The sequence below is a fragment of the Pseudomonas putida genome (assembly GCF_028682395.1).
GTDB lineage: Bacteria > Pseudomonadota > Gammaproteobacteria > Pseudomonadales > Pseudomonadaceae > Aquipseudomonas > Aquipseudomonas putida_AB.
Map to the genome: position 1 here is coordinate 56,392 of NZ_JANHLC010000004.1, position 57,671 is coordinate 114,062.

The following is a 57,671-nucleotide window of genomic DNA, read 5'->3' on the forward strand; positions in this document are numbered from 1 at the left end:
CTGGGCATGGACACGTCGCTGATCAGCATCATTGCGCTGATTATCGGGCTGATGATGCTCTACTCGGCGATTCGCGCGTTCATGCGCGCCTCGATCATCCTGGGGATCATCTGGTTGATGCTTGGGCTCTGGCTATTGAGCTGGATCATGCACTGATCGCTCGCCTCTACAGGGCCTGCTGAAACCCTGTAGAAGCGAGCGTCGAGCACGTCCCTAGCGTCCGTTGATCTGCATATCGCCCGGCGTTTCGCCCACGGCCTGCCAGTTCGGCCGGTACATGGACTCGACCTGCGGCGGCGGTACCCGGTAGGTACCCGGCGTCACCGCCCGGGCCAAATAAAGCAGGTGAGTCGTGCCATAACCATCCAGGTCCAGGGCCGCAACATAACGGTCATCACGAAATTCCTGGTGCTTGAGGCTCGCGTTCTGCATCGACTCGCGCCATTCCTTGACCTTGCTGCTGGCGTTTTCCAGGCTCGCGGCACTCTGCGCCAGATTCTGGTTTTCCAGCTCAAGCCCGGCGGGCAACAGGTCGACGACCAATGCATCCGGTACCCGCTGCTTGGCGCTCACCGCCAGATGCACCAGCACCAGGTCGCCACTGGCCAGGGCCTTGAGGTTTAACGGCTGGCCGTTCATCCCCAGGAATTCACGACGAATACTCAGGTTCTCACCGCCTGGCGCCGGTGCCTGCTGTGGGTATCCGGAAATGGTCAATTGCTGATAGACCGGCACATCACTCGAATTGCGCAACGACAACGGCGTGGCAAGCATGGCGCCTTCGAGCTTCAGGCCCGACTGGCTATTGCTCAGCTCGCGGGTTTCGCCGGCGCTGCTCAATTGCGCGGTCCAGTTCGCTTCAGGCTGGCCAAGCAGGCCACGACCGGCCAGGAACAACGAGTTACGCTCCTGGGTCGAGAGCCATTGACTGGCCGCCAGTTGATCGGACAGCTCGAAGAGTCGCTCCTCGCGCTGGCCACGCGCCAGATCGTTCTCCTCCAGCAACGCCATAATCAGCGCCTGGTCACGTAGCGGGCTGCCATAGTCGGCCAACCAGTCGTTGGCTTTACGCGTGGTTGCCAGCCCAGCCAGCAGCGCCTGATCGGCCCGTGGCTGATCGCCCATTTTCTGCAGGGCGATGGATAGCTGGACCAGCGCAAGACCGGAGCGAGCATCCATACGGCGCTCGAACAGACTGCGCAGGGCACCCAGCGGCGCTTGCTGGCTGCGGGCCAGGACCAGGGCGGCATACGCCTGCACTGCAAAGCGCGTGTGGTCGGCGTTTTCGCTGTAGTTCACTTCAATCAGGTTGCGTTCCTGCACATAGCGCAGCAGTCGCTCACTGGCCTTTTTCAACGCTTGCGGCGGCACGGAAAAGCCCTGTTCGCGAGCGCGCAGCAGGAAGTCGGTGACATACGCCGTCAGCCAGTATTCCTCCTCGCCATCCGCTCCCCACAGGCCAAAGCTGCCGTTGTAGCGCTGCATCCCCAGCAAGCGCTCGATACCCAGCTCAATCTTGCGCTTACGCTCGGCATCCGGCTCGCCTTCCAGGCCCAGGCGCTTGAGGCTCGCCGCATCGGCATACAGGGAGGGGTAAAGACCACTGGCCGTCTGTTCCAGGCATCCGTAAGGGTAGGCCTTCAGTGCGCGGATCTGCTCGCCCAGGTTCAGTGGCGGACGGCTCGACAGGCTGAGCAAGGCTTCACGTCCCGCAGGCTCGAAGGCTTCCAGTTGGCCCTCGGGCAGCGTCCATGGCTGGTCCTTGAGGACGGCGCGGTAATGCTTGAGCAGCGCCGGATAGGCCGGACGGACCCCTAGGGTCCATTCACGGGTAAACGGTGGCAGGCTTTCGCCCGGCAGATCGAGGCCATTGACCAGGACCTTGACCTTGCCCTGCCCATAGCCTCCGAGTGCGCGCACCGGCATCCGTAGCGTGGTGCGCTGGCCCGGCTTCAACTGCACCTGCTGCACAGTCTCGCCCAGCAAATTCAGCTGGCCTTCACTGCTCAGACGAACATCGAGGCTCTGCGCCCTGTCCGTCAGGTTCGACAGGTCCAGGGCCAATTGGGTCTGGTCACCACCGGCGAGAAAGCGCGGGGCCGACAGCTCGGCAATCAACGGCGCGGCCACCACGGTCTTGGCCTCGGCCATGCCATAGCGATCATCGGTCCAGGCCTGAGCCATCAGGCGCAATTCGCCGTTGAAGTCGGGAATATCGACACTGACCTCACCTTCGCCCTGCTCGTTCAAGGTCACCGGCGCGCTTTGCCGGGCAACAATGGTGACGCTGGTGTCGGGACGCTTGCCACCCTTGGCCAACGCCGCGTCGCCACCGAAGGCCAGGCTGGCCAGGCGCCCCTGCCCGGCTTCGATCAACTGGCCATAGATATCCAGTTGGTCGGCGCCATAGGCCTTGCGGCCAAACAGGCTGGAATAGGGATCGGGCGTCGGGTATTCGGTGATATTGAGGATCCCCACATCGACCGCCGCCAGCAGCACATGCACCTGCTTGGGGACACTGCCATCGGCATTACGAGCCTGGATCTTCACGGTCAGCGGCTGCTTGGGGCGCATTTTCTGCGGCGCCTCAAGGCTCAAGCCCAGCTTGCGCTGGGTACGATCCAGCGGCAGGTGCAACAGGCCCACGGCACGCTTGGGCGTGACATTGGCCTTGCGCTCGCCAGGACGAATCACCAGCGCGCTGACATACAGGTCATGGCGCGCCCATTTCGGATCGAGCTTGATCGCAAACTGCTTGCCTGCGGCGGGCACGTCGATCTCTTCCCACCACAGCGGCCCCTCACTGGACTCGACCATCAGATAGCCCTGGCCGGCCGCCGGCGGGGTCACCGTGACATTGGCCGTATCGCCGTCGCCATAGGCGGGCTTATCCAGGGCCAACTTGATCTGGTCCGGGCGGACCGCGCCGCCCTCGGTATTGTCCTGGGCCCGGTAACCGGCCCAGAAGCGCAAGCTGCTGACCAGCCCGGTCTGCGGATCCTCGACTTCGACACGGTAGGGGCCCCACTCCACCGGGAAACTGACCTTCGCGGTGTCGCCCGCCTTGATGCTCAGGGATTGCTCATCGAGGTTCAGGTATTTCTCGTTGTAGTGATAGCTCCAGCCATCGCTGTCCGAGTAGTTCCAGTAGTAGTCGCGACGCTCGCGCACCAGGCGGACCTTGAGATTGTCGACCGCCAGCTTCTTGCCTTGGTTGTCGGCCACCAGCAGCTCGAACTCCACCGGCCCGTCACCATTGGTTTCTTCACCATCGAACAAGGCGCGTAGCCCCGGCAACCGCTCGGCGGGCCAGACCGGCTGGACCAGACGCCGGGTAATCGGGCGCCCGCCCGACTCCTGGAGGCTGGCCTGGACAATCAGCTTCAACGGCGACCGGGCCTCGGTCCACTCGCTTTCCAGGCTGATGGTGGTTTCGCCCTTGGCATCCAGAGTGCGTTCTTCCAGCTCCAGATCCTGGCTCAGCTCTTCCTCGGTCACCGAGCCGAACTGGTATCCCGGTAGTGCCGGCACCGCATCACGCAAGGGCCGGACATAGACCTGCCCGCTCAGGCGGTTGCCTGCCGCTGGAGCGCCGTACAAGTAGCGACCATCGACCTGGATCTCGGCGGTATCCGCCGGGGCGATCGGGCCGTCCGCGCCCTTGAGCTCCAGCGCCAGGCGCTCGGGCAGGAAGTCCTCGACCAGGAATTCATACAGCTGTGGCTTGCCATCGCCCAGATCGAACACCAGTTGCCAGCGCCCGGTCGGAGCTTCGCCAGCCAGTTGCAACTGATATTGGTAGAGACCCGAAGCATCGGCCTCCCAGACAAACTTGCGGCTGACCTGCTCGTCGGGGCGCCGCACTTCGACACTGACCGGCTGCGGCTTCACCGGCTGGCCGTCCTGGTCGCGTAGCAAGGCATTGAGCAGCACGGTCTCGCCCGGACGATAAAGATCACGCGGGCCAAAGACAAAAAATTGCAGGGGATGGGCCGGCGGGCCATCGATGGCGAATTCGGCCAGGTCCAGGGCCGCGCTGTTCAGGCGCAACAGGCTGGTCTGTTCGCCCTGGTGCGCGAGCAGCACTTCGGCCTTGGGCGGCAGCGGCAGTTGGGCATGACCAGCACCATCGGTCTTGCCCTGGCCCACCACCCGGCCATCGCCGTCGAGCAGTTCCAGGGTCACGCCGTCCAGCGCCTTGCCACCTTCCAGGGCCTGGGTAAAGACATCCAGGCGTTTCTGGTAGCGGTGTGCGGAGAGGCCGATATCACTGAGGGTAAACAGGGTAGCCGGCTGGGAATAGTTATAGGTGCCGGACGCACGCATCACCGCCAGGTAAACACCGGGTTGTTGCAGAGGCTTGAGGCCGGTAATCGGCAGTAACAGGGTTTCGCGGGTGTTACGCGCTGGGTTGAGGTCGAAGCGTCCGCCATAGACCAGTTCGGCCATCGGCAACAGTTCACGCGCCTCGTAGCTTTCCAGGCTGGTGCCACGGCCCCAGCGACTGAGGAAGGCTGGCAACGATTCGGGCTTGATCCGGAAAAACTCCACATCGATCTTGTCGACGTTCAACGCAATCACTGGCAGGCCTTCGGCCAGGCGGGTCGGCAGCAAGGTGCCGCGGCTGGCGAAGCCGACGGTGGGCTGCAGGTCACGGGTCTCCAGGCGGCTGGAATACTCGCCAACCAGCTTGGCGCCGTTCACCCCGCGCAGGCCCGGATCAACGGTCAGGATCAATTTGCGCTGCGGTTCGAGATGGCGCAGGCGCAGTTCCATCAGGTTGCCCGAGAGCTCCCAGGCGCCGTCGACCTTGCCGCTGGTGCTGTCGACCAAATGCAGCTTGTCGTCGAACTTCTGCTGGGGATCCAGGGGGATGGAGAAGCTGACCGACAGGGTACTGGCGCCATCGAGCTGGATTTCGGACACATCCACCACATTCAACTCGCGACCGGCATAACGCTGGGCCAATGCCGCCACATCCTGGACCGCAGCGGCCTTGGCCTCGACAGCAGGTGCCGAAGTACCCGCCGGGGTCGTCGGGGTCGATGAATCGCACGCGCTGAGCAGTGCGAACACACAAGCCAGAAACAGTCCTTTGTTAAGCATGGGGTACTCGTCGGCAGGTCTATCGAAGGGGTGAACTATATAGCAAGGGCGACCAGATGGCGGGGGCGCCGGTCTGATTGACCGACGGTTTGCCCTTTGGTTCGCAGCTTAAACCCATTGTGTTCGCGCAGTCGAAAGCCCTTACGCTGGCGTGTCCGCGACGCGCCTGGCCGGCCCCCGCAAAAGCCCGGCCGGATACCAGGCGGTTTCCCACCATTCCTCGCTACAATGCCAGCCTAATCGAGGAACCTTCATGCCCGCCCTGCGCCAAGACTGGCAACACCGCGCCACCCATCGACAAGTCTGGGCCCTGGCCGCACCGATGATTCTGTCGAATATTTCCGTACCGCTGGTAGCGTTGGTCGACAGCACCGTGATCGGTCACCTGCCCCACGCCCATCAATTGGGCGCCGTGGCCATTGGCGCCAGCCTCTACACCTTTCTGGCCTGGGGCGTGGGTTTTCTGCGCATGGGCACCACCGGGTTCGCCGCCCAGGCAGCCGGGCGCGGCGACGGTGCGGCCCTGCGCCAGATCCTGTTACAGGGCCTGTTGCTGGGTGTCGTCCTGGCCGTGGTGCTGGGCCTGCTCGCGCTACCCCTGAGCGGGTTCGCGCTGAGCTTTATGCAGCCCTCCCCCGAGTTGCATCAGTTGACCCAGGATTTTTTCCATACCCGCCTGCTCGGACTCCCCGCCGCCCTGGCCAGCTATGCCTTGGTCGGCTGGTTCCTCGGCACTCAGAATGCGCGGGCGCCCCTGGCGATCCTGCTGACCACCAACCTGGTGAACATCGCCCTGAACCTGTGGTTCGTGATGGGGCTGGACTGGGGCGTCGTCGGCTCGGCACGCGCCTCGGTCGTGGCCGAATGGACCGGCGCGCTGCTGGGCCTGGCCTTGACCGGCAAAGCCTTGCGCGCCTACCCCGGCAAAGTCGCCTGGGCCGCCCTCGGGCTGTGGGGCAACTGGCGACCGCTGCTGGCGGTCAATCGGGATATTTTTATCCGCAGCCTGGCACTGCAATCGGTGTTTTTCCTGATTACCGTACAGGGCGCCAGGCTTGGCGATGCCACCGTCGCGGCCAATGCCCTGCTGCTCAATGGCCTGCTCCTGACGGCCCATGCGCTCGACGGCCTGGCCCATGCTGTGGAAGCACTCTGCGGGCATGCCATTGGCGCCCGGGATCGCCAATCGCTGCGTCGCTCGCTGGTGGTGGCAGGGGGCTGGTCATTGTTGATCAGTCTTGGCTTTGCCGGGCTGTTCTTGCTCGGCGGGCATTTGTTTATCGAGATGCAGACCGATATCGCCAGCGTGCGCGCTACCGCCGAACAATACCTGCCCTATCTGGCCCTGCTGCCACTGATCGCGGTGTGGAGTTACCTGTTGGATGGGCTGTTTATCGGCGCGACCCGGGCGCGGGAAATGCGCGATGCGATGCTGCTCGGGGTCCTGGCGCTGGCCCCCTGCGCCTGGGCCCTGCACAGCTTGGGCAACCACGGACTGTGGCTGAGTTTTCTCCTGTTCATGTCATTGCGTGGGCTGATCCTGGGCGGCTTTGCCTGGCGAATCAGCCAGCGCGATGGCTGGTTCAACCCGCGCCACGGCTAAGGCACCTCACAACGGCTGCCAGTAACGCCGCAGGTTATCCAGTCGCTCCTGCGCGGTCAGTCCCGGCAGCACCTCGGGCACTTGGGCGACGGGGTAACGGCGGCGCAGCCGTAGCCAGCCATCGAGTACCGGGCCCTGGGTAAACCCCAGGGCCAGCCCCTCACGCAGGTACTTCCAGGTCAACGCATAGTCCGTCTCGGTCGCGCCACTCCAACGATAGGCGTGGCGCTCCAGGATACATTCCTGCAGCCGACCCTGTTGCTTGTCACTGAGTTCCGCCGGCCAGTGCAGCGGGGGCACCGCCCGCTCGGGATTGAGCACCTGCTGCCAGCCCAGGCTGCCGGCGGCCTTGTCGGCCCAGGTGCCGCCATGCCAGTAAAGCTGCTCGATGGGCCCCAGCCAGCTGCTCAGCTCATCGGCATCGGTGGCGTCGAAGAAGTAACTGGCGGTCTGCGGGTTGTAGTAACTGAGCACGCCCTGATAGTGGCCGGAAAAACCGACCTGCAGCATCCCCCGCAGATGTTCGAGCAGCACCGGGACCCCGGCACGACTGACCAGAAACAGCCCCGGCCAGCGATTCGGCTGCTCATGGCAGTCCCGCCACAGGCCGCTGTCAGGCTCAAGCGCCAGTAACAACGGGCCATCCGCGCTCAGACCGGCCAGCACTGTCTGCTCGAACAGGCGGTAACGTCCCCGGTGCTCCAGCGTTCGGTAGTGCTGCGCGGGCTTCGGCGCAGCCAGAAGATCGAGCAGAAACCAGACCGGGCCGCGCGCCCCCGTCTTTGCAGCAATCATGATTCACCGTGGGAATCGTCACTGGCCGCAGCCCGGCAGGTACACACAGAGTCTCGACAATGGCTGAAACTCCCACCCCCAGGCTTGCGGCATAACAGGACCAGGGGATGGCCAGCGCGGAGCAGTTCCAGCAGATCAGCCCGGCCCTGTGGACTCAACCGCCTATCGATGCCGGAAGACACCGCCACGGGCCTGGGGGCACGAGCCTCGAACGCCAGCTTCGGGCTGGAGAACTGTAGAACCTCGTCCACCCAGTGCACATGGCTATCACCCACCCCAAAATGCATGCGCACGCCCGGCTCAAACTGCAACCTGGGGCCGTCGGCCAGTTGAATTTCGCGGACAGGCCCCATCAGTCCAGCCCAATCGAAATGCATGTGCAGTTGCCGGCTCGGCGCCATCACCGCTACCGCAGTCCTGGCGACCTCCGGCAGAGCCGGGTCCAGGACAGCCACGACCAGCGGACGCTGGGGGTCGCCCTGGACGAAGCGCACCAGCACCGCGCTCCCAACCACCAGGGGGCGGGCCCCAAGCAGAGGGCAGACCTGGAGCCAGCACCACGAGGGCGATGCCAGTGCCTCAAAGCGCACCGCGATTCGCCCACGCTCATCACGGTACTCACGGTTTGGCTGCGGCCCCTCGATCCGTGCCCGGTACATCCCTGGCAGAGAGGGCGGTATGCCGGGCTGGCCGGACACCGGTGCCACTTCCCAGGCAACGGCCTGGAAGCGGTTGCGATAGACGCTAGCCGCCTGCCGGTCGCCATGATGTTCGACCCGGGTCAGCAGCCACAGGTGATTCCACTCGCGCCGCGGGTGCGCGGACAATGGCAACAAGGTGCCGCAACGCAACTGCAGCAGGTCGCTCTCGCCACGGGCCAACTGCCCCGAGCGCCCCCTGGGCCGGGGCTCATCCGCACCAACCTGGACAGTAAACGCCTGAACCCCGGGCCTTCCCGAGGGAGCCCGATAAAAGCCACGCGCGGTCCGACGCAAGCGCCCACGGCCGTCACTGAACACCAGCAGGTGAGCGCCCCGGGCATGCTGAAAATGGTAGCGAAGGCCCGCGCACGAACAAAGTCGCTGCACAAAATCCAGGTCCGACTCGCCCAGTTGCACGCAAAACGCCTGGGCCGGATAAGCGACAGACAGGTCGAAGCGCCGGGCGCGCTCACCAATGCCATGTTCGCCCAGCACATGGGCCAGGATCTGGATCACGCTCATGTCCGGGAAGATGCGCGGCTGGCGCCGCCAGGCCAGGCAGGCCAGACGCGGGCCGAGGTGCAGTTGCCAGTGGCCGTCAACGGGCTGTGCCCTCACCGCCAGAATCACCCCGTGGACACCTTCGCCCGGCTGGCCGAGCGCCATATGAGCGCTGCGCAGCAGCAACCCGCAGAGGTTGCGGTTCGGGTGGTTGCTGCGCACGTTCAGGTCGAATCCATACACCTGGTTGATGGCCTCGGTGCCGGTGAACGACAGGACATCCAGGGCACCAAAGCCGGCAATATCCAGCCGAAAGGATGGGGCGTTGGCGGAGCGGGGCATGGGCTTTCCTCGAGGTGAAGAACAGCCGGGCATTCTCACCGAGAGGACCGTCCTCGTGAGGGCCAGAAAACAAATCAAGAAGAAGACTACGAAAGATGCCGTATTGCCCGGGAAGTGCCGGGCCTTCATAACCCGCCCAGCAAGAACGAGCTTGCTTGCGCGGGCCTACCGTCGCCCAGCAAAGAGGCGCTCCCTTGCGGAGCGCCTCTGGTAACGATCAGGACGACAGGTAAGACGACCGGGTCAGGCCCAGACGCAATGCGTCGAGGAACTGGGTGCGTTCCTTGGCACTGATGCTGGCGCTGGCGACCTTGTCACGGTAGTGCGTCATCAACTCCTCGGGCGACAGGTGCACGTAGCGCAGCATGTCTTCGATGGTGTCGTGGGTTTCGATACCGGCGTGGTACACGCTGCCATCCGGGTGCTGGTAGATATTGACCGAGTCGGTATCACCGAACAGGTTATGCATATCACCGAGGATTTCCTGGTAGGCACCGACCAGGAAGATCCCCAGCAGGTAGTCCTCACCTTCGTTCAGGCCATGCACCGGCAGGCTGGTCTCAATACTCTGCTCGTCGACGTACTGTTTGATCTTGCCATCCGAGTCACAGGTCAGGTCCTGCAGGACGGCACGGCGCAGCGGCTCTTCGTCGAGACGATGCAGCGGCAGGATCGGCAGCACCTGGCCAATGGCCCAGGTGTCGGGCAGGCTCTGGAACACCGAGAAATTGCAGATGTACTTGTCGGCCAGCTTGTCATTGAGCTCGTCCAGCACCTGACGGTGGGAACGCTGGCGTGCCTTGAGCGAGTTGTGCAGGCGACGGCAGACTGCGAAATAGCACTGCTCGGCCAGGGCCTTTTCGGCGAGACTCAACTTGCCATCGGCGTACTGGGTCGCCACGTCGCTCATATAGTGAGTGGCGCGCCAGTAGGTCTCGGTGACCATCTCGATATCGGTTGGGCCCAGCAGATCGACCAGCCACTGCACGGTTTCCGCCAGGTTTTCCTTGTTCTCGATCACCGGGACATCGTCGTTGTGCTTCTCGACGTCGGTGACCTGCACCACCAGCATTGCGTGATGGGCGGTCAGGGAACGACCGCTCTCGGAGAAGATATGCGGATGCGGCAGCCCCTGGGCATCACAGAACTCCTTGAGCATGCCGACCACGACACCGGCGTAGTCGTCCATGTCGTAGTTGATCGAGCTGGCATTGCGCGAGTGGGTGCCGTCGTAGTCGACGCCCAGGCCGCCGCCGACATCGATATGGTCGACCGGCAGGCCCAGGTTGCGCAGCTCGCCGTAGTAACGGATCGCTTCCTTGAAGCCGTGCTGGTAGTCCGCCAGGTTGGCGATCTGCGAGCCCATATGAAAGTGCAGCAGCCGAATGCCCTGGTCCAGGCCGGCGGCGCGAAAGCGATCAACCACCGACAGCAACTGCGCGGCGGACAAACCGAACTTGGACTTCTCGCCCCCGGTGTCGGCCCACTTGCTCGACGCCAGCGACGACAGGCGTACGCGCAGGCCGACCTGCGGCTTGACCTTGAGCGAGGCCGCCTCTTCGATCACCAGCTCAACTTCGGATTCTTTCTCGATCACGATAAACACGTTGTGGCCGAGCTTCTGGCCCATCAGCGCCAGGCGAATGAACTCACGGTCCTTGTAGCCGTTGCAGACGATGGTCCCGCCCTTGGGCGCCAGCGCCAGCACAGCCAACAGCTCGGGCTTGGAGCCGGCTTCCAGGCCAATGGAGACATTCTGGGTAGCGATGATGTTCTCGATCACCGCTTCCTGCTGATTGACCTTGATCGGGTACAGCGCGGTGTACTGGCTCTGGTACTCCAGGCGCGCGATATTCGCGTCGAAAGCACCGGTCAACTGCCGGACGCGGTCCTGCAGGATATCCGGGAAGCGAACCAGCAATGGCAGCGACAGGCCGCTTTTGCGCAATTCCTCGACCTGCTGGAACAGGTCGATCGGCGCGCTGTTCGGACCATTGGGGCGAACTTCGACGCGACCGGCGTCATTGATCGCGAAATATCCGGCCCCCCAATGGCGAATCCCGTAAACACTGCGGCTGTCCGCAACTGTCCATTGGCTGCCATCGTCTTTGCGTGTGCGTCGTACGGACATCGAAGTCCCCTATAGAAAATAAGTCAGATCACGCGGCCCGAACCCGGGCTGGCGCATTCTAGAGTGTGAAAATGACGATTACTCAACGGGGATAGACCCCCATTGTCGCGCTGAGTTTAGAAACCGGTCGGGAACAGGCTCTGTGAAAACCATGGGGGCGACCTATCGGCCCGACGCGGTGCGGCGGGCAGGTCGACGGTGGTTTTCACAGAAGCTGCTAGCTAGCCGCCGGACTTCTTGGCCTTGAAACCCTGCTTGACCAGTTCCGCCAGCAACAGCTCAACATGGTCACCCTGGATCTCGATCACGCCGTCCTTGAGCGCTCCACCGGTACCACACCGTCGTTTCAAGGTGCTGGCCAGGTCCTTGAGCGCCTCTTCGGGCAATGGCACGCCGGTGATCGTGGTCACGGTCTTGCCACCACGGCCCTTGCTTTCGCGGCGCACGCGCGCGATGCCATCGCCTTCGGGGATCAGGGTTTGTTTGCAGGTACAGGCGTCCACCGGCTGACGGCAGTCGGGACAATGCCGACCCGCGTCAGTGGAAAACACCAGGCCGCCCAGGGCGGCGAAGGATGCGGCTTTTTTGGCCACCGGCAATCCTCTATAGGAGGACGAAAAATTGGCCAGCACGGGCACCGGGAGGCACCCGCACAGCTGACCGCGAAGCCCCACTCAGGCAGGGGCAGCGCAACTCGGACGGACCAGGCCGGCCGAGTGTGAAAAAGGCCGCGCAGTGTAACGGCAAATGCGCCGATTGCTAAGGGTCAATCCACGCCAATTTAGGCTGCTTTCGCGACGCCCGTCGGCATTCAATCCAGGTAGCGTTTCAGCGCCGCCAGCGAGTCCGGGCAATACGGCGTTTGCTCGGTCTCGGCCAGGGCCTGGGCGACGGTCACGAAGCGTGCCTGCAGCACCTCTTCGGGTTGCAAGCGCAGCGGGCCATCCCAGACCGCCGAGAACAGCGCACACCACAGGCGGTTGCCGGGTTGGTCGAAGAAAAACCGCTCGTGGGCGGTCAGCGCAACCCCGCTGACGCCCAACTCCTCCTCCAGCTCACGGGCCGCCGACTCGGCGTAGCTCTCGCCAGCACCGACCATGCCACCCGCGGCCACGTCCCAATACCCCGGATAAATAGCCTTGCTCAGGGTCCGCTGGTGCACGCACAACTCGCCGTGGGAGTTGAACAGCAGGATGTAGGTACCGCGACCGATCAGGCCGCGCTCGCGCAACTCAGCCCGCGGCAGATCGCCGAGGACCTGGTCGTGCTCGTCGACCCAGGCAATGCGTTCGGCATCGGAGGCAGCGCGATGCGCTGCTTCCATCGGGGAATAGACCATGGATCAGCCCTGGGACAGCAGTTGACGCAGGTCGATCACCGCCGCGTTGGCCCGGGAAATATAGTTGGCCATGACCAACGAGTGGTTGGCGAGCACGCCAAAGCCGCTGCCATTGAGGATCATCGGGCTCCAGACCGGCTCCTGGGACGCCTCCAGCTCACGGATGATCTGCCGCACGCTGACCGTGGCGTTCTTCTTGGCCAGCACATCGGCAAAGTCGACCTCGATCGCACGCAGCAGGTGGGACAGTGCCCAGGCCTGGCCACGGGCCTCATAGAAGACGTTGTCGATCTGCATCCACGGGGTTTCCACCACTTCCTCATCAACCACTGGCACCTGGCCGGGCGCCAGTTGCTCGGTCTTCAGGGCACTGTTGAGCTTGACCCGCCCAACGCTGGCCGAGAGACGTTGCGACAGCGAACCCAGGCGGGTGGCGACATCGCCCAGCCAGTTGTTCAGGTTGTCGGCACGGGCATAGAACAGAGCGCTCTTCTGCTCCGGGTCGGACAGACGCGCCTGGTAGCGGCTCAGGGAATTGATGCCTTCCTGGTACTCCGACTCGCTGGAAGGCAGCACCCAGCTTTTATTGTCGAAGTTGAAGCGTGGCTCGGCCTTGGCCAGGTCGGCGTCTTCGGCGGATTGCGACTGGGAACGGGCGAAGTCCTTGCGCAGGGCGCGGCTCAGGTCGCGCACCTGGACCAGCACGCCATATTCCCAACTGGGCATGTTGTCCATCCACAGGCCTGGCGGGAAACGGTCGTTGGAGATATAGCCACCCGGCTTGTCCAGCAAGGTGCCGGCCACGGTCTTGAGGGTTTCCACCGTGGTGAAACCGACCACCATCTGGCGGCCCTCGGCCTGCGCCGCCTGCTGGGCGTTCTGCTGGACCGGGAACAGGGCCGGTTCCTGGCTCCAGTACCAACCCAGGGCAATCGTCACCAGCAGGTACAAGCCCACCAGGGAACCCAGGGCCCGGCTGAAAAACAGGCCGGCGAAATAACCGCGGGGTTTGTCCGTGGCGGTATCGCTGCGATCAGGCGCGCTGCCTGCGCGGTTTTTCCAGTCCAGCATGGCTCTATCCTTTCAATCACTTGAGTTCATCGGTTCGACCACAACCCTACCCCATCGTGCCTCGGTTGCCCCGGCATAAATCAGCAAAGTCCAAAAACAACAATTATTCCATCCCTGCCAGCCCCGCCAGTCAAGCCCAGCCATAGCGGGACAGGCAAATGCCACCCACAGGAACGAACAGGCAGGCAGTTTATTGATATGAGGCACTCGTGGACATCGAAAGAGGTGCTAGCATAGAGCCATCAGTCGACCTCAGCATGCACCCTTACTAGTAGTCAGGATATGACCGAGCCAGAAGACCCAAGTCGCGAGCGCCTCAAGCACCACTTTGCCCAGCGGGTAATTCATCAGGCACGTCAAATTCTTGAGATCTGGCAACGCCTGCAGCGCACGGAATGGTCGACTGCGGACATGTCCGAGCTCAACGAAGCCAACCTGCGCCTGCTGCGCTTCGCCGAACGCTTCGAACAACCCGAACACCTGGTACTGGCGCGCAACATCCACGAATCCCTGGAAGCGGTGGATGCCAATCGCGGACGCCTGAGCAGCGGCCTGATCACCGAACTCAATCGCTTGATGCAGCGCCTGTCGCGGACCGGCCTGCGCCAGGGCGATCAACTCGACCAGACCTTCCTGCCACCGCTGCGCAAACCCGTTTACGTGGTCCTGCAGGACTACGATCGCGCCGAGCGCCTGGCCAAGCAACTGGAATTCTTCGGACTGAGCGCTTGCGCCCTGGACAGCGTGGCGGCCTTTCGCTCGTCCATGACCGAGCGCCAGCCGGCGGCGATTGTGATGGATGTAGACTTCTCGGGCCCCGGTGAAGGCCTGAAACTGGCTGCCGAAGCCCAGGTTGGGCTGGAGCAGAAACTGCCGCTGCTGTTCTTCAGCCTGCTGGAAACCGACACCCCGACCCGCCTCGCCGCCGTGCGCGCCGGCGGCCAGGAGTTTCTGACCGGAACCCTGGAGGCCTCCAGCCTGCTGGAAAAAATCGAGGTCCTGACCTGCGTCGCCCAGTACGACCCTTATAAAGTACTGATCATCGACGACTCGCGTGCCCAGGCCCTGCACACCGAGCGCCTGCTCAACAGTGCCGGGATCGTTACCCGCACGCTGATCGAGCCGATCCAGGCCATGGCCGAACTGGCCGACTTCCAGCCGGACCTGATCATCCTCGACATGTACATGCCAGCCTGTACCGGTACCGAACTGGCCAAGGTCATCCGCCACAACGACCGTTACGTCAGTGTGCCGATCATCTACCTGTCGGCCGAGGACGACCTGGACAAGCAACTCGACGCCATGAGCGAGGGCGGCGATGATTTCCTGACCAAGCCGATCAAGCCCCGCCACCTGATCACCACCGTGCGCAACCGCGCGGCCCGGGCGCGCAACCTCAAGGCACGGATGGTCCGCGACAGCCTGACCGGCCTCTATAACCACACCCATATCCTGCAACTGCTCGAAGATTGCAGCTTTCGCGCCCGCCGCGAGCAAAAGCCGCTGAGCTTCGCCATGCTCGATATCGACCACTTCAAGCGGGTCAACGACGGCCACGGCCACCCCATGGGCGACCGGGTGATCAAGAGTCTCGCGTTGTTCCTCAAGCAACGTCTGCGCAAGACCGACTTTATCGGCCGCTATGGCGGCGAAGAGTTCGCCATCGTGATGCCCGACACCGACCTGGATTCGGCCCACAAGGTGCTCGACGAAATTCGTCAGCGCTTCGCCGAAATCCATTACCCGGCCCAGCCCCAGGACCTGTGGTGCACCTTCAGCGCCGGTGTGGTGGAACTGCACGAGGACGTCGACAGCCTGATGATGGCCAGCCTGGCCGATGAAGCTCTCTACCGGGCCAAGCACGCCGGGCGCAACCGCGTGCAGTCGGCAAGGCAAAGTGCCACTTTTTCCTCGGAAAGCCCCTCCGCCGTCATCACGCTGTAACAAAATCGCAATAACTTCAGGCACCTACCATTCCGCCGTTGGTTGAATACGCGAATGCGCCTGAAACTGCTGACCAATCTCAACACCCTGTTGCTCGTGACCGTCTGCCTGGCCCTGGGCGCAACCCTCTGGTGGTCGCAACGGGCCCTGGAACAGCCGTATCTGCTGATGGAGCGCTACCTCAGCCTGTCGCAGCAATTCCAGAATCAGGTCGCGCGCAATATCGAGGACTACCTCGCCAGTGGCGACGCCCTGCGCCTGAGCAGCGCCAGCCAGGGCATCGAAGCCCTGGAACAGGGTCTGGACAGCCTTCCGCCGGCCCTGGTCGACAGCCTGCACCCCAGCCTCACGGCGCTCAACGACTTCAGCAAAAGCGACCTACTCGCCGCCGGTAAGCTGGCCGGCGACCCTCAGGCCCTGCTGTTGCAAGCCGAACGTGAACTGGCCGCCAGTCTTGAACAACTCAACCAGTACGCCAGCGGCGGCGGTGCCAGTGCCGCGCAGTACCTGCCGCCACTCCTGACTGCGTCCCAGCATCTGGGCCGCCTCTCCCTGGCTCGCGACAAGCTGGTAAGCAGCGGCCGTAGCGAACTGGCCGCCGATGTCGAACGCGAACTGAGCAATATCAGCACCCAGGCCGAGCAGATTGAAAAACTGCCATTGCTGGGCGTCGCGGCCAGCAGTGAATCGAACACCGACGATTTCGCGGCCATGATGGGCCTGGAAAACACCGAGAAAGCCGCTGCCGAAGATGCCGGCGTCAACCTCAAGCGCGAACTGCACAGCCTGCTCGCCCGCTACCCGGCTGAACTGGCCCGCACCCGCGAGCAGATCCAGCGGCGCAGCGAACTGGCCAGCGCCACCCACCAGAAAATCGACGCCGTGCAACAGGCCATCGCCGGGCTCGAACCCGTGGTTCGCGCCCAGCACGGCCAGATCCAGAGCGAAGTCCGCCTGCTCCAGGGCCTGATGATCGGCCTGATCCTACTGATCGCCCTGCTGATCGATACCCTGCAACGCAAGCTGGCCCGCGTCCTGACCAACCTGGCCCCGGCTCTCTCCACTTGGGCCGAAGGCGACTTCAGCCGCGATATCCAGCTGGGCAAGACCAACCGCGAACTGCACGATATCGAAGCCTCCCTCAACCGCCTGCGCGCCTACCTGGTCGACCTGGTCGGCACCATTCGCCAGAACGCCGAACAGGTGGCTGGCAGCAGCCGCACCTTGGCCGAACTGAGCAGCGGCTTACATGACGGCGCCGAGCGCCAGGCCGGCGACACCGCACAGATTCGTGATGCGTTGGGCGAGCTGGAAGCCACGATCCAGCAGGTCGCCGGCGACGCCAGCCAGGCAGCCGATGCCAGTCGCAGCGCCGGCCTGGCTGTGGAGCAGGGCCAGCGGGTCATCGGTCAGAGCCTGACCGGCCTGCACGCGCTGGTTGGCGAGGTTCAGGGCAATGCCCAGATGATCGAACACCTGGCCCAGGAGTCCGCCACCATCGGCGGCGTGCTGACCGTTATCCGCTCGATTGCCGACCAGACCAACCTGCTGGCACTCAATGCCGCCATCGAAGCCGCCCGCGCCGGGGAGATGGGCCGCGGCTTTGCGGTAGTCGCCGAAGAGGTACGCACCCTGGCCCAACGTACGGCAGGCGCCACGGGGGAAATCCAGACCCTGATCGCCGGCCTGCAAACCGCCGCCCGCCAGTCGGTGGAAGGCATGCGGGCCCAGGTCGAACATGCCGAGGCCACCGCCAGCCAGGCCCAGGCCGCCGATGGTGCGCTCGACGAGATCGTCGGGGCCATCCAGACCATCGCCGAAACCGCCGTGCGCATCGCCGATGTCACGGCCCAACAAAGCGGTGCGGTCAGCGAGATTCGCGACCACAGCGAGCGGATCCACCAACTGGGCGGCGACAACCTGCTACGCATCGGCGAGGGACGCACCCAGGGCGACCAACTGCTCGACCTCGGCGGCCAGTTGCGCGTCGCGGTGCAGGCATTTCGTCTGCACTAGCCCGGGCAATGAGCCGGGGCAGCAGCGCGTCCGGGCACGCTCGGCTATCATGCGCGCACATTCGATTCGCGAGATCGCCATGCGCCGCCTGTTCTGCCTGATGTTTGTGTTGTTCGCCCTGCCCCTGGCCCACGCGGGCCTGCTCGACAGCCGCCCGAGTGCCACCCTGGGCGCGCTCAACAACAGCAGCGATTTCCTGCCGGTGCGCGAAGCCTTCCGCCTGAGCCTGAACGACAGCACCCGCGAAAAAATCACCCTGCGCTTTGTCGCCAGCGAAGGCTATTACCTCTACCGCCACCGCTTCCAGTTCAAGACCGAGCCGGCCGATATGGCCCTGCCCGCCGCGCGCCTGCCCCAGGGCGAGGCCAAGCACGACGAGTTCTTCGGGGATGTCGAGGTCTACCATGGCGTGCTCGATGTCGAGCTGCCCCGCAACAGCGGTGACCCACGCGGTTTTACGCTGGTCGTGACCTACCAGGGCTGTGCCGACAAAGGCTTGTGCTACCCGCCGGAAACCGAGCGCCTGACCATCCCTGCGCTTGCAGACGACGCAGCGATGTCGGATACCGCGCCGGGAGCCGTATCGACTACAGCTACGAGCAGCCCTTTATCAACGCCTCCGGCAGACACTCCTTGGCGCTGGAGCGAGCTCGTGCTGTTTTTCCTCGGCGGCCTGGCACTGACCTTTACCCCTTGCGTGCTGCCGATGCTGCCGATCATTTCCGGCTACGTGCTGTCCGGTCAGTTGGGCGGGCGTCGCGGCTTCCAGTTGTCGCTGACCTATGTCCTGGCCATGGCCGCCTGCTTTGCCCTGCTCGGCGCGCTGATGGGGATGTTCGGCGCCCAGCTCAATCTACAGGCCCGCCTGCAGTCGGCCTGGGTGTTGGTGCCGTTTTCGCTGTTCTTCGTGGTGTTTGCCCTGGCGATGTTCGGGGTGTTCGAGCTCAAGCTGCCCCAGGCCCTCAGCAGCCGCCTGGACCGCGTCGCCAGCCGGACCCAGGGTGGCTCGCTCTGGGGCGCGGCGGTCCTGGGGGTGATCTCCAGCCTGCTGGTCTCGCCCTGCGTATCGGCGCCTCTGGCCGGCGCCTTGCTGTATATCAGCGCCAGTGGCGATGCGGCTGGCGGCGCACTGAAACTGTTTCTGCTCGGCCTGGGTATGGGCACGCCACTGATGCTGGTGGCCACCGGCGGTGCCGCCTGGCTGCCGCGCAGCGGTCCCTGGCTGGTCACGGTGAAGAACACCATGGGCGTGCTACTGCTCGCCGTGGCGCTGGGCATGCTCGGACGGGTGCTTCCAGGCCCGCTCACCTTGCTGCTGATGGGGTTCCTGTGGGGCGGCGTCGCGGTGTTTCTCGGCGCCCTGGAGCGCAACCAGAAGTCCGCGCGTCAGCGCCTGGCCCAACTGCTCGGGCTTTTCCTGCTGGTCTACGCGCTGGCCTGCTGGTATGGCGCCCTCAGCGGCCAGGACGATCCGCTCAGCCCACTCGGCCGGTCTTCCATCAGCCAGACCCGAGGCATCGAGGCACCGACCAACCAGGCCGATACCTGGCAAACCGTCACAACCCCTGCCGAGCTGGACAAGGCCCTCGCCCAGGCCAGGGAAGCCGGGCAGCCGGTGCTGCTCGACTGGTATGCCGACTGGTGCATCAGTTGCAAGGTGATCGAACGTGAAGTCCTGCACGACGCCAACGTGCTGGAAAAACTCGAGGGCTATCGGCTGATCCGCTTCGATATCACCCAGAGCAACGCCGAACAGCGCGCCCTGCTCGACCGTTATCAGTTGTTCGGCCCGCCCGCCTTGTTGTTCTTCGCCAAAGACGGCCGCGAACGGCGCGAGGCCCGCGTGGTCGGAGAAATCGACGCCAGCGGCTTTATGCGGCATATCGCATTGGCCAATGACCCGATCCGCTGATCCAGTCATAAATTTTGCGCGAACATCGCTCATCGTGCTGGCTATTGCCGCCAACTGGACAGTCCTGTCGGGTTTACGGCATAGTCGCCCGGCACTGACATAACAAGGAACAACAGATGTCCACCCTACTGGTGCTGCACGGCCCCAACCTCAACCTGCTTGGCACCCGCGAACCGGGCGTCTACGGCGCGACAACCCTGGCCCAGATCAACCAGGACCTGGAACAGCGGGCCCGGACTGCCGGTCATCACTTGCAGTACCTGCAGAGCAATGCCGAGTACGAATTGATCGACCGCATCCATGCGGCACGCGATGAAGGCGTGGACTTCATTTTGATCAATCCGGCGGCTTTTACGCACACAAGTGTCGCATTACGTGACGCATTGCTGGCGGTGAGCATCCCATTCATCGAAGTGCATTTGTCGAACGTGCACAAGCGCGAACCATTCCGCCATCACTCCTACTTTTCAGATGTCGCCGTAGGAGTGATCTGCGGCCTTGGCGCCAGCGGTTACCGCCTGGCCTTGGAGGCCGCCCTGGAACACCTTGAACACACTGCTTAAACGCCCGTGACCGACCTTTTGGGAGTTGATGATTGATGGATATCCGTAAAGTTAAGAAGCTGATCGAACTGCTGGAAGAGTCCGGCATTGACGAGCTGGAGATCAAGGAAGGCGAAGAGTCCGTTCGCATCAGCCGTCACAGCAAAACCCCGGCTCAGCAGTACTACGCGCCAGCCCCTATGGCCGCGCCAGTCGCCGCGCCTGCCGCTGCCGCTGCTCCAGCCGCCGTTGCCGAAGCGCCTGCCGCTGCGAAATACAACGGCACCGTGGTCAAGTCGCCGATGGTCGGTACCTTCTACCGCACCCCGGCCCCGACCTCGCCAGCCTTCGTTGAAGTGGGCCAGAGCGTGAAGAAAGGCGACACCATCTGCATCGTCGAAGCGATGAAAATGATGAACCACATCCAGGCTGAAGTCAGCGGTGTGATCGAGTCCATCCTGGTAGAAAACGGTCAGCCGGTTGAGTATGACCAGCCGCTGTTCACCATCGTTTGAACCGCGGAGAGTCTTCGATGTTGAAACCTGCGAAGCTTGAAAAAGTCCTGATCGCCAACCGCGGTGAGATCGCCCTGCGTATCCTGCGTGCCTGCAAGGAACAGGGCATCAAGACCGTCGCCGTGTACTCGACTGCCGATACCGAGCTGATGCACGTGAAGCTGGCGGACGAGAGCATCTGCATCGGCCCGCCACTGGCTACCAACTCGTACCTGAAAGTCTCGAATATCATCGCTGCGGCCGAAGTGACCGGCGCTGATGGCATCCACCCTGGCTACGGTTTCCTCGCGGAAAACGCCGATTTCGCCGAACAGGTAGAGAAGTCCGGTTTTGCCTTCATCGGCCCCAAGGCCGACACCATTCGCCTGATGGGCGACAAGGTATCGGCCAAGGCCGCCATGATCGCTGCCGGCGTACCGACGGTTCCAGGCTCCGACGGCCCACTGCCTGAAGACCCGGAAACCGCCTTGCGCATTGGTCGCGAAGTCGGTTACCCGGTGATCATCAAGGCCGCTGGCGGCGGCGGTGGTCGCGGCATGCGCGTGGTGCACAAGGAAGAAGACCTGATCGAAGCAGCCAAGCAGACTCGCGAAGAAGCGGGCGCCTGGTTCAGCAACCCGATGGTCTACCTCGAAAAGTACCTGACCAACCCACGTCACGTGGAAGTGCAGGTACTGTCGGACGGCCAGGGCCACGCCATCCACCTGGGCGACCGCGATTGCTCGCTGCAACGTCGTCACCAGAAGGTTCTGGAAGAAGCGCCGGCACCGGGCCTGGATGAAGCGGCACGTCAGGAAGTCCTGGCACGTTGCGTCAAGGCCTGCATCGACATCAACTACCGCGGCGCCGGCACCTTCGAGTTCCTCTACGAAAACGGCCGTTTCTACTTCATCGAGATGAACACTCGCGTGCAGGTAGAGCACCCGGTATCGGAGATGGTCACCGGGATCGACATCGTCAAGGAGATGCTGAGCATCGCCGCGGGCAACACGTTGTCGTTCACCCAGGACGACGTGAAGATCCACGGCCACTCCCTGGAGTGCCGGATCAACGCCGAAGACCCGAAGACCTTTATCCCAAGCCCAGGCCTGGTCAAGCATTTCCATGCTCCAGGCGGCAACGGCGTACGGGTCGATTCGCATCTGTACAGCGGCTACAAGGTTCCGTCCAACTATGACTCGCTGATCGGCAAGCTGATCACGTGGGGCGCAACCCGCGACGAAGCCATGGCACGCATGCGCAATGCCCTGGACGAAATCGTGGTCGACGGCATCAAGACCAATATCCCTCTGCATCGGGATCTGGTCTGCGACAAAGGCTTCTGCGAAGGGGGTGTCAACATTCACTACCTGGAACACAAGCTGGCCAACCAGGCTTAAGCCTGCGCTACAGACCGACAAGGCCGCTTAATTGCGGCCTTGTCGTTTCTGCGGCCGGACCCAAGCGGGTGTTTATCGTTTGGGCATACCCGCAATCGATGCGCTCGCGTAAACTGGCGCGCTTCTCACGGCCCAGCGGCCGCACACTCCATTTTTCACAGGTAACCGCCATGCCTTGGCTGCAAGTACGTCTGGCTATCAGCCCGGAACAAGCCGAAACCTACGAAGACGCCTTTCTTGAAGTCGGCGCCGTTTCCGTCACCTTCATGGACGCCGAAGACCAGCCAATCTTCGAACCCGAACTCAACACCACACCGCTGTGGTCCCACACCCACCTGCTGGCGCTGTTTGAAGACGGCACCGAGGCGGCCAGCGTCCTGGCCCACCTCGAACTGCTGACTGGCTCACCACTGCCGGAACACCATAGCGAAGTGATCGCGGACCAGGACTGGGAACGCAGTTGGATGGATAACTTCCAGCCCATGCGCTTTGGCCAGCGCCTGTGGATCGTACCGAGCTGGCACGCCGCCCCGGAACCGGATGCAGTCAATCTGCTGCTCGATCCGGGCCTGGCCTTTGGCACCGGCACCCACCCGACCACCTCGCTCTGCCTGCAATGGCTCGACGGCCAGGACCTCAAGGATTGTGACGTCCTCGATTTCGGCTGCGGTTCGGGCATCCTGGCTATCGCGGCCCTGCTGCTAGGCGCGCGCCAGGCAGTCGGTACCGATATCGACGTGCAGGCGCTGGAAGCCTCCCGCGACAACGCCGGGCGCAACCAGATCGCCGAGGCGCGTTTCCCGCTGTACCTGCCCGAAGACCTGCCGGCCGTACCGGCCGACGTGCTGGTGGCCAATATCCTCGCCGGCCCGCTGGTGGCCCTGGCCCCGCAACTGTCGAGCCTGGTCAAGCCGGGCGGGCGCTTGGCGCTGTCGGGCATCCTGGCCGAGCAAGGCGAAGAAGTCGCCGCCGCCTATGCTGCCGACTTCGACCTGGACCCGATCGCCAATCTTGACGGCTGGGTGCGCATCACTGGCCGTCGGCGCTAGAATGAGCGCCTGCCCGGAGCGGATTGCAGCATGACCGACAGTTTTGTCACCCAGTGCCCCCATTGCCAGACCAGCTTTCGCGTCAGCCACGCGCAACTTAGCGTGGCTCGCGGCGTGGTGCGCTGTGGCTCATGCCTGCAGGTCTTCAATGCCGCGCGCCAGTTGCTTGAACAGCGCGCGGCCAAGCAGGCCGCGACTGCACCCGCAGCCCCCGCGCCAGCACCCGTCGTGCCCGCTCCGCCCAGTGCACCAACTGCCCCCTCTCCTGCGCCGCGCGCCATCAGCCAAAAGCAATGGAGCGCTGCCGAGCTCGACCTCGACCATCTCGACCTCGATGAAGAGCTGGCCCGCCTCGAACAGCGCGAAATCCAGCCAGCCAAGGCCTTTGGCCAGGAACGCCCGCCGCGCGAGGAAACCCTGAGCGCCAGTCGCGACGACAGCGCCCAGGGCGAAGAGCAATGGCCCGACAGCCTGTTCAACGACGCCCCTCCCGAACCCAGCGACGAGCCGGTCGCCAGTAGCGCTCGCACCGGCCGCACCGAGCCATCGCTGTCCTTCGAACTGGATGACCTCGATGAGCCGCCCGTGGCAGAACGCAACGCCGCCCCGCGCCAGGACGCCGAGCAAAACCTCGAACCTTCGCTGGGCCAGGCCGACGCATCGCTCGACAGCGACCCCGAACCGCCGCGCGGCAAACGCGAGCGCAACGAGCCTGGTCTGCACGACGACGTGCTGCTCGACCTGGTAGACGATCCGATCCACCTCGACTGGCAGAAACGCCGCTCGCCCTGGGGCCGGCGCCTGCTCTGGCTGCTGCTGGTCCTGCTGGCCGCCGCCGCCCTGGCCGGACAGTACATCGCCTACCACTTCGACGAACTGGCGCGGCAGGACCAGTACCGCCCCTGGTTCCAGCAATTCTGCCCACAGATCGGCTGCAGCGTGCCATCCAAGGTCGATATCGCCCGCATCAAGAGCAGCAACCTGGTAGTGCGCAGCCATCCGGAGTTCAGCGGAGCGCTGGTGGTCGATGCCATCCTCTACAACCGCGCGCCCTTCTCCCAGCCCTTCCCGTTGCTGGAGCTGCGCTTCGCCGACCTGAACGGCCATCTGATCGCCAGCCGCAGCTTCAAGCCCGGCGAATACCTGGGCGGCGAAATGGCCGGCCACACGGAAATGCCGCCACAAACCCCGATCCACATCGCCCTGGACATCCTCGACCCAGGCCAGAAAGCCGTGAACTACAGCCTGAGCTTTCACTCCCCCGAGTAGGCAGTTGGCAAATGCCATGCCTTTTGACGGCATTTTCCTGACTGCACATCCCCGCTCCGACCGCCGGTACGCCCCACAACAACTGTTCAGATTTTATCCAATTCAGCCTTTATCCGGTCATCGAGAGCGGGTATCATGCCAACCCTTTTTCGAACTCTCATGATCCGGCCCCACAACAGGGAAGTCCTATGTCGGCGGTACGCATCGGCCCATATACAGTGCACAACGGCTTGATCCTCGCCCCAATGGCGGGTGTCACCGACCAGCCCTTTCGTCAGCTTTGCCGACGCCTGGGCGCGGGCCTGGTGGTGTCGGAGATGGTGACCAGCGACATGAGCCTCTGGAACAGCCGCAAATCGCGACTGCGCATGATCCACGAAGGCGATCCCGAGCCCCGCTCGGTACAGATCGCCGGCGGAGATGCGCAGATGCTGGCGCAGGCAGCCCGGGCCAATGTCGAGCTGGGTGCACAGATCATCGACATCAACATGGGTTGCCCGGCCAAGAAGGTCTGCAACAAGGCAGCAGGCTCAGCGCTACTCAAGGACGAAGCGCTGGTCGAGGAGATACTTCAGGCGGTGGTGGCCGCGGTGGATGTGCCGGTCACCCTGAAGATCCGCACCGGCTGGGACCGGGACAACAAAAATGGCCTTACGGTGGCGAAGATCGCCGAGCAGGCCGGTATCAGCGCGCTGGCAGTCCATGGACGCACCCGCGCCGACCTGTACACCGGTGAAGCCGAGTACGACACCATTGCCGCGATCAAGCAGGCGGTGTCGATGCCGGTCTTTGCCAATGGCGATATCGACTCGCCCGAGAAGGCCCGGCACGTGCTGCACGCGACCGGCGCCGACGGGCTGTTGATTGGCCGGGCCGCCCAGGGGCGGCCGTGGATTTTCCGTGAAATAGAACATTTCATGCGGACCGGGCAGATACTCCCGGCCCCGCAGCTGTTGGAAGTGGAACGTATTCTGCTAGAGCATCTGGCCGCGCTGCATGCCTTCTATGGGGATGTCATGGGCGTACGCATTGCTCGCAAGCATGTCGGCTGGTATCTCGCAACCTTGCCGGGCGCCAAGGAGTTTCGCGCCCACTTCAATCGTTTGGATGATACGGAAGCACAATGCGCCAACGTTCGGGAGTTCTTCGCCGAACGTTACAAGAGCCTGGCGACAGGGGACGGAGAGGGGGTGGCCGCATGACGATGATGACCGAGACTTTAGTGAGTGGAACAACGCCCGTGAGCGACAACGTCAATTTGAAACAGCACCTCAATACGCCGAGCGAAGAAGGCCAGACCCTTCGCGGCAGCGTCGAGAAGGCGCTGCACAATTATTTCGCCCATCTTGAGGGCGCGGCCGTCACGGACGTGTACAACCTGGTGCTTTCCGAAGTCGAGGCGCCGCTGCTCGAAAGCGTCATGAACTACGTCAAGGGCAACCAAACCAAGGCCTCCGAACTGCTCGGACTGAACCGTGGAACCCTGCGCAAAAAGCTCAAACAATACGATCTGCTGTAAGCATTCAATCCAACCTGAAAGGCGCCCACTTCAAAACTGGTCGCCTTTTTTGCTGACTCCCTTGCTTTGTGATGGAACTTGAGATGACCGACCAGACCACCCGCCTGCCGATCCGCCGCGCCTTGATCAGCGTTTCCGACAAGACCGGGATCCTCGACTTCGCCCGGGAGCTGGAAGCCCTGGGCGTCGAGATCCTCTCCACCGGCGGGACATTCAAGCTGCTGCGTGACAATGGCGTGGCCGCTGTGGAAGTTGCGGACTACACCGGTTTCGCGGAAATGATGGATGGCCGGGTCAAGACCCTGCACCCGAAAATCCATGGCGGCATCCTCGGCCGTCGCGGTATCGACGACGCCATCATGAACGAGCACGGCATCAAGCCGATCGACCTGGTTGCCGTCAACCTCTACCCCTTCGAAGCCACCATCTCCAAGCCGGGCTGCGACCTGCCGACCGCCATCGAGAACATCGACATCGGCGGCCCGACCATGGTCCGCTCGGCGGCCAAGAACCATAAAGACGTGGCCATCGTGGTCAACGCCGGCGACTACGCCCAGGTGCTGGAAAACCTCAAGGCCGGTGGCCTGACCTACGCCCAGCGCTTCGACCTGATGCTCAAGGCATTCGAGCACACCGCCGCCTACGACGGCATGATCGCCAACTATATGGGCACCGTGAACCAGGCCGCCGACACCCTGAGCACCGAAGGACGCAGCGAGTTCCCGCGTACCTTCAACAGCCAATTCATCAAGGCCCAGGAAATGCGCTACGGCGAGAACCCGCACCAGAGCGCGGCGTTCTACGTGGAAGCCAAGCCGGCCGAAGTCGGCATCGCCACCGCGACCCAGTTGCAAGGCAAGGAACTGTCGTTCAACAACGTGGCCGACACCGACGCCGCGCTGGAATGCGTGAAGAGCTTCGTCAAGCCGGCCTGCGTGATCGTCAAGCACGCCAACCCGTGCGGCGTGGCTGTCAGCCCGGACGCCGAGGGCGGTATTCGCCAGGCCTACGAACTGGCCTACGCCACCGATACCGAATCGGCGTTTGGCGGCATCATCGCCTTCAACCGTGAACTGGACGCGGCCACTGCCAAGGCGATTGTCGAGCGCCAGTTCGTCGAAGTGATCATCGCTCCGGCGGTCAGCGAAGAAGCCCGCGCCATTGTCGCCGCCAAGGCCAATGTGCGCCTGCTGGTCTGCGGCGAATGGGACGCCAACCGCGCCCCGGCCTGGGACTACAAGCGCGTCAATGGCGGCCTGCTGGTACAGAGCCGCGACATCGGCATGATCACCAGTGCCGACCTTAAAGTCGTGACCCAGCGCGCCCCGAGCGAGCAGGAAATCAACGACCTGATCTTCGCCTGGAAAGTGGCCAAGTACGTCAAGTCCAACGCCATCGTCTACGCCAAGAACCGCCAGACCATCGGGGTCGGTGCTGGCCAGATGAGCCGCGTGAACTCGGCGCGGATCGCCGCGATCAAGGCCGAACATGCCGGCCTGCAGGTACAGGGTTCGGTCATGGCTTCCGATGCGTTCTTCCCGTTCCGCGACGGTATCGACAATGCGGCCAAGGTCGGTATCACCGCGGTGATCCAGCCGGGCGGTTCGATGCGCGACAACGAAGTGATCGCCGCCGCCGATGAAGCCGGCATGGCGATGGTGTTTACCGGCATGCGCCACTTCCGTCACTAAAACGAAAACGGTCGCACTGACGCTGGCATCTGCTGCGTTGGGGCCACTTCGATAAAGCTCATTGCCAAGCGGCAATTGCGCTCACCGAAGTGGGCCCCGCCTTGCATCTACAGACGTCCCTGCAACCGCCTGGAGCGCACAGCGCTTCAGGTTCCAAAACAGAATTAGCGTCATCCGAGGTTTTTGACATGAATGTACTGATTATTGGCAGCGGTGGTCGTGAACACGCTCTGGCCTGGAAAGTCGCTCAGGACCCACGCGTCAAGAAAGTCTTCGTTGCCCCGGGCAACGCCGGCACCGCCATCGAGGCCAAGTGCGAGAACGTCGCCATCGATGTTCTGGCCCTTGAGCAACTGGCCGATTTCGCCGAGCAGAATGTCTCCCTGACCATCGTCGGCCCGGAAGTCCCGCTGGTTGCAGGCGTGGTCGATCTGTTTCGCGCCCGCGGCCTGGACTGCTTTGGTCCAACGGCCGGTGCCGCACAGCTGGAAGGCTCCAAGGCCTTCACCAAGGATTTCCTGGCACGCCACAAGATCCCGACCGCCGACTACCAGAACTTCACCGAGATCGAACCGGCCCTGGCTTACCTGCGTGAAAAAGGCGCCCCGATCGTGATCAAGGCCGACGGCCTGGCCGCCGGCAAAGGCGTGATCGTCGCCATGACCCTGGCCGAAGCCGAAGACGCCGTGCGCGACATGCTCGCCGGCAATGCCTTTGGCGAAGCCGGTTCGCGCGTCGTGATCGAGGAATTCCTCGACGGCGAAGAAGCCAGCTTTATCGTGATGGTCGACGGCAAGAACGTGCTGCCAATGGCCACCAGCCAGGACCACAAACGCGTCGGCGACGGCGATACCGGTCCGAACACCGGCGGCATGGGCGCTTACTCGCCGGCACCGGTGGTCACCGCCGAGGTCCACCAGCGGGTCATGGACCTGGTGATCTGGCCCACCGTGCGCGGCATGGCCGAGGAAGGCAATGTCTACACTGGCTTCCTCTACGCCGGTCTGATGATCGACAAGGCCGGTAACCCGAAGGTGATCGAGTTCAACTGCCGCTTCGGCGATCCGGAAACCCAGCCGGTCATGCTGCGCCTGCAATCGAGCCTGGTCCTGCTGGTCGAGGCCGCGCTGGCCCAGGCCCTGGACAAGGTCGAAGCCCAGTGGGATCCACGGCCGAGCGTGGGTGTGGTTTTGGCAGCAGGCGGCTATCCGGGCGACTACGCTAAAGACGCGCCGATCAAGGGCCTGGACGCTGCAGCCGGACTGGAAGGCAAGGTTTTCCATGCGGGCACCGCCCTCAAGGATGGCCAGGTCGTGACCGCCGGCGGTCGTGTACTCTGCGCTACGGCCCTGGGCCAAAGCGTCGATGCCGCCCAGCAACAAGCCTACAAGCTGGCTGCAAAGATTGATTGGCAGGGCTGTTTCTATCGCAAGGACATCGGCTATCGGGCCATCGCCCGCGAGCGTGGCGAAGATCAGTAAACCTTGCTTGATCCGTTCCGGCCGGGGCCCCAGGCCCTTGCCGGACGGTTACGACGCCGCGCATAGTTACAGCCTGGCATCAACCTACGAAGGGACTCCGCCGTGCGCTGGCTCAGGATCGCCATAGGCCTCACCGTCAGCCTGCTGACCCTGCTTTGCTTGCTACCGGCCCAGGCCGCGCCAAGCGGAGGCTGGGCGGCTTTACTCGACGATCAGGCCGAACTGCGCTTGAGCGATATCCGCTCCCCCCGCTATATCAATCAATTCAGCCCGGTCGATCTCGACCAACTGACCTCCGCCAGCTCCGGCGGTGCGCTCTGGCTGCGCTTCAAGCTATCCCCCGATCGGCACGAACAGGTGCTGCGCATCTTCGCTCCCGACCTGAGCCGCCTCGACCTCTTTGTGCTCGATGGCGAAAAACTGGTCGAAAAAATCCAGACCGGCACTGACCGGCCACAAACCGAACGGCCGTTACCCAGTCACGACTTCCTGCTCCCCCTGCCCCAGAGCCGCAACCCTCTGGACGTGTACGTGCGCCTGGTCTCCGACTACCAGTTGCGCCCCAGCATCAGCTTGGTACCCGCCGTAGAAGCCGCCGCCGACCAGCGCATGCCCATGCTCTACGGCCTGCTGTTCGGCTGCCTGGCGATGCTGATCGTGCACAACCTCACGCGTTATGCCTATAGCCGCTCGCACAGCTGCCTGTGGCTGGCCGCCTGTGAAGGCCTGCTGCTGATCGCCGCCGTGCTGTTACTCAATGTGCTGGGCCCCTGGCTAGCCCCCTGGCCAATCTTCCAGTCACCGGGAGCTTACCTGGCCCTGCTGCTGGCCGCCCCCTGCGGGCTGATGTTCACCTACCGATTCTTCGCCCCTCTGGGCGCCCATCCGCTGAACCGGTTGCTGCTGGGCGAAGCTTTGCTGGTCCTGGTGTGCAGCGTGTTGCTGTGGTTCGTCAGGGCGCTGCCGCTGAACTACATCACCTACGCCCTGGTCGCCCTGTCCAGCCTGAGCATCCTGGCGGTGTCCGCCTATCACTGGCACCGGGGCTATCAACCGGCCCGGCTGTTCGTGGTCGCGATGCTGATCTTCAACCTCGGCATCCTGGTGATCCTGCCCGCGTTCCTGCGCCTGATCCTGGTCGCGCCCCAGGAAATGATCCTGACCCTGCTCGGCTTTACCTGCCTCAGTGGCGCCTTGATGAGCGTGGCCCTGGGCGAGCGCTCGCGCCACATCACCGAAGACCGCTTCAGCGCCAGCCGCGAACTGGCGGCCAATACCGCCGAGATCAATGCCAAGGCCGAGTTCCTGGCCAAGATCAGCCATGAGATCCGCACCCCGATGAACGGCGTGCTGGGGATGACCGAACTGCTGCTCGGCACACCACTGTCGGTCAAGCAGCGTGACTATGTGCAAACCATCCACAGCGCTGGCAACGAGCTGCTGACCCTGATCAACGAGATTCTCGACATTTCCAAGCTGGAGTCCGGGCAGATCGAGCTGGACGACGTGCAGTTCGACCTCAACGCACTGATCGAGGACTGCCTCAATATCTTCCGCGCCAAGGCCGAACAACAGAGTGTCGAGCTGATCAGCTTTATCCAGCCCCAGGTCCCGCGAGTTATCAGCGGCGACCCCACACGCCTGCGCCAGGCACTCCTGAGCCTGCTGGAAAACGCCCTGCGCAAAACCAGCGAAGGAGAAGTCCTGGTGGTGGTTGCCCTCGACGAGCGCCAGGGCCGCCCCCGCCTGCGGATCGCGGTGCAGGACAGCGGCGTGCCGATGGATGAGCGCGAACGCGATACGCTGCTCAACACCGAGCTGCACAGCAAGAACCTGCTGGACACTACCCGCCTGGGCGGGCACCTCGGGTTGGTGATCGCACGCCAGTTGATCCTGTTGATGAACGGCGACTTCGGTATCAAAAGCGCCAATGGCCAGGGCAACACCCTGTGGCTGACCCTGCCCTTGGATCCGACCCAGCTGCAACACCCAACCTCGGACCTCGACAGCCCGCTCAAGGACGCCCGGGTCCTGGTGGTCGACGACAATGACACCTGCCGCAAGGTTCTGGTCCAGCAGTGCAGCGCCTGGGGCCTGAACGTCAGCGCCGTGGCATCGGGCAAGGAAGCCCTGGCCCTGCTGCGGACCAAGGCCCATCTGCGCGATTACTTCGACGTGGTCCTGCTCGACCAGAACATGCCAGGCATGACCGGTATGCAGCTGGCGGCCAAGATCAAGGAAGACCCGAGCCTGAACCACGACATCCTGCTGATCATGCTGACCGGTATCAGCAATGCCCCCAGCAAGATCATCGCGCGCAACTCGGGGATCAAGCGCATCCTCGCCAAACCCGTGGCCGGCTACACCCTCAAGACCACCCTGGCCGAAGAACTGACGCAACGCAGCAAAGGCATGCTCGGCCCCCAGAGCCAGCAACCGAGCAGCAAACCGGTGGAACTGCCGAGTGATTTCCGCATCCTGGTGGCCGAAGACAACAGCATTTCGACCAAGGTCATCCGCGGCATGCTCAGCAAGCTCAACCTCGAACCGGACACCGCCTGCAACGGCGAGGAAGCCCTGCGCGCCATGAAGGCCCAGCGTTATGACCTGGTGCTGATGGACTGCGAAATGCCGATACTCGACGGCTTTTCCGCCACGCAGCAGTTGCGCGCCTGGGAAGTCGGTAACCAGCGCATGCGCACCCCCGTGGTCGCCCTGACCGCCCATATCCTCACCGAGCACAAGGAGCGGGCGCGCCAGGCCGGCATGGATGGGCATATGGCCAAGCCGGTGGAGCTGTCGCAATTGCGTGAACTGATCGAGCACTGGGTGGCCCAGCGCGAACAGCAACAATCTGCGGTCAACATTCCCTAGGCCAGACGGGTGCCGGGCCGACAGACCGCCTGGCGCCTGATAGACTTCCAGCCCTCTGCCCTCAAGAGCCCACGCCATGCTCCACGTGCTGTTCAGCGTTTACCTGAAGATGCTGGTGCTCTATAGCCCGTTCTTCGTCCTATCGTGCTTTATCAGCCTGACGCGCGGCTACTCACTCAAGGAGCGCCGGCGTCTGGCCTGGAAAGTCGCCCTGGCCACGCTGGTCTCCAGCGTGCTGCTGTACCTGTTCGGGCGGGTGATCTTCAGTGTCTTCGGGATTACCGTAGATGCGTTTCGCATCGGCGCCGGCAGCGTGCTGTTTATTTCCGCACTGGGCATGGCCCAGGGCAAATCGGCGGTACAGAGCGACAACGTGCAGCAGGACGTCACCATCGTGCCGCTGACCATCCCCCTGACCGTCGGCCCCGGCACCATCGGTGCTCTGCTGGTCATGGGCGTCAGTCAGCCCCACTGGGACGACAAGCTCACCGCCATTCTCAGCATCGCCCTGGCCAGCCTCACGGTGGGCGTGGTGCTGTACCTGTCCAACCGGATCGAGCGGATCCTCGGCGACCAGGGCCTGCAAATCGTCAGTCGCCTGATGGGCCTGTTCGTCTGCGCCCTGGCTGCGCAGATCATCTTTACCGGGGTACGCGGCTACCTGGTGCAGTAAGCCCTGCCGGCGCCGCCTCCCGGCAGCGCCGAACGTCGCCTCAGGCCGGTTTCTGGCCGTACCAGCGCGGCGTGTAGACCCACTCGCCGCCATCGGCGCGGGGGAACACGCAGGTCGTCGACGAACCGATCAGCACCATGGTACGCATATCCACCTGCTCCGGCGTCAGGTCGCCCAAGCAGGTGACCCGCAGGGTCTGACCCGGCCGACCGATATCCCGCCCCAACACCACCGGCGTCTGCGCCGTGCGATACCGGGCCACAATGGCCAGGGCCTGACCCAACTGCCACGGCCGCGAGCGTGAGATCGGGTTGTAGAAAGCCAGTGCCAGGTCGGCCTGGGCCGCCAGCTCCAGGCGCTGCTCGATGATCGACCAGGGCTTGAGGTTGTCCGACAACGACAGCACACAGAAGTCGTGACCCAGCGGCGCGCCCGCCTGGGCGGCGGTGGCCAGGGACGCCGAGACGCCCGGCAGGATCTCCAGCTCGACGCGCTGCCACGCCGGATTATCGGACTCGTGCAAGGCTTCCAGCACCGCCGCGGCCATGGCGAACACTCCCGGGTCACCGGACGACACCACCACCACCGAACGCCCCTGGGCCGCCAGTTCGAAGGCGTGCCGGGCACGCTGCATCTCTTCGCGATTATCGGTGCAATGCAGCACCTGGTCGGCTCGGAACGGCCCGGCCATGCGCACATAGGTTTCATACCCCAGCACATCGTTGGCCCGGGCCAGCTCGGCCTTGACTGCCGGAACCATCAGTTCGGCAGCACCCGGGCCGAGGCCGATCACGGCCAGACGGCCACGGGCACGGCCGATGCGTTGCGGCTCCAGCGGCTGGTCGGCCACGGCGATGGCCAGGCCAGCGCCGGCACTGATCGGCGACAGCAATTGCCCGACCGCCGCCTGGGCCAGTTCGGCCACACTGCTGGCCGGCACGCCAAAGCGCAGGGGCACGGCCAGGGTCGCGGCGGCGTCACGCAAGGTCGGGTTGGCCATATCGCTGTCCGCCGCCAACAGGCAGGCCAGCGATTGCACGGCAATCCGCGCTTCGTGCAACGCCGCACGAATGGCCGCGACCAGCGCCTCGGCATCCTCTCCCGGCTGGGGCTGGCAGGCCACCAGCACATTGCGAGGGTAGATCAGCAATTCATCGGCCGCCGCCGGACGCTCGCTGCAACCGACATGAATGCTCAGGCGCGCCTGGGCATCTTCCGGCAGCCGCGCTTGCGCGAGCCAGGGCGCTGCGCCTTCGATCCGCACGCTTTCACCGGCCAGAAGGTCCGAGACAAACCGCTTGCCCAGCTCCAGGTCGGCCAGGGCATAGCCGCTGGGCGGGTTGAGCAGACAGGTGCCAAAACGCAGTTCGCCACTGGTGGTAATGGCCGCGGCCACGCCCAGCCCGGCGGCGATTTCCCGGGCCATGACATTGACCCCGCCCAGGCCACCGAGCAACGGCACGACCGCGCTGCCATCCTCGGCCACGGCCAGCACCGGCGGCTCGGCGCCCTTCTCCAGCAGCAGCGGCGCCAGGGTGCGAATCACGATACCGGCCGCGCACAAGGCAATGATCGGTGTGCCCTGTTGATAAAGCTGGCGCAACGTCGCGCCGAAATCGACGTAGCTGCGGTCTGCGCCCTCAACGCGCTCGGCCAGGCCATGGATCAGCGCATCGGGGTAGAAGCCCTGGATGAGGCGCGCCGTCGCCAGGCTGCCGGCGCCCAGGATCATAATGGCGGCTGCAGGCCGGCTCATCCCTGCCACCGTTCGCCGGGGACGACGATCAACGAGAAGTATGGTGAAGACATCGGCTCAACCTGGTCCAGCGGCACGATCTTCTGGTTGGCCATGGTCGCCCGCTCGACATACAGCGCCCGCCCGGCCAACCCCAGCTCCTGCAGCACGTCGCGCACCTTGGGGAAATTGCGCCCCAACTTCATGATCACCGCCGCATCGGCATCACCCAGGCGGCGCTTGAGCTCTTCGGCCGGCAGGACCCCGGAAAGCACCGACAGGCTTTGATTGCGATACACCAGCGGCACACCCAGTACCGAAGCGCCGCCGAGCATCGAGCAGACACCCGGGATGACCTCGGCCTCATAGCGTTCAGCCAGGCGGTCGTGCAGGTACATATAGGAGCCGTAGAAGAACGGGTCGCCTTCGCAGATCACCGCCACATCGCGGCCGGCATCCAGGTGCGCGGCCACTTCCAGGCTGGCCTCGTCGTAGAAATCGCTGATGACCTGCTCGTAGGACAGCGGCGCCGGCAGCGCCTCGGTGGTCACCGGATAGACCAGCGGCAACAGCTGCTGGGCCTCCTGCAGATGGGCCTCGATAATGCCGAAGGCGTTGCCCTTCTTGCCCTTGGCAACGAAGTACGCCACCACTGGCGATTCGCGCAACAGGCGCAGGGCCTTGACGGTAATCAGCTCGGGATCACCCGGGCCGACGCCCAGGCCCAGTAAACGTCCACGTGGCAGCATTACTCGACCTCCGTAGCCAGGGCGTTGACCGCAGCAGCGGCCATGGCACTACCGCCCAGGCGGCCGCGCATGATCACGAAGGGCACGCCACGGCTATCGGCCGCGAGCATCGCCTTGGACTCGGCCGCGCCGACAAAGCCCACCGGGAAACCGAGGATCAGTGCCGGCTTCGGCGCCCCCGCATCGAGCATTTCCAGCAGGTAGAACAGGGCGGTCGGCGCATTGCCGATCACCACCACGCTCCCTTCCAGATGGGGCCGCCAGAGCTCCAAGGCGGCCGCCGAGCGGGTGTTGCCCAGCTCGCGGGCCAACGGCGGCACGCGCTCGTCACGCAGGGTGCAGATCACTTCGTTGTGGGCAGGCAGGCGCGCGCGGGTGATGCCTTCGCTGACCATCCGCGCATCACACAGAATCGGCGCGCCAGCGGCCAGCGCTGCGCGCCCGGCCGTGCCGGCACCGGCGGAAAACGCCAGGCCATTGATCGCCTCGACCATGCCGCAGGCGTGGATCACGCGTACCGCGAGCTTTTCCAGATCCGCCGGGATCCGCTCCAGCCGGGCCTCTTCGCGAATGATCGCGAAGGAGTTGCGATAGATCTCCTGACCATCGCGGATGTAATCAATCATCGGTGCTACTCCATGGGCGGGCTTCAAGCAGGGTGCCCGCCGCTTCAATTGTGAGGTTGCGCGCGTACAGCCGGCCGAAGCCGGGCACCGTCGCATCGCGTAGAAAGAGGTCGTAATGGCCAGGCGCGACCGCCAGCAGCGTGACCGGCGCGACATGCGCCGCCGCGCAGGAACGTGGGCAGCCCGATAGATGAACGTCGGCCACGCGGCCCTGGCCTTGCAGGCGCTCGGCCAACTGCCGGGCATCGTCCTTGGTCTCGGCCTGAGCCTTGGCACAGCCACTGGCGCCCGTGCAGGCAATCAGCCGGGCCAGCGCCTGGTCGGCGCAGCAGAGCAGGCCGAGCGCGTGCAGTTGGGCCGTCAGCGTTGCGGCCGCCTCGGCGCGGACATTGACCCACAACAGGCTTTGCCAGGGCGTCAACCGCAGCGAGCCATCACCGAAGTCCTCAGCCAGTTGCGCCGCGCGCTTGAGCTGGCCGGCATCGAGCCGCCCCAGCGGCGCCGCCGCGCCCACTTGCACCAGGCCCTCCTGCGCCTGTGGGTAAGTCCCCAGGTGACGCAAGGGCTGAGCAGCGCCACGACGCCAATCGGGCAATGCCAGCCACTGGACCGCAAGGCGCGCCTGCAGCTGGCGGAGAAACTCGCTGGCCGGCACCTCGGCCAGCAGATGGCGCATGCGCGTCTGCTCCGGCGTCGCCAGGTCGAGGAACAGCTCCAGCACGGCGACCACCAACGCGTGCCCTGCCGCCAGCGGTACGGCGGCCAGCGCGCCATCCCCCGGGCAACCGGCCAGGCCAAAGGCCAGCCATGGCTCAGCCGCCACGTTCACCGCGCACAGCCACAGATCATGGGGATGCTCCAGCATCGCCAGGTGTTCACCGCCATCGAGTTGTACAGCGAACTTGGCCGACAGCTCATGGAAACGGCGGTGGCTCTGCAGCGTGGCAAGAATCTGCGCCGCCAGCGGCCGGGTATCCAGCAGCAGGCCGGCATCGACGCCCGCTGCCGGGCTGAGCATCAGGTTGCGCACATCGTCGGCCGCCGCCGTGGTCGGCCCAAGGCCGGCGGCCAGCAGATGCTCGATCAACGGGCGCTGCTCGGGGCCGATCCCGCGAATCTGCAGGTTGGCCCGGTTGGTGGCCTCGATCACCCCACCGGCGTAGCGCTCGGCGGCTTCGGCGACGGCCCGGGCCTGGTCCGCACTGATCACCCCTGCTGCCAGTTTGATTCGGCAGATGCCGCCATCGCGCGCCGCGACAATACGCAGTAACCCCGGGCAGGCCGAGGGGCGAAGAGCAGTGGACAACAGGGATGAATTCACGTGGGCAGCCGACAGTTGGGCAAGGGATCTTGGCGATTGAGCGGCATTTCGCCGATCAAGGCGCGGTATTATGCCTGCTTTGTTCGACGGCATGAAAAGCCTGCCCGTCGGAACGCTTCGAGGAGACTAGATGGCACCCTGGCTGACAGTAGTGGGAATCGGTGAGGACGGCTTCGCCGGGCTTGGCAAACAGGCCCGTCGCGCCCTGCTCGGTGCCGCCCGGGTGTATGGCGGCCAGCGCCAGCTAGACCTGCTGCCGGCCTGCATTCGTGCCGAGCGTCAGCGCTGGCCCAGCCCCTTTTCCCTGGAGCCGCTGCTGGCCCGCCGCGGCGAACCGGCCTGTGTGCTGGCCAGCGGCGACCCGATGCTGTTCGGCGTCGGCGCCAGCCTGGCCCGCCAGATCGACAGCGCGCAGATGCTGATTCTTCCTGCGCCGTCCTCCTACTCCCTGGCCGCCGCACGCCTGGGCTGGGCCCTGCAGGATGTGCAGACGCTGTCGGTGGTGGCCCGCCCGGTCGCCGCCATCGCCGCCCACCTGGCCAGCGGCATGCGCCTGCTGGTGCTGAGCAATGATCAGCACAGCCCCGCCGCCATCGCGACCTTGCTGCGCGAGCGCGGCTTCGGGCCCAGCCGCCTGACCGTGCTGGAACACCTCGGCGGCCCGGCCGAACGGCGTATCGACGGCGCTGCCAGCGACTGGAACACCCCTCCTGGCGCAGCGTTGAATCTGGTGGCCATCGACTGCCTGGCGGCCAGCGATACCCCGCGCCTGTCGCGCATCGGCGGCTTGCCGGACTCGGCCTTCGCCCATGATGGTCAGTTGACCAAACGCGATGTCCGCGCCATTACCCTGGCGCGCCTCGCCCCCATGCCGGGCGAGCTGCTCTGGGATGTCGGCGCCGGCAGCGGCTCCATCGGCATCGAATGGATGCGTGTCCACCCCAGTTGCCGGGCCCTGGCCATCGAGGCCAATGAGGGCCGCCAGCAACTGATCGAACACAATCGCGACGCCCTGGGCGTGCCGGGCCTGCAATTGATCCGCGGCAGCGCACCGCAGGCGCTGGACGGCCTGGAGCGCCCGGATGCGGTCTTTATCGGCGGCGGCGTTACCCGCCCCGGCGTGCTCGACACCTGCTGGGCCCAGCTCAAGCCAGGCGGCCGGCTGGTGGCCAATGCCGTGACCCTGCAAAGCGAGCTGCACCTGATGGATTGGCGCACCCGCCACGGCGGCGAGCTGACCCGCATCCACATCGCCCAGGCCCAGCCCCTGGGCGAGTTCGATACCTGGCGTCAGGCCCTGCCGATCACCCTGCTGGAGGCCGTCAAGCCTTGAAGCCTGCACTGCCTGCCCCGGTCGTCCGCCATGCGTGACGAAACCGCCGAACAACCCGCGCCCCTGCGCAGCGGCCTGACCACCGGCAGTTGCGCCACCGCCACCAGCCTCGCGGCGGCGCGCCTGCTGCTCGGCGGGACCTGCCATGACGCCGTGGAGATCGTGTTGCCCAAGGGCAAGCGCGTGCAGATGCGCCTGGAGTTCTGCCGTCTAAGCGCAGACGGCGCCGAGGCCGGGACGATCAAGGATGCCGGCGACGACCCCGATGTCACCCACGGCGCCCTGCTCTACTCACGGGTGCGCCTGAGCCCCGAGCCGGGCGTGCGCTTTTGCGCCGGCCAGGGCGTGGGCACCGTGACCCGCCCCGGCCTGGTGCTGGAGGTGGGTGAGCCCGCGATCAACCCGGTGCCCCGGCGCATGATCGGCGAACACCTGCGGCAACTGGCGCAAGAGCACCACTACGCCGGCGGCTTCGAGGTCACGGTGAATGTCGAGGGTGGCGAAGCCCTGGCCCTGAAAACCATGAACCCGCGACTGGGCATTCTGGGCGGTCTGTCGATCCTGGGCACCAGCGGCATTGTCCGGCCGTTTTCCTGCGCCGCGTACATCGCCTCAATCCATCAGGGCATCGATGTGGCCAAGACCAATGGCTACCTGCATATCGCCGCGTGCACCGGCAATGCCAGCGAGGACACCATGCGCCGCGTCTACAACCTGCCCGAGATTGCCCTGATCGAGATGGGCGATTTTGTCGGCGCGGTCCTCAAGCACCTGCGCAAGGTGCCTGTGGATAAACTCAGCCTGTGCGGCGGCTTTGGCAAGATCAGCAAGCTGGCCGCCGGGCATATGGACCTGCACAGCCGGCACTCGAGCATCGACCTGCCGCAACTGGCCGACTGGGCCGGCGCCATTGGCGCCGATGCCGGGTTGCAGAGCGCCATTCGCGGCGCCAACACCAGCCAGCAGGCACTGGCCATGGCCAGCGCGGCGGGAATCGCCCTGGGGGATGCGGTGTGCCAGCACGCCCTGGATTTCGCCCGCAGTGTCGTGCCGGCCCAGGTCCAGGTCGAAGTCTTTGCCATCGACCGCCAAGGCGGCATCGTCGGCCATGCGGGAGGTGCATCATGAAGCGCGTGCTGTTGCTCGGCGGCGTCACCGAGGCCCTGGCCATCGCCAGGACCCTGGGCCGCGAGCATATCTACAGCCTGGCGGGGGTCGGCCGGGTGCCCGAGGACCTCGACTGCGAAGTGCGGGTTGGCGGTTATGGCGGGGCCGACGGGCTGGCGCGCTTTATTGGCGACAACCAGATCGACCTGCTGGTGGATGCGACCCATCCCTACGCGGCACACATCAGCCAGAACGCCGCCACTGCGGGCCAACTCAGCAGCATTCCCTGCTGGGCGCTGCGCCGTCCGGCCTGGCAACCGCAGCCCGGCGACGACTGGCGTGAAGTGGCGGATTGGACGGCACTGGTCCGGGCCCTGGCGCCCTTCCAGCGCCCGCTGTTTACCCTGGGCCGCGAGCCCTTGGCCCATTTACAGGAAATCCCCGCCAGCCAGTTCTGGACCCTGCGCGCCCTCGACCAGTATCCCGGCAACGAACGCTGCGAGATTATCGGCGCCCGTGGACCGTTCCTGCTCGAAGACGAGCGCCAACTGTTCGAACGGCGCGCCATCGATGTCCTGGTCAGCAAGAACAGCGGCAGCAGCGCCACCGAGCCCAAACTGCAAGTGGCCCGCGAGCGCGGCATCCCGGTGCTGATCCTGCAGCGCCCGGCCTTGCCCGCGGTGGACCGGGAGTTTTCGACAACCGCCCAAATACTTCAGGCCTTGGCAGCCTTTATCGGCTGAAACAGAATCTGCCCGGCCTCGCAAAAGCAGCTAGCCTGCTTGTGGAAGGAATGCACGCCGGGCAGCGGAAAGACCAGGAAACAGAGTTGCGACTTTTCACCGCAGGCAGTGCTTTTACTTATCCAGGCCATTAGGGCTAAATAGCCCGGTCTTGCTTGAAAATTCTTACGGAAGAAAATCCATGTTCCGACAACGGCTTGCCATAACTTGGATCGCCTGCTTTGCAGTGCTGTTCAATATGCTTGCCATGCCGTTGGCGAGCGCCGGAGCCAACACCAGCAATGCCGCGATCACCAAGCAGCTGTTGCTGGGCAGCTTCTGCTCTTCCACGGGTACTCGCCTGGTTGCCATTTCCCTTGGTTCTGCGGAGCAATCGGCGCCCGCAGGCGACCTGCACTCCACCATGCAACATTGCTGGTGCTGCTCGGGCGCAGCGCCCCTGGTGGGCCTACCGGGCCACAGCCCGCAACTGCATCTGGCCAGCGGCGACTTCCGTGTCCTGAACAGCCAGGCCCAGGTAGACAGCCCGACCCCACGCCAGCAATGGCCCAGCCTCAATCCTCGTGCCTCCCCTCTGGCCTGATTCACCGCCCCTACCCCATTGCGCCTGAATCGATCCGGAGAATCTCCATGTTCAAGAAAGCCCTATTGCTGGCCGCCCTGATGCTGCCTGCGGCCTTAACCAATGCCCATGAATACAGCGTCGGCCCGTTGCAGATTGCCCACCCCTGGTCCCAGGAACTGCCACCCAACGCCCCCACCGTCGCCGCCTACTTTGTGATCAAGAACACCGGCCAGCAGGCCGACCGCCTGTTGAGCGTCGACACCCCGGTTGCGGCCAAGGCCGAGCTGCACGAGCACGTCCAGCAGGACGGCCTGATGAAAATGCAACCCGTCGCCGCTGTCGCCATCGCCCCCGGTGCGACCCTGACCTTCGCCCCCATGGCTTACCACGTGATGCTGCTGGAGCTCAAAGACCGCAGCCTGCTGCGCGACGGCCAGCACTTCCCGCTGACCCTGCACTTCGAGAAAGCCGGGGCCGTCGAGGTTCAGGTCAATGTGCAGAAGACCCCGCCCGCCGGCGCCGCGACCGGGCACGATAGCCACGCGCACTGACCCCAGGCAGACCACCACGACGCGCTAGCATGAGCACGCTCGGGCACCGGCCGGCCAGCCCCGCGCACCTTCACCTGAAGGCACGCGGCAGCTGGATCAGCCTGTTCGCCATGTTGATGATTTTTATCGGCCCGCTGATTTCCCAGGCGATGCCGATGGATCATGCCGCCTCGATGGCGATGAACCCATCGATGGTCATGGAGGAGCCCGGTTGCCATGGCGAAGCGGCCGACGCCGCACACCATGAAGCCCCCGCCGAGCATCACGTCCTTTGGGAGAAATGCGGCTATTGCAGCCTGCTGTTCAATTGCCCGGCGCTGCCCCAAAGCCTGTTCAGCGCGACGTTTGCCGCCCCACCACCCCATGCCTTCATCACCGCCGAACCGCGCCAGGGCCACGCCCGACAGGCTGTCTTCCCCGGCGCCCGCAGCCGCGCGCCGCCCTCATTCTCCTAAGCCTCGCCAACACCTCCTCACCTGGCCCGCCGGAACGCACTGCACAAGACAGTCGCGCGGCGCCGGCCGTGTTGTATTCGCTAGAAGAATGGAATGCTTATGTCCCGCTCCACTGCACGCACTCGCCTGCCTTTTACCCAGGCCAACCGCCCGTTTTCCCTGAGCCCGTCGCGCCTGCGCTTTACCCAGGCCCTCGCGGTGTTCTGCGGCGCCCTGCTCGCCCCCCTGGCCATGGCGGCCGAGGCTCCGGACGAACATGCCCGGCACGCCGAAGAACTCAGCCCGACCGTGGTCACCGCCATCGGCCAGAGCTCGCCCCTGACCGTGATCACCAACCCCAAGGACCCGCGCCAACCGGTTCCAGCCAGTGATGGTGGCGACTACCTGAAAACCATCCCCGGCTTCGCCCTGGTGCGCAATGGCGGGACCAATGGCGACCCGGTGCTGCGCGGCATGTTCGGCTCGCGCCTGAATATCCTCAGCAACGGCGGCATGATGCTGGGCGCCTGCCCAGGGCGGATGGACGCACCGACGTCCTATATTGCCCCGGAAACCTATGACAGCCTCACCGTGATCAAGGGGCCGCAAACCGTACTCTGGGGCCCTGGTGCTTCGGCCGGTACGGTGCTGTTCGAACGCGAGCCGGAGCATTTCGGCGAGCTGGGCACCCGGGTCAATGCCAGTATTCTGGCCGGTTCCAATGGCCGGTTCGACAAGGTTATCGACGCCGCTGCCGGCGGGCCGCTCGGTTATGTGCGGGTCATCGGCAACCAGGCCCACGCCGACGATTATCGCGACGGCAACAACGACACCGTGCCCTCGCGCTACGACAAGTGGAACGGCCATATCGCCGTGGGCTGGACCCCGGATGCCGACACCCTGCTGGAGCTGACGGCCGGCAAGGGCGACGGCCAGGCGCGCTCCGCCGGTCGGGGCATGGACGGCTCCCAGTACAAGCGTGAAAGCCTGGGCCTGCGGTTCGTCAAATCGAATATCGGCGAGGTGCTCGACAGCATCGAAGCCCAGGTCTACTACAACTACGCCGACCACGTGATGGACAACTACAGTCTGCGCACGCCCTCCGGCACCGGCATGATGGCCGGGCCCATGGCGTCCAATGTCGACCGTCGGACCCTGGGCGGGCGGATCAAGGCCACCTGGCGCTGGGCCGATGTGCAACTGATCGGCGGGCTCGATGCACAGACCAACGAACACCGCCAACGCGGCGGAGCCGGCATCGATACCTACAAAAATATGTCCTACACCAAGGACGCCGACTTCCATAACTACGGCGCCTTTGGCGAGCTGACCTGGTATGCCGCCGACCGTGACCGCCTGATCAGCGGCGCGCGCCTGGACCGTGCCTCGGCCAAGGATTACCGCCAGCGCCTGGGCTCGGGCATGATGAGCAGGCCCAACCCCACAGTCGACAACACACGCGCCGACACCCTGCCCAGCGGCTTTGTGCGCTACGAGCATGATCTGCAGGCCAGCCCGACCACCGTCTACGCAGGCCTGGGGCACACCCAGCGCTTCCCGGACTACTGGGAGCTGTTCTCGCCGAAAAGCGGCCCGCTCGGTTCGTTGAATGCCTTCGACTCGATCAAGCCGGAAAAAACCACCCAGCTCGACGTCGGCCTGCAATACAAGACCGAGGACCTCGAAGCCTGGGCCTCGGGCTATGTCGGCCAGGTGCGCGACTTTATTCTGTTCGACTACACCGGCGGCAGCTCGCGTGCCGAGAATATCGACGCACGCATCATGGGCGGCGAACTGGGCGCAGCCTATCGCTTGACCTCCAACTGGAAAGCCGACGGCACCCTGGCCTACGCCTGGGGCAAGAACAGTAGCGACGGCAAGGCCCTGCCACAAATGCCGCCTCTGGAAGCCCGCCTGGGCCTCAGCTACAGCCAGGACAGCTGGAGCGCCGGCGCCCTGTGGCGCGTGGTGGCCGACCAGGGTCGCATCGACCGGAACAAGGGCAATGTGGTCGGCAAGGACTATGCGCAAAGTGCTGGCTTCGGCGTGTTCTCGCTCAATGGCGCGTACCGGATCAACCAGAACTTCAAGGTCAGCACCGGCGTCGACAACCTGTTCGGCAAGGCCTATGCCGAGCACCTAAACCTGGCCGGCAACGCCGGGTTCGGCTTTCCCGCCGATAACCCCCAGGCCCTCAAGGAACCCGGCCGGACCTTCTGGACCAAGGTCGACATGAGCTTCTAAGCCGAACTCGCGCCTGCCCCAAGGCGGGCGCGAACCCATTCCTATAAAAACGTTACAGCCTTGCGGAGCGCTCCTGATGAGCCAACCCAAACCTTCTTTCTACAACCTGGCGTGGCGCTGGCATTTCTATGCCGGGTTGTTTGTCGCCCCCTTCATGATCCTGCTGGCCCTGACCGGCATCATCTACCTGTTCAAACCCCAGCTCGATCCACTGCTCTACGCCGACCTGCTCGAAGTCCGTCCAGGGCACCACACCCTGACGGCCGATACCCAGCGCGAGCAGGTCGCGGCCGCCTACCCCGGCGCCCAGCTCAAGCAGTATCTGCCGCCCATTGCCGGCGATCGCAGCGCGCAGTTCGTAATCCTCGACCAGGGCCGCGAGCTCAATGTGTTTGTCGACCCGTACCGGGGCGTCCTGCTTGGCGCCCAGGATGCCCAGAACAACTTGCAGGCCATCGCCCGCGCCCTGCATGGCGAATTGATGATCGGCACCCTGGGTGACCGGCTGATCGAACTCGCCGCCGGCTGGGGCGTGATGCTGGTGATTTCCGGGCTGTATCTCTGGTGGCCCAGGGGCCGATCCCGAGCGGGCGTACTGTGGCCACGCCTGGGCAGTCGCGGACGTCTGTTCTGGCGCGACCTGCACGCCGTGACCGGGTTCTGGGGCGCGGCCCTGCTGTTGCTGATGCTGCTGAGCGGCATGACCTGGACCGGTTTCTGGGGCAAGCAATATGCCGAGCTGTGGAACCGCTTCCCGGCGGCGATGTGGAACGACATGCCCACCTCCGATACCCAGGCCGCCAGCCTGAATACGGCCACTCGCCAGACCGTACCCTGGGCCCTGGAAAATACCCCGCTGCCGCTCTCCGGTGCCCATGCCGAACACCAGCACCACGGCGCCGCGCCGAGCGGCCCGGCAGCACCCGAAATCAGCCTGCAACAGGTGGTGGATATCGCCACCGCGCGCGGGGTCGAGGCGGGCTACAGCATCACCCCACCCACCACGGCCGAGGGCGTCTACACCATTGCGGTGTTTGCCGACGACCCGCGCAACGACGCGACCCTGCATATCGACCAGTACAGCGGCCGGGTGCTGGCCGATGTGCGCTGGGAGCAGTACGGCACGGTGGCACGCGCCACGGAAGTCGGGGTGATGCTGCATGAGGGCAAGATGTTCGGCCCACTCAACCAGTTCATTATCCTGCTGGTGTGCCTGATGATTCTGCTCGGTTCGGTCAGCGGCCTGGTGATCTGGTGGAAGCGCCGGCCCGCAGGTGGCCTGGGCGTGCCGCCGCTGCGCCATGACTTGCCGAAGTGGAAAACCGCCATGGCGATCATGCTGGCGCTGGCCGTGATCTTTCCCCTGGTGGGCGCCTCGTTGATTGTCGTGTGGTTGCTTGACCGCGTACTGCTGTCGCGGTTTGTCCACAGCCCCGCAGCGCCCTGAGCCCCTCCTCCCGCCACGTGTAGGCACGAGCGCCGCCGCGATAAACCGCTCGCGCCTACACGCCACCCCGCGCGCACCAATGCAGCGCAACGCGACGCACCACACCCCCGGCAACAGCCCCTCAATGGTGCGCGACCGTCTTCCCGCGCCTGCGCTGAAGCGAGCGGCCCAGGCTTTTTCCGACTCGGCACACCCCTTGCAACAGCCCCTTGAGCATCCTGCATTCGCTGTCGGGAACCATGGCGATTTCCGAAACCTCGCTTAAAGACATGGCGTTGATGACCATCGACGAAATCAATGCCAAGGGCGGCGTCAACGGCAAGATGCTCGAAGCCGGGGTGGTCGACCCCCGTCTCCAACTGGCCGATCACTACCTGGTGATGTCCCGTGGGGAAATCGTCCAGCAGGGTCGTGGCGAAAACATGCAGTCCGAGGGTGTACGCGGGCTGGTTACGATCTAATCTTTAGCGCTCCGAAGCCAACGAACAACCATGAACCTGCCTGCCTCGCCCATCCCGTTCACCCCCAGTTGGTACGCCGAGCTGGAACTGGCCTATGCCCGTTTCGGCGAAAGCTCGCGACCAGTGCTGCGCCGCCACCTGGGTCCGTTGCGGGTGCAGAAGCACCTGTACGCCGAAGGCCCCGAAGTCTGCCAGCACATTATCGTCCACCCGCCCGGCGGCATTGCCGGCGGCGACCGGCTCGCGATTCGGGCCCGGGTGGAGGACGGCGCCTGGGCGCAATTGACCAGCCCTGGCGCAGCCAAGTGGTACCGCGCCAACGGCCCGGCGTACCAGACGCTGGAGCTGCACGTCAGCCCCGGCGCGACCCTGGAATGGCTGCCCCAGGAAACCATCGTCTTCAGCGCCGCCCAGGCCGAACTGCAGACGCGCATCGAGCTGCACGGCGATGCCCGGCTTTTCTACTGGGATATCGTCGCCCTCGGCCGGCCAGCCAGCGGGGAACGTTTCGAACAGGGCCATTTCCAGGCTCGCCTGGATATCCGCCGCGACGGTAAGCCACTCTGGCACGAGCGCCAGCGGATCGCCGGCGGCGATGGCCTGCTCGACTCGCCCATCGGCCTGGATGGCCAACCGGTGTTTGCCACCTTGCTGGTCACCGGCGAAATTGACGACGAATTGCTCGAACGCTGTCGCGCCCTGGCCCATCCCGTGCGCGGCGATCTAAGCCAATTGCCCGGGCTGCTGGTCGCGCGCTGCCTGGCCGGCGAAACCCTGCAGGCCCGCGCCTGGCTGATCGCCCTGTGGCAGTTGCTGCGCCCGGCGTTGCTCGGCCGCGAAGCCCTGGCGCCGAGGATCTGGAACACATGAACGGCTTGTCGCTCCAAGCCCCCCGGGCCTGCTCTGCACCGCCCTTTTTTCTACTGCCTTGTACGGATGGCCCACGATGGACCTGACCCCCCGCGAAAAAGACAAAATGCTGATCTTCACCGCCGGCCTGGTCGCCGAGCGCCGCCTGGCCCGTAGCCTGCGACTCAACTACCCGGAAGCCATGGCCTATATCAGCGCGGCCCTGCTCGAAGGCGCCCGCGACGGCCAGACCGTCGCCCAACTGATGCACTACGGCACCACCCTGCTCAGTCGCGAGCAAGTAATGGAGGGCATCGCCGAAATGATCCCGGAGATCCAGGTCGAAGCGACCTTCCCTGATGGCACCAAACTGGTCACCGTCCACCAACCCATTGCCTGAGCGTGCGCCATGCCTTATCTGATCCGCGATGCCCAGCAGGCCGACCTGCCCGCCCTTCGCGATATCTACAACGACGCGGTACTCAACACCACGGCGATCTGGAACGAACAGCCGGTGGACCTGGGCAATCGCCAGGCCTGGTTCAGCGCCCGCCAGGCCCAGGGCTACCCGATTCTGGTGGTGACCGACGCGAGCGATACGGTGCTGGGCTATGCCTCGTACGGCGACTGGCGGCCCTTCGAGGGCTTTCGCCATACCGCCGAACACTCGGTCTATGTGCGCAGCGACCAACGCGGCAACGGCCTCGGCCCGCGCCTGCTCGGCGCGTTGATCGAACGCGCGCGCGAAGGCGGCAAGCATGTGCTGGTCGCGGCGATCGAAAGCGGCAACGGCGCCTCGATCCACCTGCATGAACGCCTGGGTTTTATCACCACCGGTTGCATGCCCCAGGTGGGCGTGAAGTTCGGCCGCTGGCTCGACCTGACCTTCATGCAACTGACCCTCAACCCCGGCGCCTTGCCGCCGGCGGAGTGACCCTCGATGACTGCCCGCCAACTGCGCCGCATCACTGCCGAAAGTTTTCCCGACTACCGCGCCGGGCTGATCGACCTGCTGCTCGATGCCGTCGCCCACGAAGCCTCGGTGGGCTTTATGGCCGACTTCGATGCACGCCAGGCCGGCGAGTACCTCAACGGCGTCCAGGCCGGTCTTGCAGACGCCAGCCTGTTGCTCTGGGTCATCACCTGCGACGAGCAGGTCCTGGCCAGCGTGCAACTGAGCCTGTGCCTGAAGCCCAACGGGTTGAACCGCGCCGAGGTGCAGAAGCTGCTGGTGCTCGACTCGGCCCGGCGCCGTGGCCTGGGCCAGCAATTGATCCAGGCACTGGAACAGGGCGCACGCGCACAGCAGCGCGGCCTGCTTTACCTGGACACCGAGGCTGGCTCCGGCGCCGAGGCGTTCTACCAGGCTCAGGGCTACACCCGCGTAGGTGAGCTACCGAACTACTGCCGCAACCCGAACGGCCAATACCGGCCCACCGCCCTCTACTTCAAGACCCTGGGACAACCCGTATGATTCCTGGCCAATACCAGATCCAGCCTGGCGAAATCGAACTCAATGTCGGCCGTCGCACCCTGATCCTGACCGTGGCCAACAGCGGCGACCGACCGATCCAGGTTGGCTCGCACTATCATTTTTTCGAAGCCAACGACGCCCTCCAGTTCGACCGCCCGAGCAGTCGCGGCATGCGCCTGAACATCCCGGCCGGCACCGCCGTGCGCTTCGAGCCGGGTCAGCGCCGCGAAGTCGAGCTGGTCGATCTCGCGGGGCTACGCCGGGTGTTCGGCTTTGCCGGACGGATCATGGGCGAGCTTTGATGGCTGCGTACCCGCCCCTCACGTTCACCGTTATCAAAGCGCCTTCGAACTCGCCAAAGGACTCAGCATGAAGATTTCCAGACAAGCCTATGCCGATATGTTCGGCCCTACCGTGGGTGACCGGGTACGGCTGGCCGATACGGAGTTGTGGATCGAGGTCGAGCAGGATTTCACCACCTACGGCGAGGAGGTGAAATTCGGTGGCGGCAAGGTAATCCGCGATGGCATGGGCCAGGGCCAGTTGCTCGCCGCCGAGGTCGTCGACACGCTGATTACCAACGCGCTGATCGTCGATCACTGGGGCATCGTCAAGGCAGATGTCGGGCTCAAGAACGGGCGCATTACGGCCATCGGCAAGGCCGGCAATCCGGATATCCAGCCGGATGTGACCATCGCCATCGGCGCCAGTACCGAGGTGATCGCCGGTGAAGGCATGATCCTCACCGCCGGCGGTATCGACACCCATATCCACTTCATCTGCCCGCAGCAGATCGAAGAAGCGCTGATGAGCGGCGTGACCACCATGATCGGCGGCGGCACCGGCCCCGCCACTGGCACCAATGCCACCACCTGCACGTCCGGGCCCTGGCACCTGGCGCGCATGCTCCAGGCCGCCGATGCCTTCCCCATGAACATCGGCTTTACCGGCAAGGGCAACGCCAGCCTGCCGGAACCGCTGATCGAACAGGTCAAGGCGGGCGCCATTGGCTTGAAACTGCATGAAGACTGGGGCACCACCCCGGCGGCCATCGACAACTGCCTGAACGTGGCCGACCAGTTCGATGTCCAGGTCGCGATCCATACCGACACGCTCAACGAGTCGGGGTTTGTCGAAACCACCCTGGGCGCATTCAAGGGCCGCACCATTCACACCTACCACACCGAAGGTGCCGGCGGCGGCCATGCCCCGGACATCATCAAGGCCTGCGGCCTGGCCAATGTGTTGCCCAGCTCGACCAACCCGACGCGCCCGTTTACCCGCAACACCATCGACGAACACCTGGATATGTTGATGGTCTGCCATCACCTCGACCCCAGCATCGCCGAAGACGTGGCGTTTGCCGAAAGCCGGATTCGCCGCGAGACCATTGCCGCCGAGGATATCCTTCACGACCTGGGCGCGTTCTCCATGATCAGTTCCGACAGCCAGGCCATGGGCCGCGTCGGCGAAGTGATCACGCGCACCTGGCAGACCGCCGACAAGATGAAGAAACAGCGCGGCGCGCTACCCGGCGACGGCCCTGGCAACGACAATTTCCGGGCCAAGCGCTATATCGCCAAGTACACCATCAACCCGGCGATCACCCACGGCATCAGCCATGAAGTGGGCTCGATCGAGATCGGCAAGTGGGCCGACCTGGTGCTCTGGCGGCCGGCCTTTTTCGGGGTCAAGCCCACGCTGATCCTCAAGGGCGGCGCGATTGCCGCGAGCCTGATGGGCGATGCCAACGCCTCGATTCCCACGCCCCAGCCGGTCCATTACCGCCCGATGTTCGCCAGCTATGGCGGCTCCCTGCACGCCACCAGCCTGACGTTTATCAGCCAGGCCGCCGACGCGGCCGGACTGGCGCAAAGCCTAGGGCTGAAAAAGCGGATCGCAGTGGTCAAGGGCTGTCGCCAGGTGCAAAAGAGCGACCTGATCCACAATGACTACCTGCCCCGCATCGAAGTCGATCCACAGACCTATCAGGTCAAGGCCGACGGCGTGCTGTTGTGGTGCGAACCGGCGGATGTGCTGCCCATGGCCCAGCGATATTTCTTGTTCTAGATCGCCGGCAACTGTTCAATATTTGGCAAGAAGCTACTATGTTCTCCTTTGTCCTGCCAGGTCGTCCGCTATGGGTTTATCCGAGTTCATCGTGCACCAGGTCGAAAGGATCGTCGATGAGTGGGAACAGTTCGCCAGTACCCTGACCCCGGCGGCGGAGTCCATGACTCGGGTCGAGCTACGCGACCATGCCAAGTCCATCCTGCTGGCCGCCGCGCGGGATATGACCAAGGCCCAGACCGCTCGCGAACAGGCCGCCAAGGCCAAGGGCGATGGCCCGGAGAAAACCCCCAGCCTGGACGCGGCCGCCGCCAGCCATGGCGAGCTGCGCCACAGCGTCGGCTTCGACCTGGTGCAGATGACCTCCGAGTTTCGCCATCTGCGCGCCTGCGTGATCCGCCTGTGGGTCGATAGCCTGACCACACCGCAACTGACGCAGTTCCAGGACATGATCCGCTTCAACGAAGCCATCGACGAAGCCCTGGCCGAGTCGACCGCCGCCTATGCCGAACAGGTCAACCGCTCGCGGGATATCTTCCTGGCGATTCTGGGCCACGACCTGCGCGCCCCTCTGCAAGCGGTGAGCATGTCGACCGAGTTGCTGGTGCGTAAATCGAACCTCGACGAGAACGGCCTGGTCTACGCCAGCCGCATCCGGCGCGGAACGCGGCATATGAGCGCGATGATCAGTGATCTACTGGAATTTGTACGCAGCCGCCTGGGCAATGGCATGCCCGTGGAGCCGGCGCCCATGGACCTGGCCAGCGCGGCCCAGGCCGCCATCGACGAAGCCAGTGCCGGCCAGCCGGGCTGCCAGGCGCACTTGCAGGTCGAGGGCGATACCCATGGTGTCTGGGATCGCGGGCGCATCGAGCAACTGCTGCAGAACCTGCTGGGCAATGCCTTGCAGCATGGCGCCAACCATCGCATGGTCACGCTGAGCCTGATCGGCGCCAGCGATAGCGTGACCCTGACAATCCACAACTACGGCCCGGCGATTCCCGAACAAGCCCTGGGGAGCATTTTCGACCCACTGGTGCGCAGCGCCACCGAGGAAGTCGGCCAGGCAAGCACCAGTCTTGGCCTGGGCCTGTTTATCGTCAAGGAAGTGGTCAATGCCCACCAGGGCACGATCGAGGTGCAGTCGAGCGAACGCGACGGCACACGGTTTATCGTGGTGCTACCCCGCGTCTCCCACGCCTGAAACCCCAAAAATAAAGCCTTGCCGGCGCGAGCACGCTCGCCTCGACAAGGCTCGGGGTCAGCCCCATCAGTCCGGCACAAAGCGCTCCAGGCGCTGCCTGAGCATGCGGTTCTCGGCCCGCAGCTGGCGGACTTCCTCCAGCAGCTCCAGCGCCAGGGCGACGCCTTCCCAATCGATCTCCAGGTCGCTGCGCAGCTTGACCGCGCGCTTGGCGATGCCCAGCTCGAAATCGTTGAAACGCCAGTCCCCGGGATCTGCCCCCTGAGGCTCAAGGATGCCGTGCTCGACAATTTCGATCACGCAAGCGACCGTCAGATCGGTCTCTTCACAGAATGTTTCCATGTCCAGTTGAACGATCAGGGGTCGACTCATGATCAGTTACTCCATTGTTCTCTCGGATCGAAGGCGGCTTTTTGCGCCAGTTCCCGCCACAGGGCCTGCACGGCCTCGTCGTTCTGCTTAGGCATCACGGCCTTCAACTGAACGAACAGATAGCCGCGCTGCCCCGCCTTGTTCAACAGGCCATGGCCTTTGGCACGCATGCGCTGACCGTTCTGGCTACCGGCCGGCACCTTCAGGTTGATCTTGCCGGTCAGGGTCGGTACCGCGACCTCGCAGCCCAGCGCCAGCTCCCACGGAGCCAGTGGCAGGGTGATGATCAGGTTCTCACCCTCGACATCGAACTTGGGATGTGGCGCGAAGCGAATGGTCAGGTACAAGTCGCCATTAGCCCCACCACCGATGCCCGGTGCGCCCTGGCCCTTGAGGCGGATACGCTCGCCATCGGTAACCCCGGCCGGGATCTTCACATTCAGGCTTTTCGCGGTGTTGCTGACATGCTGGCCCGCGGCGTTGTACTGCGGCACCTGATAGCTGATCTTCTTCGACTCGTTGGAGAGCGTTTCTTCGAGAAAGATCGGCAGTTCCATTTCCACATCCTGTCCACGTCGCCCACTACTGCGGCGCGATTGCCCACCGCCACCGAAACCGGGGCCGCGGTTGCCAAAGATCGAACTGAAGAAGTCCGAGAAGTCGCCGGTGTCCTGGCCACCGCCAAACCCGCCGCGGCCTTCCCAGCCCGGCGGGCCCTGGAATGGCTGGCCGTGCTGGCCATACTGGCGCAGCTCGTCGTACTCGGCGCGCTTGTCGGCACTTTTCAGCGCCTCATAGGCCTCCGAGACGTCCTTGAATTTGCTCTCGGCGTCTTTTTCTTTGCTGACATCTGGGTGGTACTTGCGCGCGAGCTTGCGGTACGCGGCCTTGATGGCCTTGTCGTCCGCCGTCGGCTCGACACCCAGAATCTTGTAATAGTCTTTGAAGTCCATCTAAGGATCACCATCCGTTATCGATATCGCGTCGCCCGACAGAGCCAGCATGCGCCCTTGGGCGGCATCGGCATTGACCGACCTCAAGGCTGTGACCGGGCAGTGCATCACCTGTTTATCGGCAGCCACGGTATTTCTCTTGATCGCAGCGCAGCTGCCAGCCCAATGCCTTCAAGTTTGGGGATCAAGGATAGTCTTTCAAGTCGTTAAAAACCTGATATTTAGCGGATCGTCGGCCTTCGAATCTGCGAGCGCCTGACATACACTGCGCGGCCGTTTTTTTCACCGGACCCGCAAAGCCATGAACAACGCCTCTGCAGCCCGTGCCTGTGGTATCGACTTCGGCACGTCCAACTCCACCGTCGGCTGGCTACGCCCCGGCGAGGAGACGCTGATTGCGCTGGAAGACGACAAGATCACCCTGCCTTCGGTCGTCTTTTTCAATATCGAGGAGCGTCGTCCGGTCTACGGCCGCCTGGCCCTGCACGAGTACCTGGAAGGCTACGAAGGCCGGCTGATGCGCTCGCTCAAGAGCCTGCTGGGTTCCAAGCTGATCAAGCACGACACCAGCGTCCTGGGCACGGCCATGCCGTTCAAGGACCTGCTCGGGCTGTTTATCGGCCAGCTCAAACAGCGCGCCGAAGCCGCTGCGGGCCGCGAGTTCGAGCAGGTGGTGCTGGGGCGCCCGGTATTTTTCGTCGACGAAGACCCACTGGCCGACCAGGAAGCCGAAGACACCCTGGTCGCGGTGGCGAAGAAACTCGGTTTCAAGGACGTGTCCTTCCAGTACGAGCCAATTGCCGCGGCCTTCGACTATGAGTCGACCATCGAGCGCGAAGAGCTGGTACTGATCGTCGATATCGGTGGTGGTACGTCGGACTTCTCCCTGGTGCGCCTGTCGCCCGAACGCCGTACCCAGGACAACCGCCATGAAGACATCCTCGCCACCGGCGGCGTGCATGTGGGCGGGACCGACTTCGACAAGCAGTTGAGCCTACAGGGCCTGATGCCGCTGTTCGGTTATGGCAGCCGGATGAAAAGCGGTGCCTATATGCCCACCAGCCACCATATGAACCTGGCGACCTGGCACACCATCAACTCGGTGTACTCGCAAAAATCCCAACTGGCCCTGGGCAGCATGCGCTACGACATCGAGGACACCGGCGGCATCGACCGTCTGTTCAAGCTGATCGAGCAGCGCGCCGGCCACTGGCTGGCCATGGAAGTGGAAGAAACCAAGATCCAGCTGACCCACAGCGACAGCCGCCATGTGCCGCTGGACCGAATCGAGTCGGGGCTGGGCGTGGACTTGAGCCGGGCACTGTTCGAGTCGGCCATCGACAACCAGTTGGAGCGGATCCGCAACAGCGTGACCCAACTGCTCAACGACGCAGGCGTAGGCGTCGAGCAGGTCGATACCGTGTTCTTTACCGGCGGTTCTAGCGGCATTCCCGCCTTGCGCCAAAGCGTCGCGGCCATGTTGCCCAAGGCAAGCCATGTGGAAGGCAATATCTTTGGCAGCATCGGCAGCGGCCTGGCCATCGAGGCCAAGAAGCGCTACGGCTAAGCTCCCGCTGTACCGCGCTGGCTGGCTGAAACACCGCGGGGCCGGGTGCAGTGCACTCGGCCCCGCGGTTATTTAGCCCGCGAGAAAATCGCTCAGGCCCGCCAGGCAGGTCGCCAGATGGTAGGGCGTGGTCGAGGGCATATCCTGGCGGCTGACCCGGCCGGCGCCATCGCGGCATTCGTACCAGCCACGCCTGTGGATAAAGTTCTGCTGCAAGGCGCTCAACTGGCGCAACAGGCGCGGGCCGTTGTCGGCGCGCAGGGTCAGGGCCCGCAAGTATTCGGCCTGGGCCCAGATCCGCTGGGTGGCATCGCGCACGCTGCCATGCTCATCGAGCATGCCGCTGACCGCACCGCTCTGCGGGTCCACCCCGACCTGCTCGGCGTAGTCGAAGGCGCGGTCCAGGGCCTGCTGCAAAGGGCTGGTGCGCAACAGCGGCGACGACTCGAGCAAATACAGCCACTCGAATTGATGGCCCGGCTCGAACCAGTTATCCACAGCCCCCCACGGTTTTTCCATCAACAGCCCGTGGCGCGGTTCGATAAAGCGCTGCTGCATGCCCGCCGCCAGGGCCATAAGCGCCTGCTCGACCGATGGATCATTACGCACTGCAAGCGTTGCCAGAAAGCCTTCAGCCAGGTGCATCAGTGGGTTCTGCAGCGGGCCGCTGCCCAGGCCCGACCAATCGCGGGCCAGGCTGGCCTCGTACAGCCCGCTGCCATCGGCAAAACGGGTGGCGATCACTTCCAGGGCGGCATTGAGCACGGACTCGACCAATGGCTCGCGGACCCGGGCCCAGTAATGGGCACAGGCAAAGACGATAAACGCATGGGTGTACAGATCCTTGCGTTGGTCCAGCGGCGCGCCCTGGGCGTCGATGCTGTAGATCCAGCCGCCGTGCTCGGCGTCGTGGAAATGCCGTTGCAAGGAACGAAAAAGCGCGCCGGCATGGGCTTCGGCGCTCGGAAACTGCGGATCGCCGATCAGCCCGCTGAACACATAGAGCTGGCGGGCGCAGGCCATCGCGCGATAACGCTGCGGCGCCAGGGGCCGTTGCTCGCCATCGAGCGCCTCATAGGGCAATGCCAGTTCCGGGTTCCAGCCAGGAACTTGCCAAAGCGGCACGATCACATGGCGAAAGTGCTCGCGCAGGGCCTCGAACAGGGCACGCACTTCAGGCTGGGAGGCAGAGCTGGAAACTTCGGGCATCGGCGGGCGTCGTCAGGGCTGGGGCTTGAGCCCGCCATGTTAGCAGGAACCTCGCCGCCTATCGCGGCGAGCAAGCGCCAGGCGCCTGCCCGCCACGTCGGACTCAGCCGGCCAGCAACCAGGCCCCGGTCACCGCCGACGCGGCACCAGCCAGGCGCACCAGCGGCGCAGCGGCCCGGGGCAGCACGCGAACGAGCGCATAACCGGCGGCATGCAGCACGGCCGTCGCCATCACGAAGCCAGCGGCATAAGTCCAGGGGCTGGACATCTCCGGCAGCTCCAAACCGTGGGCCACGCCGTGAAACAGGGCAAACATCGCCGTGGCAAACATCGCCAGGCCCAGCGGCGGCCGGACCGCCAGCGCCACAGCCAGCCCCAGGGCCAGGACCGACGCGGCAATCCCGCTTTCCAGAGCGGGCAGGTTCAGCCCTTCAAAACCCAGCACACCGCCCAGCAGCATGGTGCCGACAAAGGTACAAGGCAGCGCCCAGCGGGCCGCGCCTTGTTGCTGGGCCGCCCAGAGCCCGACCGCGAGCATCGCCAGCAGGTGATCGAGGCCGCCGATCGGGTGGCCGATACCGGCCAACAGGCCGTTATCACCGTGGCCCGGGTGGGCAAATGCCAGGGCCGGGCTCAGCAGCAGGGTCAAGGTGGCGAGGATTTGTTTCAGGGTCATGGGTAAAGCTCCTTGGTGTGACATTCAGGCCGCGCTCAGCAGGCCCTGACGTTCGATAAAGGCCACGATGGCATCCAGGCCAAGCCCGGTCTTCTGGTTGCTGAAGACAAAGGGTTTGTCGCCACGCATCCGTCGTGTGTCGCTGTCCATCATTTCCAACGAGGCGCCGACCAGGGGCGCCAGGTCGATTTTGTTGATCACCAGCAAATCGGATTTGCAGATGCCCGGCCCGCCTTTGCGCGGCAGCTTGTCGCCGGCCGATACATCTATCACGTACAGGGTCAGGTCGGACAGTTCCGGGCTGAAGGTCGCGGACAAATTGTCGCCACCGGACTCCACCAGGATCAGGTCGAGGCCGGGGAAGCGCCGATTCAACTGATCCACCGCCTCCAGGTTGATCGACGCATCCTCGCGGATCGCCGTATGGGGGCAGCCACCGGTTTCCACGCCAATGATCCGTTCCGGCGCGAGCGCCTGGTTGCGCACCAGAAAATCCGCATCCTCACGGGTATAGATATCGTTGGTGACCACAGCCAGGTTGTAGCGATCGCGCAGGGCCAGGCACAGGGCCAGGGTCAACGCGGTCTTGCCGGAACCGACCGGGCCGCCGATACCGACCCGCAGGGGTTGTGCATTCATGTGCTTCTCCTAGGAACGAAACAGGCGGCTGTATTGGCGCTCATGGGCCATGCACGCCAGGGACAGGCCAAACGCGGCACTGCCAAGGTGTTCGGGGGGGTGTCGGGCGGCTTGCTGCTGGGCCTGCTGCAATAACGGCAGCAGTTGGCTGGTCAGGCGTTGTGCGGCCTGCTGGCCCAGGGGCAGGGTTTTCATCAGGACGGCCAACTGATTTTCCAGCCAGCTCCACAACCAGGCGGCCAGGGCATCTTCGGCACTGATCTGCCAGGCCCGGGCCGCCAGCGCCCAGCCGAGGGCCAGGTGCGGCTCGTCATGGCGCGCCAGAAAATCACGTGCAGCGTCGTCCAGTTCAGGCAGACCATTGAGCAGTTGCTGCAGGGAATACCCCATCTGCCGGCTTTCCTGATACAGCTCACGGGTTTCGCGGCTGGCGCGCTGTTCTGCCGCCAGTTGCGCCAGCGCCTCCCAGTCCGCCGCCAGTGCAGAGCGGCAATGGGCAAGCAGCAGCGGCGCCTCGAAACGCGCCAGGTTGAGCAGCAATTGGTCGCCGATCCAGCGCCGGGCGCTGTCGACATCCGTGACCCGGCCGCTATCCACCGCCAGTTCCAGCCCCTGGGAATAGCTGTAGCCACCAATGGGCAATTGCGGGCTGGCCAGACGCAACAGCGCCCAGGCCGGCTTCACACACGCACTCCAAACTGGTGCAGGCGTGGCGGGTAATTGAAATCTTCGTCACCGTGACGCGAATGGTGATGGCCGCCGCCATAGGCGCCGTGCTCCGGCTGAAAAGCCGCCTCGAGGGCTTCGGTCCGGGCACCCAGTTGCTCGAGCATGGCCTTGAGCACGTAGTCGTCGAGCAATCGCAGCCAGCCATCGCCGATCTGCAGGG

50 protein-coding genes and 2 pseudogenes (2 of these 52 only partly in view) are annotated in these 57,671 nt (G+C 64.4%); 34 read left to right on the top strand and 18 right to left on the bottom strand.

All coding sequences use genetic code 11. The annotated features are described in order from the left end of the window. Positions 1–156, top strand: partial view of a hypothetical protein gene (locus tag NPS46_RS11585; protein WP_274107218.1) — the 3' portion only. The gene continues 138 nt to the left of window position 1, outside the view; 156 of the gene's 294 nt are visible here — the last part of the coding sequence; its start codon lies off the left edge, out of view; the stop codon is at positions 154–156. A 57-nt stretch (positions 157–213) separates the two neighbouring features. Here the strand turns inward: NPS46_RS11585 and NPS46_RS11590 are convergent, their stop codons facing one another. After that, positions 214–5,106, bottom strand: a complete 4,893-nt coding sequence (locus NPS46_RS11590) for an alpha-2-macroglobulin family protein (RefSeq protein ID WP_274107220.1) — start codon at positions 5,104–5,106, stop codon at positions 214–216. Positions 5,107–5,359: 253 nt separating this feature from the next. On the opposite strand from NPS46_RS11590, the gene NPS46_RS11595 reads away from it, so the two are divergent. Further along, positions 5,360–6,709, top strand: a complete 1,350-nt coding sequence (locus tag NPS46_RS11595) for an MATE family efflux transporter (protein ID WP_274107222.1) — start codon at positions 5,360–5,362, stop codon at positions 6,707–6,709. Positions 6,710–6,715: 6 nt separating this feature from the next. Here NPS46_RS11595 and NPS46_RS11600 read toward each other — a convergent pair whose 3' ends face one another. The 6 genes from NPS46_RS11600 to NPS46_RS11625 form a co-directional block, all read right to left on the bottom strand. Next, entirely contained in the window at positions 6,716–7,504 is a 789-nt protein-coding gene (locus NPS46_RS11600; protein WP_274107224.1) for a DUF4123 domain-containing protein, read from the bottom strand. Beyond that, positions 7,501–9,048, bottom strand: a complete 1,548-nt coding sequence (locus tag NPS46_RS11605) for a contractile injection system protein, VgrG/Pvc8 family (RefSeq protein ID WP_274107226.1) — start codon at positions 9,046–9,048, stop codon at positions 7,501–7,503. The genes NPS46_RS11600 and NPS46_RS11605 overlap by 4 nt, the downstream gene beginning before the upstream one ends. Positions 9,049–9,265: 217 nt before the next feature. Then, positions 9,266–11,179: an arginine decarboxylase gene (gene speA, locus NPS46_RS11610; RefSeq protein WP_274107228.1), complete on the bottom strand. Its 1,914-nt coding sequence runs from the start codon at positions 11,177–11,179 to the stop codon at positions 9,266–9,268. A gap of 221 nt (positions 11,180–11,400) precedes the next feature. After that, on the bottom strand, positions 11,401–11,772 hold the full coding sequence (locus NPS46_RS11615) for a translation initiation factor Sui1 (protein ID WP_274107230.1): 372 nt from the start codon (positions 11,770–11,772) through the stop codon (positions 11,401–11,403). A gap of 218 nt (positions 11,773–11,990) precedes the next feature. Beyond that, a complete protein-coding gene (locus NPS46_RS11620) occupies positions 11,991–12,518 on the bottom strand; it encodes an NUDIX hydrolase (RefSeq protein ID WP_274107232.1) in 528 nt (175 codons plus the stop codon). Between the two features lie 3 nt (positions 12,519–12,521). Then, a complete protein-coding gene (locus tag NPS46_RS11625; protein ID WP_274107234.1) occupies positions 12,522–13,589 on the bottom strand; it encodes a DUF2333 family protein in 1,068 nt (355 codons plus the stop codon). A gap of 282 nt (positions 13,590–13,871) precedes the next feature. Between NPS46_RS11625 and NPS46_RS11630 the strand changes: the two genes are divergently transcribed. The 14 genes from NPS46_RS11630 (at position 13,872) to NPS46_RS11695 (ending at position 32,453) form a co-directional block, all read left to right on the top strand. Continuing rightward, positions 13,872–15,533: a GGDEF domain-containing response regulator gene (locus tag NPS46_RS11630; RefSeq protein WP_274107236.1), complete on the top strand. Its 1,662-nt coding sequence runs from the start codon at positions 13,872–13,874 to the stop codon at positions 15,531–15,533. A 969-nt stretch (positions 15,534–16,502) separates the two neighbouring features. After that, positions 16,503–17,549: a methyl-accepting chemotaxis protein gene (locus tag NPS46_RS25345; protein WP_425312735.1), complete on the top strand. Its 1,047-nt coding sequence runs from the start codon at positions 16,503–16,505 to the stop codon at positions 17,547–17,549. 79 nt (positions 17,550–17,628) lie between these two features. Further along, positions 17,629–19,461, top strand: a complete 1,833-nt coding sequence (locus NPS46_RS11640; protein ID WP_274108057.1) for a protein-disulfide reductase DsbD — start codon at positions 17,629–17,631, stop codon at positions 19,459–19,461. Between the two features lie 116 nt (positions 19,462–19,577). Further along, positions 19,578–20,024 (top strand): type II 3-dehydroquinate dehydratase, encoded by a 447-nt coding sequence (gene aroQ, locus NPS46_RS11645; protein WP_274107240.1) that lies wholly within the window; start codon positions 19,578–19,580, stop codon positions 20,022–20,024. Positions 20,025–20,059: 35 nt separating this feature from the next. Beyond that, positions 20,060–20,518 carry an acetyl-CoA carboxylase biotin carboxyl carrier protein gene (gene accB / locus NPS46_RS11650; protein WP_274107242.1) on the top strand — a complete coding sequence of 153 codons (459 nt, stop codon included), beginning with the start codon at positions 20,060–20,062 and terminating at the stop codon, positions 20,516–20,518. A 17-nt stretch (positions 20,519–20,535) separates the two neighbouring features. Next, entirely contained in the window at positions 20,536–21,897 is a 1,362-nt protein-coding gene (gene accC, locus NPS46_RS11655; protein WP_274107244.1) for an acetyl-CoA carboxylase biotin carboxylase subunit, read from the top strand. Between the two features lie 170 nt (positions 21,898–22,067). Further along, positions 22,068–22,946, top strand: coding sequence for a 50S ribosomal protein L11 methyltransferase (gene prmA / locus NPS46_RS11660; protein WP_274107246.1), 879 nt, complete (start codon positions 22,068–22,070; stop codon positions 22,944–22,946). 30 nt (positions 22,947–22,976) lie between these two features. Beyond that, complete coding sequence (locus NPS46_RS11665; RefSeq protein ID WP_274107248.1) at positions 22,977–24,215, top strand: DUF3426 domain-containing protein; 1,239 nt, start codon at positions 22,977–22,979, stop codon at positions 24,213–24,215. 188 nt (positions 24,216–24,403) lie between these two features. Beyond that, positions 24,404–25,417 (top strand): tRNA dihydrouridine synthase DusB, encoded by a 1,014-nt coding sequence (dusB, locus tag NPS46_RS11670; protein ID WP_274107250.1) that lies wholly within the window; start codon positions 24,404–24,406, stop codon positions 25,415–25,417. Continuing rightward, entirely contained in the window at positions 25,414–25,734 is a 321-nt protein-coding gene (gene fis / locus NPS46_RS11675) for a DNA-binding transcriptional regulator Fis (RefSeq protein ID WP_003186237.1), read from the top strand. Before dusB ends, fis begins: the two co-directional genes overlap by 4 nt. Before the next feature lie 83 nt (positions 25,735–25,817). Then, entirely contained in the window at positions 25,818–27,425 is a 1,608-nt protein-coding gene (purH, locus tag NPS46_RS11680; protein WP_274107252.1) for a bifunctional phosphoribosylaminoimidazolecarboxamide formyltransferase/IMP cyclohydrolase, read from the top strand. A 188-nt stretch (positions 27,426–27,613) separates the two neighbouring features. Further along, complete coding sequence (gene purD / locus NPS46_RS11685) at positions 27,614–28,906, top strand: phosphoribosylamine--glycine ligase (protein ID WP_274107254.1); 1,293 nt, start codon at positions 27,614–27,616, stop codon at positions 28,904–28,906. Positions 28,907–29,008: 102 nt separating this feature from the next. Then, on the top strand, positions 29,009–31,780 hold the full coding sequence (locus NPS46_RS11690; RefSeq protein WP_274107256.1) for a hybrid sensor histidine kinase/response regulator: 2,772 nt from the start codon (positions 29,009–29,011) through the stop codon (positions 31,778–31,780). 76 nt (positions 31,781–31,856) lie between these two features. Next, entirely contained in the window at positions 31,857–32,453 is a 597-nt protein-coding gene (locus NPS46_RS11695; RefSeq protein ID WP_274107258.1) for a MarC family protein, read from the top strand. A gap of 40 nt (positions 32,454–32,493) precedes the next feature. On the opposite strand, the gene cobJ is transcribed toward NPS46_RS11695, so the two are convergent. The 4 genes from cobJ to cobG are packed head-to-tail and all read right to left on the bottom strand — an operon-like array spanning position 32,494 to position 36,884. Beyond that, positions 32,494–34,209, bottom strand: coding sequence for a precorrin-3B C(17)-methyltransferase (gene cobJ / locus NPS46_RS11700; RefSeq protein WP_274107262.1), 1,716 nt, complete (start codon positions 34,207–34,209; stop codon positions 32,494–32,496). After that, the gene (locus tag NPS46_RS11705) at positions 34,206–34,937 is read right to left on the bottom strand and encodes a precorrin-2 C(20)-methyltransferase (protein ID WP_274107264.1); all 732 of its coding nucleotides are present in this window, start codon (positions 34,935–34,937) and stop codon (positions 34,206–34,208) included. The genes cobJ and NPS46_RS11705 overlap by 4 nt, the downstream gene beginning before the upstream one ends. Next, a complete protein-coding gene (locus NPS46_RS11710) occupies positions 34,937–35,563 on the bottom strand; it encodes a precorrin-8X methylmutase (protein WP_274107266.1) in 627 nt (208 codons plus the stop codon). Before NPS46_RS11710 ends, NPS46_RS11705 begins: the two co-directional genes overlap by 1 nt. Beyond that, positions 35,556–36,884, bottom strand: coding sequence for a precorrin-3B synthase (gene cobG, locus NPS46_RS11715; RefSeq protein WP_425312728.1), 1,329 nt, complete (start codon positions 36,882–36,884; stop codon positions 35,556–35,558). The genes NPS46_RS11710 and cobG overlap by 8 nt, the downstream gene beginning before the upstream one ends. Before the next feature lie 130 nt (positions 36,885–37,014). Here cobG and cbiE point away from each other — a divergent pair, with 130 nt between their 5' ends. From cbiE to NPS46_RS11800, 17 genes and pseudogenes are all read left to right on the top strand, one after another. Continuing rightward, complete coding sequence (cbiE, locus tag NPS46_RS11720) at positions 37,015–38,217, top strand: precorrin-6y C5,15-methyltransferase (decarboxylating) subunit CbiE (protein ID WP_274107270.1); 1,203 nt, start codon at positions 37,015–37,017, stop codon at positions 38,215–38,217. A gap of 30 nt (positions 38,218–38,247) precedes the next feature. Further along, complete coding sequence (locus tag NPS46_RS11725; protein ID WP_274107272.1) at positions 38,248–39,345, top strand: cobalt-precorrin-5B (C(1))-methyltransferase; 1,098 nt, start codon at positions 38,248–38,250, stop codon at positions 39,343–39,345. Further along, on the top strand, positions 39,342–40,067 hold the full coding sequence (locus NPS46_RS11730; RefSeq protein WP_274107274.1) for a cobalt-precorrin-6A reductase: 726 nt from the start codon (positions 39,342–39,344) through the stop codon (positions 40,065–40,067). The genes NPS46_RS11725 and NPS46_RS11730 overlap by 4 nt, the downstream gene beginning before the upstream one ends. A 181-nt stretch (positions 40,068–40,248) precedes the next feature. Next, entirely contained in the window at positions 40,249–40,650 is a 402-nt protein-coding gene (locus tag NPS46_RS11735; protein ID WP_274107275.1) for a DUF2946 domain-containing protein, read from the top strand. Positions 40,651–40,697: 47 nt separating this feature from the next. Beyond that, complete coding sequence (locus NPS46_RS11740) at positions 40,698–41,183, top strand: copper chaperone PCu(A)C (RefSeq protein ID WP_274107277.1); 486 nt, start codon at positions 40,698–40,700, stop codon at positions 41,181–41,183. A 29-nt stretch (positions 41,184–41,212) separates the two neighbouring features. Beyond that, positions 41,213–41,638, top strand: a complete 426-nt coding sequence (locus NPS46_RS11745; RefSeq protein WP_274107279.1) for a DUF2946 domain-containing protein — start codon at positions 41,213–41,215, stop codon at positions 41,636–41,638. 99 nt (positions 41,639–41,737) lie between these two features. Next, complete coding sequence (locus NPS46_RS11750; protein ID WP_274107281.1) at positions 41,738–43,861, top strand: TonB-dependent copper receptor; 2,124 nt, start codon at positions 41,738–41,740, stop codon at positions 43,859–43,861. A 76-nt stretch (positions 43,862–43,937) separates the two neighbouring features. Further along, positions 43,938–45,308 (top strand): PepSY-associated TM helix domain-containing protein, encoded by a 1,371-nt coding sequence (locus NPS46_RS11755; RefSeq protein ID WP_274107283.1) that lies wholly within the window; start codon positions 43,938–43,940, stop codon positions 45,306–45,308. Between the two features lie 209 nt (positions 45,309–45,517). Then, positions 45,518–45,677 (top strand): annotated as a pseudogene (locus NPS46_RS11760) (transporter substrate-binding protein); the annotation flags it as partial. After that, positions 45,662–45,769 (top strand): annotated as a pseudogene (locus tag NPS46_RS11765) (ABC transporter ATP-binding protein); the annotation flags it as partial. The pseudogenes NPS46_RS11760 and NPS46_RS11765, both read left to right, overlap by 16 nt. A 30-nt stretch (positions 45,770–45,799) precedes the next feature. Continuing rightward, positions 45,800–46,639 (top strand): urease accessory protein UreD, encoded by an 840-nt coding sequence (locus NPS46_RS11770; protein ID WP_274107285.1) that lies wholly within the window; start codon positions 45,800–45,802, stop codon positions 46,637–46,639. 76 nt (positions 46,640–46,715) lie between these two features. Next, complete coding sequence (locus NPS46_RS11775; protein WP_274107287.1) at positions 46,716–47,018, top strand: urease subunit gamma; 303 nt, start codon at positions 46,716–46,718, stop codon at positions 47,016–47,018. Positions 47,019–47,027: 9 nt separating this feature from the next. Continuing rightward, complete coding sequence (locus tag NPS46_RS11780) at positions 47,028–47,552, top strand: GNAT family N-acetyltransferase (protein ID WP_274107289.1); 525 nt, start codon at positions 47,028–47,030, stop codon at positions 47,550–47,552. 6 nt (positions 47,553–47,558) lie between these two features. Next, entirely contained in the window at positions 47,559–48,092 is a 534-nt protein-coding gene (locus NPS46_RS11785) for a GNAT family N-acetyltransferase (protein WP_274107291.1), read from the top strand. Further along, a complete protein-coding gene (locus NPS46_RS11790; RefSeq protein ID WP_274107293.1) occupies positions 48,089–48,394 on the top strand; it encodes an urease subunit beta in 306 nt (101 codons plus the stop codon). The genes NPS46_RS11785 and NPS46_RS11790 overlap by 4 nt, the downstream gene beginning before the upstream one ends. A gap of 67 nt (positions 48,395–48,461) precedes the next feature. Next, the gene (gene ureC, locus NPS46_RS11795; protein ID WP_274107295.1) at positions 48,462–50,162 is read left to right on the top strand and encodes an urease subunit alpha; all 1,701 of its coding nucleotides are present in this window, start codon (positions 48,462–48,464) and stop codon (positions 50,160–50,162) included. Between the two features lie 70 nt (positions 50,163–50,232). Then, positions 50,233–51,366 (top strand): sensor histidine kinase, encoded by a 1,134-nt coding sequence (locus tag NPS46_RS11800; RefSeq protein ID WP_274107297.1) that lies wholly within the window; start codon positions 50,233–50,235, stop codon positions 51,364–51,366. Between the two features lie 66 nt (positions 51,367–51,432). Here the strand turns inward: NPS46_RS11800 and NPS46_RS11805 are convergent, their stop codons facing one another. Beyond that, positions 51,433–51,738, bottom strand: coding sequence for a chaperone modulator CbpM (locus NPS46_RS11805; RefSeq protein ID WP_274107299.1), 306 nt, complete (start codon positions 51,736–51,738; stop codon positions 51,433–51,435). 2 nt (positions 51,739–51,740) lie between these two features. Beyond that, positions 51,741–52,691 (bottom strand): curved DNA-binding protein, encoded by a 951-nt coding sequence (gene cbpA, locus NPS46_RS11810; RefSeq protein WP_274107301.1) that lies wholly within the window; start codon positions 52,689–52,691, stop codon positions 51,741–51,743. Positions 52,692–52,992: 301 nt separating this feature from the next. On the opposite strand from cbpA, the gene NPS46_RS11815 reads away from it, so the two are divergent. Beyond that, positions 52,993–54,258 (top strand): Hsp70 family protein, encoded by a 1,266-nt coding sequence (locus tag NPS46_RS11815; protein WP_274107303.1) that lies wholly within the window; start codon positions 52,993–52,995, stop codon positions 54,256–54,258. Between the two features lie 72 nt (positions 54,259–54,330). On the opposite strand, the gene NPS46_RS11820 is transcribed toward NPS46_RS11815, so the two are convergent. From NPS46_RS11820 to ureE, 5 genes are all read right to left on the bottom strand, one after another. Beyond that, on the bottom strand, positions 54,331–55,467 hold the full coding sequence (locus tag NPS46_RS11820; RefSeq protein ID WP_274107305.1) for an AGE family epimerase/isomerase: 1,137 nt from the start codon (positions 55,465–55,467) through the stop codon (positions 54,331–54,333). A gap of 103 nt (positions 55,468–55,570) precedes the next feature. Next, on the bottom strand, positions 55,571–56,143 hold the full coding sequence (locus tag NPS46_RS11825) for a HupE/UreJ family protein (RefSeq protein ID WP_274107307.1): 573 nt from the start codon (positions 56,141–56,143) through the stop codon (positions 55,571–55,573). A gap of 24 nt (positions 56,144–56,167) precedes the next feature. Then, a complete protein-coding gene (ureG, locus tag NPS46_RS11830) occupies positions 56,168–56,782 on the bottom strand; it encodes an urease accessory protein UreG (RefSeq protein WP_274107309.1) in 615 nt (204 codons plus the stop codon). 9 nt (positions 56,783–56,791) lie between these two features. Further along, on the bottom strand, positions 56,792–57,466 hold the full coding sequence (locus NPS46_RS11835; RefSeq protein ID WP_274107311.1) for an urease accessory protein UreF: 675 nt from the start codon (positions 57,464–57,466) through the stop codon (positions 56,792–56,794). After that, positions 57,463–57,671, bottom strand: the final stretch of a protein-coding gene (gene ureE / locus NPS46_RS11840; RefSeq protein ID WP_274107313.1) for an urease accessory protein UreE. It continues 292 nt past the right edge of the window; the window shows 209 of its 501 coding nt (coding positions 293–501); its start codon lies off the right edge, out of view; its stop codon occupies positions 57,463–57,465. Before ureE ends, NPS46_RS11835 begins: the two co-directional genes overlap by 4 nt.

Coding starts and splice junctions, on each gene's coding strand:
- prmA (WP_274107246.1), top strand. CDS start 22,068: ATGCCTTGGCTGCAAGTACGTCTGGCTATCAGCCCGGAACAAGCCGAA.
- ureG (WP_274107309.1), bottom strand. CDS start 56,782: ATGAATGCACAACCCCTGCGGGTCGGTATCGGCGGCCCGGTCGGTTCC.
- NPS46_RS11770 (WP_274107285.1), top strand. CDS start 45,800: ATGAACCTGCCTGCCTCGCCCATCCCGTTCACCCCCAGTTGGTACGCC.
- NPS46_RS11705 (WP_274107264.1), bottom strand. CDS start 34,937: ATGCTGCCACGTGGACGTTTACTGGGCCTGGGCGTCGGCCCGGGTGAT.
- NPS46_RS25345 (WP_425312735.1), top strand. CDS start 16,503: ATGATCGGCCTGATCCTACTGATCGCCCTGCTGATCGATACCCTGCAA.
- NPS46_RS11730 (WP_274107274.1), top strand. CDS start 39,342: ATGAAGCGCGTGCTGTTGCTCGGCGGCGTCACCGAGGCCCTGGCCATC.
- NPS46_RS11790 (WP_274107293.1), top strand. CDS start 48,089: ATGATTCCTGGCCAATACCAGATCCAGCCTGGCGAAATCGAACTCAAT.
- NPS46_RS11725 (WP_274107272.1), top strand. CDS start 38,248: ATGCGTGACGAAACCGCCGAACAACCCGCGCCCCTGCGCAGCGGCCTG.
- NPS46_RS11590 (WP_274107220.1), bottom strand. CDS start 5,106: ATGCTTAACAAAGGACTGTTTCTGGCTTGTGTGTTCGCACTGCTCAGC.
- NPS46_RS11780 (WP_274107289.1), top strand. CDS start 47,028: ATGCCTTATCTGATCCGCGATGCCCAGCAGGCCGACCTGCCCGCCCTT.
- NPS46_RS11805 (WP_274107299.1), bottom strand. CDS start 51,738: ATGAGTCGACCCCTGATCGTTCAACTGGACATGGAAACATTCTGTGAA.
- NPS46_RS11800 (WP_274107297.1), top strand. CDS start 50,233: ATGGGTTTATCCGAGTTCATCGTGCACCAGGTCGAAAGGATCGTCGAT.
- NPS46_RS11630 (WP_274107236.1), top strand. CDS start 13,872: ATGACCGAGCCAGAAGACCCAAGTCGCGAGCGCCTCAAGCACCACTTT.
- fis (WP_003186237.1), top strand. CDS start 25,414: ATGACGATGATGACCGAGACTTTAGTGAGTGGAACAACGCCCGTGAGC.
- NPS46_RS11710 (WP_274107266.1), bottom strand. CDS start 35,563: ATGATTGATTACATCCGCGATGGTCAGGAGATCTATCGCAACTCCTTC.
- NPS46_RS11605 (WP_274107226.1), bottom strand. CDS start 9,048: ATGCCCCGCTCCGCCAACGCCCCATCCTTTCGGCTGGATATTGCCGGC.
- accB (WP_274107242.1), top strand. CDS start 20,060: ATGGATATCCGTAAAGTTAAGAAGCTGATCGAACTGCTGGAAGAGTCC.
- NPS46_RS11740 (WP_274107277.1), top strand. CDS start 40,698: ATGTTCAAGAAAGCCCTATTGCTGGCCGCCCTGATGCTGCCTGCGGCC.
- cbiE (WP_274107270.1), top strand. CDS start 37,015: ATGGCACCCTGGCTGACAGTAGTGGGAATCGGTGAGGACGGCTTCGCC.
- NPS46_RS11735 (WP_274107275.1), top strand. CDS start 40,249: ATGTTCCGACAACGGCTTGCCATAACTTGGATCGCCTGCTTTGCAGTG.
- NPS46_RS11745 (WP_274107279.1), top strand. CDS start 41,213: ATGAGCACGCTCGGGCACCGGCCGGCCAGCCCCGCGCACCTTCACCTG.
- NPS46_RS11595 (WP_274107222.1), top strand. CDS start 5,360: ATGCCCGCCCTGCGCCAAGACTGGCAACACCGCGCCACCCATCGACAA.
- purH (WP_274107252.1), top strand. CDS start 25,818: ATGACCGACCAGACCACCCGCCTGCCGATCCGCCGCGCCTTGATCAGC.
- NPS46_RS11620 (WP_274107232.1), bottom strand. CDS start 12,518: ATGGTCTATTCCCCGATGGAAGCAGCGCATCGCGCTGCCTCCGATGCC.
- NPS46_RS11785 (WP_274107291.1), top strand. CDS start 47,559: ATGACTGCCCGCCAACTGCGCCGCATCACTGCCGAAAGTTTTCCCGAC.
- NPS46_RS11755 (WP_274107283.1), top strand. CDS start 43,938: ATGAGCCAACCCAAACCTTCTTTCTACAACCTGGCGTGGCGCTGGCAT.
- NPS46_RS11600 (WP_274107224.1), bottom strand. CDS start 7,504: ATGATTGCTGCAAAGACGGGGGCGCGCGGCCCGGTCTGGTTTCTGCTC.
- ureC (WP_274107295.1), top strand. CDS start 48,462: ATGAAGATTTCCAGACAAGCCTATGCCGATATGTTCGGCCCTACCGTG.
- purD (WP_274107254.1), top strand. CDS start 27,614: ATGAATGTACTGATTATTGGCAGCGGTGGTCGTGAACACGCTCTGGCC.
- NPS46_RS11750 (WP_274107281.1), top strand. CDS start 41,738: ATGTCCCGCTCCACTGCACGCACTCGCCTGCCTTTTACCCAGGCCAAC.
- NPS46_RS11640 (WP_274108057.1), top strand. CDS start 17,629: ATGCGCCGCCTGTTCTGCCTGATGTTTGTGTTGTTCGCCCTGCCCCTG.
- cbpA (WP_274107301.1), bottom strand. CDS start 52,691: ATGGACTTCAAAGACTATTACAAGATTCTGGGTGTCGAGCCGACGGCG.
- NPS46_RS11775 (WP_274107287.1), top strand. CDS start 46,716: ATGGACCTGACCCCCCGCGAAAAAGACAAAATGCTGATCTTCACCGCC.
- NPS46_RS11665 (WP_274107248.1), top strand. CDS start 22,977: ATGACCGACAGTTTTGTCACCCAGTGCCCCCATTGCCAGACCAGCTTT.
- NPS46_RS11815 (WP_274107303.1), top strand. CDS start 52,993: ATGAACAACGCCTCTGCAGCCCGTGCCTGTGGTATCGACTTCGGCACG.
- NPS46_RS11820 (WP_274107305.1), bottom strand. CDS start 55,467: ATGCCCGAAGTTTCCAGCTCTGCCTCCCAGCCTGAAGTGCGTGCCCTG.
- accC (WP_274107244.1), top strand. CDS start 20,536: ATGTTGAAACCTGCGAAGCTTGAAAAAGTCCTGATCGCCAACCGCGGT.
- NPS46_RS11825 (WP_274107307.1), bottom strand. CDS start 56,143: ATGACCCTGAAACAAATCCTCGCCACCTTGACCCTGCTGCTGAGCCCG.
- speA (WP_274107228.1), bottom strand. CDS start 11,179: ATGTCCGTACGACGCACACGCAAAGACGATGGCAGCCAATGGACAGTT.
- NPS46_RS11625 (WP_274107234.1), bottom strand. CDS start 13,589: ATGCTGGACTGGAAAAACCGCGCAGGCAGCGCGCCTGATCGCAGCGAT.
- aroQ (WP_274107240.1), top strand. CDS start 19,578: ATGTCCACCCTACTGGTGCTGCACGGCCCCAACCTCAACCTGCTTGGC.
- NPS46_RS11695 (WP_274107258.1), top strand. CDS start 31,857: ATGCTCCACGTGCTGTTCAGCGTTTACCTGAAGATGCTGGTGCTCTAT.
- cobJ (WP_274107262.1), bottom strand. CDS start 34,209: ATGAGCCGGCCTGCAGCCGCCATTATGATCCTGGGCGCCGGCAGCCTG.
- dusB (WP_274107250.1), top strand. CDS start 24,404: ATGTCGGCGGTACGCATCGGCCCATATACAGTGCACAACGGCTTGATC.